Raw genomic sequence first — 57671 nt, 5'->3', positions numbered from 1 at the left:
CATTGCGGTGACAAAGATCGCCGCAGGCTTAGAGCCCGGTGCAGGCATTTTCGAATAGGGGCGCGTGCGGAAAGCTGACCAAAGACCAGAGGTGCACAGCTTGGCAATAACACCTTCGGCGCTGTCCGAGTTACCCGTCGCCGAGAAATCCAAACCCACATCGTTTGGGTCTGACACCTCGATCACGACGCTCTGCAAAACACGACGCGCGCCACGGTTGACCGCGACGACCTTCCCGGTCAGAGGCGCAACCATCATCGCTTCGGGCATGTCCTTGTGGCAGAACAGCGGCGTCCCCCGTTGTACCTCATCGCCTTCCTGAACCAGCATCCGTGGTTTCAGGCCAAGATAGTCACCACCCAGAACCCCAACGGTCGAAAATTCCGGACCGGGTTGAATTGTCTGCTCCGGGGCGCCCTGCACCGGCAATTCCAACCCCTTTTTCAGTTTGAAAGTTTGCATGTCGCTACGGTCTTCCAAGCCTTGTTGCTGCACCACTCCGTTTTGGCACTCACATAGTGGCACAAAACGCTGTGAACGTGGGAGCCTTGGAGCAAAAAAAAGCGCGCGGCGCTCAGTCCTGATCTATGGCTTCCTTTCGATCACGGACCCTTTACGCGCGGATGCTGACAAACGCAAACCCGTTACGGCTAAAATCGGCATCGGAATTTCACTTTCGGAAGAACAGCCTTATTTTAAGCCTTCTTAAATTGCGTATCGCGCCCGGAATGCTTCCGGTGTAAGCACCCAGAATGGAACACGCTGACACACTAGAGATTTTTTTGGTGGCCACGCCCGGCCTTGAAGCACCGCTTCGTGCCGAAGCGCAACAGAAGGGATTCGCCGATGTCACCGCCGTTCCTGGCGGGGTGATTTGCCGAGGGACATGGTCCGAGGTGTGGCGTGCGAACCTGTGTCTTCGTGGCGCAAACAAGGTTCTGGTCAGGTTGGGTAGCTTTCCTGCTGTGCATTTGGCCCAACTTGACAAACGGGCGCGTAAATTTCCCTGGTCTCAGTTTCTGCGCCCCGATGTTCCTGTCCGGGTTGAGGCAACCAGCCGCAAGTCCCGAATTTATCACGCCGGTGCCGCGCGCCAGAGGATCGAGCGTGCGATTACCGAAACTTTTGGCGTTCAGGTGTCACCTGAAGCCAGTTTGCGCATATTGTTGCGTATCGAAAAAGATATCTGCACGTTTTCTGTAGACACATCCGGAGACCCTCTGCACAAGCGCGGTCATAAACCTACGGTCGCAAAGGCACCAATGCGCGAGACAATGGCCTCTATGTTGCTGCGCGAATGTGGGTTCGACGGAACTGAGCCGGTACTTGACCCAATGTGCGGATCGGGAACCTTTGTGATCGAAGCGGCGGAAATTGCTTTGAACCTGAACCCGGGTCGATCGCGCTCATTCGCGTTCGAAAGTCTCAAGACTTTTGATCCCGCCATCTGGGCCGACATGCGGGCCCAACATGCGCCCTCAGAAGCAGATGTCATGTTTTTCGGCTCGGACCGAAACGCAGGAGCCGTCGACGCTTCGACTTCTAACGCCGAATGTGCAGGCGTCGCCAGTGTAACCAGATTTCAAACGAGATCTGTCAGCGACATCAAACCCCCGACGGACCAAGCTGGGCTCGTAATCATCAACCCCCCTTATGGTGCAAGGATTGGTGATGAAAAACGTCTGCGTTCCGTCTATGGGACGCTAGGCAAGGTCCTGACCTCAAAGTTCGTCGGCTGGAGAGTCGGATTGGTCACAAGTAATGCCTCGTTGGCGCGCTCGACTCGTCTACCCTTTTTACCTGCGGGACCGGTGGTGGATCACGGCGGCACCAAAATCCGGCTTTATCAAACAAAGCCCTTGGCCTGACATGGAGCAAACTACTGTGTTCAAGTCGTCCTCAGCCATTTCGGTGCGCGACGCACAAAATCCCCCTTGCGCATCCAAATCGCCGGGTATAGACCCCCCGCCACGGTCGGAGTGTAGCTCAGCCTGGTAGAGCACTGTCTTCGGGAGGCAGGGGTCGGAGGTTCGAATCCTCTCACTCCGACCAATAAAATCAATTGCCTGTATTGATTTAGCGCCTTCCCAAAGCATCGAGTTTTCCTAACATTTTTGGGAATCCCTATTCCCTCACCCGCTCATTTTGTCGGTAAGGTTTGCATCTAAAAAACTCTGCGGTCGGTTTGAATTGGTCGGAGGGTCTGTGCAGGCGGCGATTGCGGCCCGTTTTATTGGATCGTTTGACCTACAGCTCACTCAACCAGTTCGTAGTGCTTGATTAACCTGCTTTCGACCAACTCGGCTTCGGCTGGATCAATATGCGGAGAGCTATAGTCTTCGCCAACAAACTTCTTAAGCGAGGCCAAATCTTTCCAGACCATCACGAAACTGAGTTCTCTTGGGCTTTCGCTGTGCGGAGCACCCGGTAAAACCTGAACAATCCCTGCAGTTTCTTTCATCATTGGAATTGCGATTTTGTGGAAGAATTCCGTAAATTCGTCTTCCTTACCTTCTTTTATCTGGACTTGAAAAATGCGCATTATCATGCCGTTTCCTCCCTCAGAGAATTACTGGCCAGCATAAATGCGTCGGATAAAATAATACCATCAGAGCCTGTGAATGTCCTGACTGCGCGTATCCCTTTGTCACCCCATCGCTTCCAAGGATTATAGAGTGCCGAGTGTAGTCCGTGTTCCCTTGGCGCATTTCATCACCGTAACCCATTGTGATTGATAAAGATAATCCAATTCAAGACACGCCAGTGATCAACGTAAGGTTTGCCCTTGGACCTTGGCAAGAAAGGCTCAAGGCGCGACATCTGCTCGTCTCATAATCAAAAAAACATCAGGCATGTTCACCGCTCGTTTTGAACGCGATGAATCACTCAGCCAAACGGAATTCAATGGGTCCTGAGCCCAAGGCGTTCGTGGCCCAAATTATCTTCAGTAAAACCTTCGGGGCTGGCTTGGAAGAAGGTTCAGGCCAGCTTCAACAGCGGGGTCAAAGCATCCACTCAACGGGCAGCCACCTTACGACCGCCGTTAGGGCGCGTTGGAAGCCGCTGGTTTCCGGGTCCGCGGTGTAAACGGTGACCGTCCCGTCTTGTTCTTCTTGCAGCCAGACAATCTCATCGTCTTCATTCAACTCAACGCGATACGAAAAATCGGTGTTAGCCAATTTCTCGGCCAGTGATTCAGCGATCGCCGCGCTTTCGATCATGAGCCCCATTTCAGTGTTCAATCGCGCGGATCTGGGATCGAGGTTGTATGAACCAATAAAGACACGTTTGCCATCCGATCCAAATACCTTTGCATGTAATCCTGATGCCGACCCCGCCAGCATTTCTGGCAGGCTTCGTTCGCGATGTTCCTGCCGTAAAGCCCGAAGCTCCAAAAGTTCTACGCCGCTATTCAGCAAATCTTCCCTGTAGCGCATATAGGCCGCATGAACCGGCATAACGTCGGTCGCGTCCAATGAGTTGGTCAAGACACGGACTTTAACCCCAGACCTGGCTAGTCCTTCCAAAACTTCGGCACCGCGTTTGCCGGGAATGAAATATGCTGAAACAAGGTCCAGTGAGGTTTGAGAGTCGTTGGCGAATGCTATCAGTTGCTCGACGATCAGATTTTCACTGTCTGCTTGGCCCAACCCTTTGGCTGGGTCGTCCACGAAAAGGGTAACTTCGCTCCACTCGACCTTCAGATCACGCGCAGCTATCCGGTCCGCAAGTTCATTGTCTTGGATCGCTTTTTGATAGCCTGCACCAACAGCGGTTTTTCGTGCGGCATCCGCCTTGGATTGCAGGCTTTTTCCCGCGGTGGGCTCCAGAAACAAGGCCGCGTCATAGGATGATGAGCTGTTCCAATACGCGTCGAATGACTGCGACACCTCATCGACAATTGGGCCAATGGCGATCGTATCTACATCCAGATAGTGCGTGCCAGCCCCATAATCGAAATAGATGTCACCGATATTGCGGCCTCCGACTATCGTGGCGACCCCATCCACAGTCATTGATTTGTTATGCATCCGACGGTTCAAGCGACTGAAGTCGAATGCATAAGACAGAAGTTTGGGGTTTCTCAGCGTAAAGGGATTAAAAATGCGCACATGCGCGTTGGGCAGAGCATCCAGTTCAGCAAGCAAGCCATCCAACCCCGAGATGCCGTTATCATCGACCAGCAATCTGACCCGCACGCCACGCTCGGCTGCGGCCCTAAGCTCATCAAGAAGCATCAGACCAGTAACATCGTCCTGCCAAATGTAGTACTGAGCGTCGATAGAAGACGTCGCTTGCCTTGCGAATATAGCCCTGGCCGCAAAGGCGGCGCGTCCATTGCCCAAAGGCCGCACCCCGTCAAGGCCGGGGTTTCGTTCGATCGCTTGTTTAATAGTGGCGCCTAAAGGTCCGTCCCAGTCGGGATCTTGTTTGAGAGTTTGCTCAGAATAGTTTTTCTCAGGAAGTGGAAATGCCAGCTTTAGCCCGACCACGGCGATTGTGATCACCACCACTACAGTCAACAAAATCCTGATCAGCCGCATTCAGGGCTCCGTGTTCAGTACATCAGATAGGCCTTGTTCGTTAACATGATCTATCGACGGCTCATTTATCAAGAGGTTAGACTTGGGCGTCGCGCGATCGAACTCAGACTCCGTGCGACGAACCGGGTATCTGGGCAGTTAAATCGCGGGAATGGCTTTCCCTCAGCGCCAACTTCTAAATGTTGATATTATCCGTCAGTCGGCGCGTTCTCTCGGAAAAACTCCCAAGCGTCGACTTCTTCACCTGATGGAAGAATACAAATCCCGGTCTTTCCACCATTAGCACCATCGCGGATTTCATAGGTCCCGCCGCTTTCTTCACAGAACACAGCCGATGGGTTTGGGACTTTCACAAGGTCGTTGTTTGGCTTCATGCTGGCTTCCTTTACAATCGGGTATTTTTGGCCTTCGAAAACCGTTCCCCATATTCCGATCTTGGACAAGTCTGCAGTCTGGACCTCATACGGGTTTTGCTCAAGCACAACAAAATCTGCCTTCTTGCCTGCGCGGATCGAACCGATCTCGTCCTCCATTCGCATGAACCACGCGGCATCAATGGTGATTGCGCGCAGGGCCTGATCTATGTCCAGTCGTTCTGACCCGGCATTGTTATTGCCGTTGATCGACACGCGTTCCATCGCATTTTGTGCCAGCGTTAGCGGGCTGAGAGGTGCCATTGGGCTATCGGAATGTAACCCGATTACCAACCCCTCGTCCGCAGCACTACCCAAGGGAACCATAAAGCGCGCCACATCTGCCCCCAACCACACATCCGCGTACACGTCAGCAAGGATGTATTGGTAGTAAGGGTTGGCCGACACCACCATACCCAGCGCCTTCATCTGCCGCATCTGGTCCCGCGTGGCATAAGCAAAATGTTCAAGCGTCGTGCGGTGGTCAAAACGCGGTTTTTCCTCCTGCAGGTCGCGTACGATCTCGATCAGTAGGCTTGCGGACCCGTCGCCGTTGGTGTGGGCGTGCAACTGGAACCCTTCGTTCCAAAAGAACCGGGCCCATTCCAAAATATCCTCAGGCTCGTTCATCCACTGGCCTTGATGCCCGTCCTTGTAGCCTGGGAACCCGTATTGCGAGAGGCCGCTGTAGATCGCACCATCCATCATCAGCTTGAAGTGGTTGTCGAACTTGACCCTGTCGGTGTTTCCCTTCTCCCACTCGCGGATTTCGGCCAGAGCCTCTTGGGGCGATTTCCCACGCGCCGTGAAATCCGTGATGATCGGCGTCAGGACGACACGCACCGGGGCTCCGGTTTGCTCGGACACTTTGCGGATCAGATTTGTCTCGCCAACTGGATCACCGAACAAGCCGATGCCCATATCCATCACGCTTGTGACGCCAGCCTGATGGACGATCTCAAAAAAGGTCTCCATGCCTTGCGAGTAGCGGGATTCTTCCAGAATGAAGGGCATCTTCGGGAAAATTCCGACCAGCCCGTTCTCCCACCAGTGGCCGCGTTCCCAGTCGGACTCTTCGGGGAAGATCTGCGCATCTTCTTCCGTCAGCCCAAGCAACTCGATGGCCGCGTCGTTTAAGAAATGCTCATGGAACGAGCGATGCCACAAGATCACTGGGGTATCAGGAAAAAGTCCGGTCAGATCATCGCGATACAACTCGCCATGCCATAGCGGATGGTAGCCCCAAGTGATGAAGGGGATTTCAGTGTCCCCCGATGCCTCATATTCAGCCACCAGTTCCTTTAGGCGGTTCACATAGCCCTCGGGTGTGGTTTCGCCGGGGAACTCACCAGTTGGAAGGCTCCAGTTATCCGGAGCGATGTAGGGATATTGTGTCAAAATCGCAGGCAGCGACGGATGAACATGAGGGTCGACCAAGCCCGGCATAAGGATTTTGTCGGCGAAGGTGGTGTCGATAACCGCCCCAGCCTTTACATAGTCGACCAGCGTTTCCAACGTCCCGACCGAGACTATTCGACCATCCGATACGGCCACCGCCTTGGCCTCGGGCAGCGGTTTTTCCATGGTGATGATTTTGTCTGCGGTGAAGATGGTGGTGTCACTCTCCGCCGCGACCAGCGGTAACGACAGGCCAATTGCCGAAATTCCCGAGGCGAGTGCAATCTTGGTCAGGGTCTTGAACATCGTCGTCCCTCTTGTTCAGTAAAGTATATATTCAAATCTTTGAGGTGGATTTTGCCGCAACTACCTTAAGTTGCAAAATGAATTCTTAAGCGATCACAAGGACTGAGTCTTCAACATTGTTCCAGGGTTGCCAGAACATCAGGAGTATGGCGATATTTCCGCTGCTGTGATCTCGTAGCCAACTTTAGCCAGATGGGTCTCGGATTGGTTGGTTGAGAACACTCCGAGCGCCCAAACGGGTTCAAACAGCGTATCTGTTTCATAGGGCGTTTCGGGCGAAAGAAGAACCAATTGGTTTGGGGGCGGCGGTGGCACATGAATACATGCCCCGACATATGGCACAAGAAGAGCGGACAAAACTTTGTTTTCTTCAAATTTCAAAGGCACGAGATATCCGGGCAGGCGAACCCGCAGGCCGTTGTATTGAGTGGTCAGTTGCGCGCCCTTTTCGGCGTCAACGGGTTCTGACAATTCACCATGTTGAACAATGCCGCCATTTCGAAGGCGCTGAACGACCGTAGTCTCGGCCCCCGGTGCAAGATCTTTCCAGCCTAGTTGTGTGGGTTCAGCGTCCAGTGCAAGCACGCCAGCGGGGCTCAGCACGCTTCCGGCACTTAGGGCCGTGGCAATCAAAAAATCTCTTCGGGTTTGGGTCATGGTTTAATCTCATCCCCCTTTGCCACGATTTCAGATCAATGCTTTTCGTAAACCAAAAATGGCGTCTTCTCGGCGACCTGATCATAGAGCATTCGTCCCTTATAGTTGAACTCCTGCGTCATCCAGTATGTAGTCGTGATGCCGTTCTCGGCGGCTTTGCTGTGAACTGCGTCGATCAAAGCGCGACCGACGCCAGTCCCCCGTGTGTGCGGGTCGACAAAAAGATCCATCAGGTAGCAGGTATTTTCCACGCTCCACATGGAACGGTGGAACAAATAGTGGGCCAGGCCCACAGGCTTACCCTGGACCTGAGCCAACAAACCCTGAAACTCACCGGGGTTGCCCGACATCATCCGGGAAAATGAGGTGCGATAAATCTCGTCGCCCAGCGAAGTTTCATAAAATGCAAGGTACTGGCGCCAGAGTTGACACCAGACCTCGTAATCCGCCTCGGCGATGGGACGTATGGTCGTGGTTTCTTGCATGTGCTCATTCAGTTGAAAGCCGGAAGGCCCTTGAGTTTCTTGGGTGAGTGATCGTGGTAATGCGCCTTGTTGCGTGCATGGCGCAGCGCGGCTTCAAGTATTTGATCGTCGTTTTCCAGTTTGATACCTGCCCTGTCATCAGGGTCGCTGTCTACCGGTACCGGTTGTACCCGGCCTTGCAGGACCGTGCCCCAAACGCCAATCTCTTGCAGTTTCATGGGGTCGACTGTCAAAGGATTGTCTTCAAGGATCGTGAAATTCGCAAGTTTGCCGGTTTCGATCGAACCGATCTCATCTTCCAATCGCAATGAATATGCCGCCCCGATCGTTATACCTTTGAGCGCGTCTTCCGCGCTGATCTTCTGGTCCGGTCCCGGCACCCAGCCACTTGTTGCCACGCGGTTGACGGCGGCCCACATGAACTTGAGCGGTACGGCAGGTGCCATCGGCATATCAGAATGCAGTGAGATGGAAATACCTGCATTCACGGCATCGGCCAAAGGCACCATGCGTTCCGTCCGTTCGCGTCCGACGCCTTCGGCTGCATATTTGTCAGCCAAAGTCGGCGTATAAACTGCATTCGCACTCACAAGCGCCCCAAGATCCTTGATGCGGACGATCTGGTCCGGTTGGGCATACCCAAAATGCACCATCACTGTCCGATGGTCGTCGCGCGGGTTGCGCTGCATGGCGGCGTCCAACGTGTCGAGAACGATATCCAGACCCCCGTCGCCCAAGTTATGAATATGGATCTGATATCCGGCGTCCCAATACACATCGAACACGTCCTCGAAGAACTCGGGCGTCATGATCCACTGGCCTTTGTGACCATCCGTGTATCCGTCGCGCATGATCATCAACTGGCTATAAATGGCACCGTCCAGAAGTAGCTTGATCTGCTTGGGCAGGAATTGGGTTCTGCCCTCGCTCCAACTCAGCATAGCTTCGGTTTCGGCCAGCATACGTTCGGGGCCCTCGGACTCGAGGAACATCCCGCCCAGCGTGCGTCCGTCAGGAATAAAGTAGAAGTTGAACGGCGTGTCATCCGGCCCAAACGCTTTTGCCACTAAGGCTTGCGCGTTTTGATCTACGGGGCCTGCGGGCTCGGCCAGGGTCGTGATGCCGTTGCTGTGGTAATAATCCTGCGTGTATTCCAGTGCGTCCATTACCCGGTCGATTGATGCAAAAGCGGGCGCAAACTTCTCAAAGAAGACGTGTTCCCAGAAGGCGGCCTCCAGAAAATGTCCATTCTCAAGATCAGCCTGCGATATAGCCAGCTGACTTGGCCAGCTTTGAATATAGTCGTCGGTAATGTCCAACTGCTCGAGCGCCAGTGTGTTGAAGTACATCTCGTGGGTGGAGCGTTGCCAAACAGCAACCGGAACATCTGGCACCAGCTCGTCAAGGATCGCGCGGCTCATGTCGCCGTGCCAAGTCGAGTGATACCCCCAGACCATCATTGGGCGACCCAGACTGGTATCAAAGCTTTCGACTGCTTCGACCAGTCGGCTCCTGAATGCCTCCTGATCAATAGCAAGGGGTGCAAAACCGTTCGGGGTTTCCCAGTCTTCGATTGAGATAATGGCATCAGACATCATCACCAACGCCCCAAGCAGCGGGTGGAGATGTTGTTCGATAAAGCCCGGGACAATCACCTTGTCCTCGAATCCACGATCAATTGCATAGCTACCTTCGGGAAGGCGCTGCTCGATATCAGCCAAGGCCCCCACATCCACTATGCGGCCATCTTTGACAGCCACCGCTTCTGCCACGGGCGCGTCCGGGTTCATCGTGACGATCTCTTTCCCGACGTAAACGGTGGTTGCCGGGAATTCTGGAAATTGCTGGTACGCGTCTTGCAGCGCAGAGGATTGTGCAAGGGCGTCAATTGGTAGAAGGGTGAGTGACAGTACGGAAAACAGTTTTGAAAAATTCATGGCATTACCTCGATCAAGAGAAAACACTGGGTCGATCTTCCACCCGCGCGGTGATTCAATCAACTAAATTCTTCTTCGGTTTTCAGGACTTATTCGTCATCATGTGCCCTTGTAACCTCCTGAGTGGTCGACGCTGCGTCCGGCTGCCAAGGTATCGTTGTTTGCGATATGCACGATTAAGGTTAGGGCGGTTTCGCGAAAGGGTTAAGGATGATCAAACGCATTTGGCACGGTTACACGACGCACGAAAATGCTGATACTTATCAGGCCCTGCTGCACGACACGGTGTTTCCCGGCATCGAGGCCAAGAACATCCCGGGCTATCGCAAAATCGAGCTTTTGCACCGGGATCTTGGGCAAGAGGTCGAATTTATTACCATCATGACCTTCGACAGCCTGCAAAACGTCATTGATTTTCAGGGCGAGGATTATGAGCGTTGCTATGTTCCGGCTGAGGCGCAAAAGGTCCTCAGCCGCTGGGATTTGACCAGCGCGCATTATGAGGAAATTGAGCACCGTGGTTACTGAAACACGTTGGTCGCAAGATCTTGCCTAATTTTCATAGGTTTCGTTTTGAGACCCGTGTGGCTGAAGCTATTGTATGCCAAATACGCAATAGTTGGCATTTTCCAACACTCGCTCGAAGTCTTTGTATTTTAAGAAGGATGAGATATTTGCAATTCCTGAGATTTATTGGATTGGCATTAATTTCGGCATTCATTGGAACAGGCGCTGCGCAGGCGCAGTCAGAAGCTTAAGATCTGGCCAAGCAGTTGGCGAACCCTGTCGCGGCACTAATCAGTGTTCCGTTCCAACTGAATTATGATGAGAACATCGGGCCAGATGATGACGGGTCCCGCTGGACCCTGAATATTCAACCCGTCATTCCCTTTGATTTGACTGAAGGTTTGAATTTGATCTCTCGAACGATCTTGCCGGTTGTCTCCACCGATGGCATCCCAACTGGCGCAGGAAGCGAATTTGGATTGGGTGATACGGTCCAAAGTTTCTTTATTTCCCCAAAACGACCAACTGCTGGGGGATGGATATGGGGGGCTGGCCCGGTATTTTTGCTGCCAACATCCACGGATGACACATTGGGTCTTGGGGAATGGGGCGCAGGCCTAACGGCAGTAGCCCTTAAGCAACAGGGGCCATGGACATACGGAGGGTTGACCAACCACATCTGGGACATCAGCGGCGACACTGACGTCAACCAGACGTTCTTACAGCCCTTCCTGTCTTACACGACACCAAATGCATGGACATTCACGCTTAACAGCGAGTCCACCTATGACTGGGAAGCTGAGCAATGGTCGGTTCCGCTTAACGCGGTTGCAACGAAAGTAACCAAAGTTGGTGATCAACTCATAAGCGTCGGTGGCGGTGTTCGTTATTGGGCAGATAGCACGGATGCAGGGCCTGAAGGTTGGGGCGCACGTCTGATCCTGACCTTGCTGTTCCCGCGATAGTAGTCTGACACGGTCAGCCGAAAATATAACCGATACCTCGGACAGTACGAATAACCTCGGGTTTGGAGGGGTTCCTTTCAATCTTTCGGCGCAGGCGGGATATGCGCAGGTCGATTGAGCGGTCGAAAGGTTCCCAACCGCGGTCGTGAGCCCGCTCCAAAAGCTGGTCCCGGTTCAGAACACGGCCCCGGTTCTCGGCAAAAACCCGAAGCAAGTTGAATTCCATCGCAGTCACAGGAATTTCTTGCCCCTCGGTGTCGAAGAGACGCGCCGCGTCCAGATCCAGGCAGCAGCTTCCGAATGGCACTTTGGCCGCAAGACAGGATTGGTTGGCAGGAGGGGCCGGTTCGCCACCACGCCCTGCTGCGGGCCAGCGCCGAATGGCCGCTTTGATCCGCGCCTCCAACTCGCGCAAGTCAACGGGTTTACCAAGATAGTCATCCGCACCCATCTCAAGCCCAACGACCCGGTCGATGACGTCAGCCGCAGCGGTCAACATGATGACCGGAACTTCTGTTTCCTGCCGCAGTCGTTGCAATGCAGCCAAACCATTCTGGCCCGGCATGTTGATGTCCAAAACAATCAGATCCGGTGCAGTGCCGTCGCTGATACAGTCAAACAGCGCGTCTGCATTCTCGGCCTCACGGACGTCAAAGCCGCGTTCGGCTAGGTATTCCGCGACCATTTCCCGAAGATGCGGTTCGTCATCGCAGATGATGATGTTTCCATTACTCATGACCGGGGCCCGCCTGCCTCATGCGAACTGAAAATCTGGTCGACCAGTCTTAACAGGTCCTGAGGCGCAATTGGCTTTTCCATGTATCTGCAATTGTTGGATTTTAGAAACTCTATCGTCTTACGGCTCATTGCGTTACCTGTCACGAAACCAAAGCGGTTCAAGCACTCGGGCTTTTGCTGTGCAATCAACTTCAACAATTCCGTTCCATCCAGACCCGGCATTGTCATGTCGCTGAGTATGACATCGTATTCGTCCCGCTCCAGCAGGTTCAACGCGTCCCGGGAATCGTTGCAAGTTGTCACTTCGTATCCAGCGTCCTCGAGAATATCGGAAATCAACTCGGTTACATCTTGCTCGTCGTCGATGCTGAGCACCTTCAGCCTCGAGGTGTTCGAGGTTGGCGCTTCTTCCGCGTTCGGAGCGGCCTGATCAGGTGATGCTGGTTTCAGGCAAATGCGAAATTTTGCACCCTCACCCGGTGCTGTTTCAACGGTCAACCTGCCGCCATGACTGGTCACGATGCGATGGCAAAAGGCCAGTCCAACCCCCGTCCCTTCGCCCGCCACCTTGGTCGTGAAGAACGGCTCGAAAATCCGGGACTGGATGGCGGGGTCAATTCCATGTCCGTTGTCGTCGACTTCGATGAAAACATGACCGGACTTCGGTTCCGTTCCGCTGCGCAGTGTGACGCGGCCCTGTTCGCCCAAGCTCGCGACAGCATGTTCCGCGTTGACCACAAGATTGGTCAAAACCTGAACAATCTGATCGGGGTCTGCATCAACACATGGCGCATTTGGATCCAGCTCGACCCGCACATCTGCGCCCGAACTCTTCAACCCGTACCCCGAAATCTCGAGCGCAGCTTCGACAAGAGTTCCGACATCGCATTGCACAATTTCCATCGGACGTTGGCGGGCCATGGCCAAGAACGCCCGCACGATCCTTGTGCAGCGTTCAGCGGCTTGACCAATACGTTCCACCCGGCGCTTCAGAACAGGATCATCAACCTTGTCCTGCAACATCAGCGCATAGCCGACGACGATGGACAGAGGGTTGTTCAACTCGTGCGCCACACCCGCAAGCAACGATCCCAACGCTGACAATTTCTCGTTCTGATGGGCAATTTCGCGCTGCTTTTCCAGTTCGTCCTGCATCTGCAGGTAATCGGTCATGTCCCGCGTTGATGATACGATGACGTTCTCACCCTTGAAGTCGATCACCCGGGCCGATGTCAGCCCCTGCATGACGCTGCCATCCTGCTTAAAGAAGCGGACGGGGTAATTGTCCAACTGCCCTGTGGGTAACAGCGCATCCAGATAGGCCTGTCGATCCTCGGGGTTTAGAAAGAACCCAAGCGTGGTATCCAATTGACCAAATCGTTCCCGCGAGGCCGGAGGGCAATAGAGGATTCTGCCGTCATCCACACGCGAGACCAGAAAAGGCGTGGGCGAGGCATCAACAATCGTGCGCACCAGCAGGTCGGCTTCGCGCTGCGCCTGCTCGATCTGATCCCGTCCGCTCTGGTCCGAGAGGGTCAGCAACAATTCGCCCGCATCGCTTTTCCTTCCAGAGAAGGTGACTGGACGACCATCGCGCGTGTCCAGCCTGGTTTCTGCAGCCGTTTGCTCGCTCAACCGTATCAGGGCGTCCTTGCTGTCCGAATGGGGTGCAAAATGTCCCCTTGCCGCAACAGCACGCGCAAAATTCTCGAACCGAATGCCCGGTTGCGCGTCTCGCTCGGCAAGACCAACAAAACTCGAGAATGCGGGATTGCAGACGATCAGGCAGCCATCCCGATCCCACAGGCTGATGCCATCCCTCAACGGGTGAATTGCGCTGTGCAGCAAGTCGCGTGCGGTGTCCGTGTCAACCTGTCGCGCAGCGGCGTCTTCCCTACCTCCCAGCGGTGCAAGCACATACCCGCGGTTATTGCCGCACTCAAAGCTGGAAACGACCACCACTTGATTGCCTTGCAGTTCCATCGTGACGCTGGCGTTTCCACTAAGCAACAGGCTCGCGGCCGTTCTCGCAGAACAGACCGTTTCTTCGGCGGTCAACTTCAATGCGTTGGACAAAATCTCATCAAGAAAAGCGCGTTCTGACAAACCTTCAGGTGCAGGCAGCCTAGCCGGGATGACACCGTTCCATTCCACGCACAAACCAGCCCTGTCGAAACGGAAAAAACTGACGGTTGCTTCAGATTTTTGGGGCTGGGACTTGGCGGCGCGTGAATGCATCTGGTTTCTCTTCAAATAGTGAACTTTCTATGTGACCGCAGGACGTGTCTGTCTGACGTCACCACATAAATCCGTTTGTATCAATTGTATCTGCGCCAAATGCATGCTCTGGCGGACGCACACAAAAAAGGCCCCCTCGTTCAGAGGGGGCCGATCACTCGTTAAGATAAATCAGTTCAGTCGAAGTGTCTTGGGCTTGCTTCCGCCCGACTGGACCTTGAAGCCGCCAATACCCGGGCTTTTGCAATTCATCGAATATTTGGCACCGTTCGACTGGAACTTGGGCGAGACACCTTCGATTTTCACCCAACCGTTTTCCGGACCGTTGCCGTTGGGAATATCCCAAGTGTGCTGCACCACGGCGATCTTGTTGGCTGCTGTCTTGGCGGTAAAAACGTTGCTTTTCTTGCCAGTGTTATGCACGAACCGATACTTGATCTGTGCGTTGGCCGTATTGGTGGAAATAGCGGTCGTGGTCTTGATTTTGCAGGCCCCGTTGGGCGGCGCAATTTCAGTCAGTTTCATCGTAGCCTTCTTTACGGAAACCGGCTGGGTATAGCCTTTGACGCCACCCGCGGCCAAAGGCACGCGCGGCCCAGAGAATTTGCTGCATACGATCTTGACCGTCTTCGGTGCAGAATATTCCCAGATTTGGTTATTGGACCCGGCACCTGACGCTTCGACTGTGGTTTTCAGCGAAACCTTAAAGCTCACCTCGTGGTTTGAGCCAAAGATTTGCTTATCCGATTTACCCTGGTTGCGCAGGACAGTTGCTTTCATTTCGCACATGCTGACAGCCGCGGATTCGATCGTGCCGACGCTAAGGGCGAAAGGCCAGTTATAGTCGATGGATTTCGGACGATTGCCGACCGAATAAGAGACAGTCTTCTTGTAAAACGACGTGCCCTGAACCTTGGCCGCGATACCGAAACCATGGGTGATTTCAGGCTCCATGGTCCATTTTTTGATCCGCCCTGCGGTGCCGGTGTCATATTTGAGATTGGCACCTACTACGAATTTTCCGTTCAAATCCAACTTGGTATAATTCTGACCGTTGCTGAGAACTTTCAGCGAGGTCGGGTTTGTGTTGGTAACAGTCGCCACACCACTGTCGGCCGAGGCCACGTGCGGCAGGGCGGCAAAAATGCCAGAGATCAGAGCTACGGTTTTGATACTGGTTACGGTCTTCATAATCTTAATTCCTTCAGCTTTCTGTTTGCTTGTGACTGTCTGTCGTTTGGCACCCGAGAAAGGTTCAAATTTTTTTGAGGGCCTGTTCGAATTGCGCCTGCGGCGTGAGATTAAGGTTCGGACGTATCTGGCAGATGTCCGGCAGATGTTTGGAATGTATCGACTTTGTCAGAGCCTTGTGCGGTCAACACCCGCCGGATTGCACAAGGCCATAACCAAAACGCGTATCTCGGCCTGATGAACCAAGATCAACGGCTGTCTGGCGCAAGATGCGTCGCGCTTTGTCCAGAGACAGCCCGCCGCGGGATGCGTGTCGGGCCAGCAAAGCAGTCACAAGCGGAGCGGCGTAAGATGTCCCAGACCGATAACCGCCGCCTTTCGCTGTAATGACCCATAAGTCGACCCCCGGCGCGGAAAACTCGATATGAGGGCCCTTGTTTGCCTTGCCATAAATCCGGCGGGCCGCGTCCACTGCTGTCACGGCAATGGTATCGGGGGATGCCGCTGGCAAACGCGGCGCGTTGCTGCTGTCATTTCCGGCGGCTGCAACCACGACCATGCCACGCGCGCGGGCTCTGGCAAGCAATTCAGCAAACACCGCGTTAGGCGCGCCTGACATCGACATGTTGACCAACTGAACATTGCGTGCGCGTAGCCAGTCCAGACCCGTGGCAATATCTTCCAACCGTGCACCTTCACGGCCTTTGTCGCGACCAAACGCTTCGGCCGCAAAAATCTCTGAACCCGGTGCCAGGCCGACAATCCCGCCTGAGCCATTCCCGGCGATTAACCCAACGACTGCCGTAGCATGGTCGGTTCCCGTGGGCCTGAGCCCCGGCGACAGCACAGACTGACGCTGGATGCGCTCGCCGGCAAGCGCCGGGTGTCCCGCCTGAACAGGGCCGTCGATTACTCCGACCCGCACGGCGCGCCGAAGAGCGCAGGATTGCTCAGGAGGATCTCCTACCATCGCGGCAGCATAGAGACGCGGCGGGGCCGCGAACCCGTAAATATGATGGCGGTCAACGTCAGCATCTGGCGAAGGGATCGTCAAAGCAGCGCGCGCGTCTGCAAGTGTCAGCCCTTGGGGGAAAGCATAAAAGAGTATGACCCGGCCCATCTGGGGTAGATTTCGCCGGCGCAAAAGCTGCGCCCCGCGTTCTTGCAACACATCCCTTGCCGCTTGCTCTTGCCGGGCTGGGACCAGAACCGTGTATTCCGGTGACCCATCCGGCGCAGGCACCATGTCACGCGCTGCGCGTTCTGTATTGCGCTGGCGTTGCGCGCAAAGCGTGATGGGCCCAAGGTCTCGTCCGGTTGTTCCACGGATAGCCCAGACGAGGCGATAAGTTTCACCTGCCCGAAGCCCGCGCGACGGCACCGCGATCGTGACTTGGCTGGGTGACCAGCGCAGCACCTGCATCTTCAGGGTCTGGCCCCGGCTGGTCGCGAGAATGTCACTGGGTCTTGCACCAAAATCGCGGGCTTCAATTCGGATGGAATCTCTGGGCTTTACGCATCCCGTGGCAATGATCCGAAAGTCGTCGGCCTGCGCTGCAATCGGAAAAGCAAGCAATAGAAGGAGCATGAAAATACGCATGATCAATCCCCTCCCTCGACTTCGACGCTTTCCACAATCCCCGTTGCGGCGTTTAGACGTTCCAATGCACGGGCGGCGGCGTCTTCGTCTTTCGCGGCCAGCGAGTACAGACCCAAAGCCGATGGCCCGGACACGATGGTCAATTCCAGTTCCAGCAAAAGGGCGCGGATTTCTTGTTCGGTGGCTGTCGCGGCAAATACCACTGTTAGGGTTGGCCCAGCGTCCAGAGATTCAGGGCCACCATCGGCCAGCTCGACATCTGGTCCAGTGTTCAAATATGGCAACGTCACCTGAACGGCCAGCAAAGCCATTGCTGCAATGGCCGCGATTTTCCAAAGGCCGGGTTTTGTTGCTTTTGGCTGCGTCACGGTACGATTTGCATCTACATCCCGCATTAGCCTTGCCAACCCAAACTCACCCGGAGAGGTCCCGACTTCGGTCGCTTGCATTTGAATCCGCGCCGCTTTCAACGCAGCCAGTTCCGCCTGCAATTCGGGATTTGCGGCCACTGCGCGTTCAATTGCGCGGCGTTCATCACCTTCCAACGTATCATTTGCAAGAAACACCAGCAGGCTCTGGATTTCATCGTCATCCCTATTTGGACCGGTCATGTCGCTGCCTCCTTCATTCGACCTGACAGGCAGCGCAACAAAAGCTTCTTTGCGTGAAAAATTCGCGTCTTAATCGTGTTTTCAGGGGCGTCAACCACGCGCGAAATCTCGCCGTAACTCATGTCTTCGTAGAACGCGAGCTCAATGGCGCTGCGGTGATCGGCCTTAAGCCCCTCAAGACAGAACCGAAGATGTTCGGCCTCTTGCGCGGCGGCAAGGCAGGCCACGGCATCAGGCCCTTCATCGACCTGCTCGGGCAGGTCATCGCTGGGCGAGATACGTTTATGTTTTCTGAAGTGATCCATTGTCTTCCTGTAGGCAATTCCAAATACCCAGGTCTTGACAGCAGACCGACCCTCGAATTTACCGGCCGAGCGCCAGACTTCCATGAAGACCTCGTGAAGTATGTCGCCCGCTTCGAATGGATCGTTCATTTTTGAAGCAATAAATCTGTAAACCGGCTTTTCCAGCGCCCGGTACAACCCGGCCAAAGCGGTCTTATCCCCGCCCGCGACGGCCTGCAGCAAGGCGTTCAGTTGCGCGTTATTCATGGCTATTGCCTAAGCTGCAAAACAGGTTGCTGGCTTGGCGTAGTGTTCAGGCCACGTACCGAAGACACAGCCAACAGGTTCCCTGCAGAGTCAAACGCAGCAACTCGCCAGCGCAAAACCCTGACCTGACGCAAGCGATCGAGCGTGAAATCCTTCAACCGCGTTGACCGTTCACTGGTATCCAAAGCGGCGATCTGTTTTGGCGCAAGTCCGCCAGCACCCGAGTCCAGAAATTCCAGACGATAGAGGCTTGCGTTGGGAACCGGTTGCCAACTGAACACAGTCGCTGCACTAAGCCCCGCGCCCGGTTGGGGCGCCGAGAGATTTAGCATCGGCTTGGAGGCTGGATCCGGCGTTTGCGGCTCAATGGGCACGGCGGTGACCGTATAGCGCAGATCGGGAACGGATAGCGTAAAGCTGCCTCGCTGTCCGGGCGAGGGTACGAACCGCACCCTGTAGATTCCGGGCCGATCTACCGGCAGCGGCGGGCTCTCGAATGTGGCGCGCCGCGCGCCTGCCAGAACCTGACGAACTCTTCCGACGACACGGAAATCACCCGCGACGTCCGACGGACCGGCAACCTCCCACGCGCCGTCAAGGATGCCGCGTCCGTTCGTAGTCAACTCAAGCCGGGCCGCCAATTGCGTGCCGCTGGGAACCACACGGAAAAGACTGTCGTCGTCAAAGGCAAGATCAGCAAAACGCACGGCCAGTGGACCGCCACTGGTCGCTTGCATGCGCAAGGTTGCGGGCGCTGAGGTTCCGTTGAAATCCGTGAAGCTGCGGGTCAGAACGGCGTTGCCCGCCTGCGCAATCCGCGCCGCTGTTGTCCGGTCAACAACAAGCCGTTCGGACAGTGTTACAAAGATCAGACCACCGCCTGGATGCTGCACCGTTCGGCGTAGCGGGCCGCCAATAGTACCGCCGGTGCTGAGTTGCGCGCCGGGCGAAGTGACCGTAACGGCTCTTGCTGCTCGCGAGATTACCCCGACGCGCCAGTTCAAGGTTATTGCGGATTCACCCGACCCATTGACGCGTGCCGTCGGAGGATTGACGGAAACCGGCCCCGCTGCATGAGCCAAGCCGCACAAAAGGGACAGGACAAAGCTGAGTATGAGTGTTGGCAGAAATCGCATACTCCGCCTCCTACCTAAAGAAATTAGTTGTTGCGCGCAGGGTCAGGCCGACCAGCGTATCCTCGTCCCCGCCGCTTTCGCTGGCATAGGGCCCGTCGGCGCGGCTTGCGCTTAGAACCAGTTCGGCTGTGGGGTGGAACCGCCACGCCAGTTCGGTTGCATAATACTCTCCGTCCAGCGCAAAGGGTTCATCAGTGCGCGTTATGCCGGTATCCAGCCGAAAAATCAGATCATCCGGCCGCAGCGCATAACTGAAGCCCAAAGTGGCTTCGTACCGCTCCCAAGTGTCAAAATCGCCATCCACACGTGTGTAGCCCGCAGTGCCATTCACATTGGCTCGGTCGTTGACGCCATAGTCGAAAGCTGCATTCAAGCTGCGGCTGTCGGTGTCTATATCCAACACCCCCTGATCATCTTCACGGATGCGGACATAATCCAGTGACCAATTGCCGACATCCCCCAGCTTGTCGAATCCCACATACAAAGTTGTTGAGGTATAATCCTCGGGCGGGGGTGCCGCGTTGGGGGTCGTCAGCCGATCCTGTTCGAGGTAGCCACCCCCAAAACGCAGGGCTGTACCCTGCCAGAACCCCTCGCCCTGTAAGTCATAGCGGAGGTCGGTCAGGACCTGCGAAATCCGATCTTCGGGCCAGCCGGATGGCCCCCCGACATTGGTTTTCTGGGTATCGGCAAAGATATTGAGGGCGAACCGGTTGGCGCTGTAGTCCATCGTTAGTCGCCAGGTTTCGGCCCCGACTGCAACACCGGGATTGGCGAGCGAAAAGTAGTCCTGATCCACTTTTTCATAGCCCAGACCCACGGTTAAAGCCCGGTCACCCGCGTCCGTGTTCAAAACGTCGTAGCTTAAGTGGGACAGAACCGCGTTTGCGCTGGTTTCAGGCAATGGGCCGCCGTCATCTTCGTCCCAATCGGTCTGTGACCAAACTGACCCATAATACAATCGCCCGCCCAACAATGTCCCGTCCAGCGAAAGCGACGAGCCTTGACCGGAACCTGTCGCGCTGCCGCCATAGGGATCACCATCGCCGGTATAGGTTTGCACGGACACTCTGAAGTCCTGCGTGGCAAAAGGTTGGAACGCGAATCTTGCCCCCTGCATGCGGCTGTCTTCGTCCGCCAGCCCTGTGAAGTTGGCGGCCCCCAATGCGTCGGCACTTTGCGACGCGAAGGCCCCCAGTTCCACGCGCTGATCTAACAGGCCCATGTCGACCGATAGACCACGCCGGGATACATCACCTACCAGCGCGCGATCATAGTCCAGCATCTGATGGCCCAATCGCCCAGTTAAGTTTGTGGCACCCAGCGTGCGATTGAACTCGAACAGATACTCGGCAATATCTACCGGGTTTTCGGTGACCCGCTCGACGGGGCGCGTCGAGCCCAGATAACTGACTTGTCCGCGAAAACTACCTTCTTCATTTTCCACGCCAAATGAACCGCTGCTTGAGGCGTTTGCAGCTTCGTCGCTGTTGAGAGATTGGATGCTGGCCTCGTGACTGGCGTCAACGGAAACCGTCAACCGGCTGCGGGCCGTGGTCAGGAAGCTGTAACTGGCGATCGGCACAAAGCCGTCACCCTCAAGCAGATAGACGGTCACATCGTGGAACTCACCCGCCAAAGGGGTTACAATGTTCAGAACAAGCTGTCCATTCTCGACCGCCGCGACATCGGTCATGTCGATGCCGTCAACTTCGATTGCCACCTCTCCGGTCAGGCTGGAAATGTCGAGTGGCAGGTAAAGCGTTTGCCCGGTTTCCAGCGTCCCAAGATCTTCAATCAGATCCTGCGCGGCTGCGAGGGTGGTCGCCATGGCCAATCCACCGATGCACAAAAAACACCGGACTTTCTGTTTGAATTGCTGCCGCAAAACTGCGCCCTCGTCGTCTTGTCGCAGTGCAACGCCCTATGCGGCGAAACTGCCTAAAATATTGTTTTGCTAAGGATTAGGAGAGAGCAGTAACGAGACAAGCCACTGTAATGTCTCAATTGTTGCTGTTGTGTATCAGCTTGGGTCACGCGCTAAGCCACACAAGGCTTTGGTGCCCGCGCAACGTGTCTGACAGGATACAATTGATACACCCGCAGGGATATTCCGAAGGCTCTGCCCAAAGTAAAGTCTGCACGTACCCAGACTGCAAAAGGCATGGTGATGGCTGAATACGAGTTTGTTGAAAGCGCCCCGTTCGAAGCGGGGTTTGCAGAAGTGTATGAATGGCAGATTGCCCCCTTTTTGCGCGGCAAAGAGGAAGAGCGCCAAGCCGCGATCTCGCGCAGCATGGTCTGGGTAAAACTTATTGGCGCTGTCTCGGTCGTTCTGGCTGCTTTGGCATCGTATTACGTCCACCCGCTCCTTGGTATATTTCCACTGGGGTTTGGTGGCGGTGCAGCGTTGATTATCTATCTCGAACGCGGAAGCCGCATCAGCAAGGACGTTTCGGGTTTTGTGCGTCCTATCTTGTGCAAGTTTCTGGGTAACATGGACTTGCACGCACAAGTTCCCGCAGACTTTATGCCAGTAGGCCGTCTTGTTGCCCTGCAGATTTTACCCAAAGCCGAGCGCATACGCGAGGATACCGCCATCACCGGAACATGGCGGGATACAAACTACAAGCTGCTGAAGATGAGCTGCTCTGAAAGCTATCGCGATCACAATGACGACCGGAAATACAGAACCCTGTTCGCCGGAATCGTGCTTGAGATCGACTGCCCGGTCGACATGCCACGCACTGTGTTCGTCAAGGATTTTGGCGAGACCCTGAATAAGCTTTATTCCTGGGCGTCCCGTAATACCTTGCCAACCCATCGCTGGGATTTGGGTCTGGAAGATGCCGAACAGGTTTTTGAGGTCTACACTGACGACCCGGCCCAACTTGGTCAGTATCTTAAACCTCAATTCGCTTACACCTTGACGGACATTGCAGGACGGTTTCAGGGGGGGAAGGATTACTGCGCTGCGGCCTTTTCTGGCAGGCGGTTCTATCTGGCACTCAGCTTGCCGCATAGCTTTTTGGGGTTTGATGTCGCCGGCGCCCCCCTGAGCGAAGCTAATGACAGCATCCACCGCGCTTTACGCGATCTGATGACGCCAAGGCAGATCATTGACGCCCTGCACGCCTGAGGGGTGTGGCGTTGGCTTCGCCTGTGCTTTCAGGCAAACGCAATATCGACTGAGCCGAATGGACTGAAATCAGCATGGAATTTACTTCCCGGAGGGCATTTGGCCGGGCTCAACGCCCTGTCCGCATTGCGAAGCTCTGCGCCCACCCTGACCTATCACACTCGCCATCTCGCCTTGATAATCCAGCGTGTGATTTTCCAGTGACCGCACTAAAATAGGTGTGACCGCCCGCGGTCAAGGTCGCAAGCTTCAATTCAAAGCCTCCCAAACCTCGCTGATCACATCAGCAGCCATCAACACATCATTCCGCGTCGTATCGAATTGCCCCACCTGAAAGCGGATGATTTTGCGGCCGTCGAACATGCCCTGCGTCAGATAAATCCGACCATCGTCATTCACCGCATCCACCAGACGTTGTTGCATCACGTCGTCACCCGGGCAGCGGAACGAAAACAGGCTCAGGATGGGTCCCGTCGTGATCTCGAACCCGTCCATTGCACCGATTGTGTTGGCAAGCTCATTTGCCCAAACAACATGGTTGCGAATTCGCTCGCGCAGGCCATCCAAACCGTAAGAGCGCAGCAGGAACCAGATTTTCAACGCCCTGAACCTGCGGCCCAGCGGAATGGTCCATTCGGAATAGTTCGTGACCTCGGCCCCTGTGGTCTTCAGGTATTCAGGTTCGATTTTCAAAGTGTTGAGTTGCGGTGTTGCGTCCCTCAGAAACTGGATCGCGCAATCGAACTGGGCGCCAAGCCACTTATGTGGGTTAAAGACAACACTGTCATAGCGATCCGCTCCGGCCCACAACGCTTGACGGAACTCGGGGCAGATCATGGCGGACCCGGCCCAGGCAGCGTCAAGATGGGTGTATAGGTCATGCTTCTGCGCGATATCCGCAACGGCCATCAGATCATCGCAGGCCCCTACACCCGTACCCCCGGTGATCGCGATGATCCCGGCCGGAACGTGCCCGGCGACTAAGTCGCTTTGGATCGCCGCCTCAAGCGCGTTGGGATCAATCGCGTAAGTTGACCCCAGCGTCGGCAATTTGACCAGATTGTCTTGCCCGATCCCGGCAACCCAGCAAGCCCGGTCAATGGACGAATGCACCTGATCCGAGCAGTAAATCCGCAACGCGCCTTTAGTATTCAACCCTTCACGGTTGCCGGTAAACCCGGTGGCGCGCTCTCGCATGGTCAACACCGCCGACAAAGTGGCCGAAGACGCACTGTCCTGAATGACGCCTGTCATGCCAACAGGCAGTCCAAGCGCCTGGCGCAACCAATCGACCATCACGGTTTCCACCTCGGTCGCGGCGGGCGAGGTTTGCCACAACATGCATTGGGCTGCGATTGTGGTCACCAACATCTCGGCCAACATCGAGGGTGGCGCGGCGTTGGCTGGGAAATAGGCAAAGAAACGCGGGTGCTGCCAATGGGTCATTCCCGGCATGACGATCCGTTCAAAATCGGCTATGATGGTTTCCATCGCCTGCCCCGAGTCTGGCGGCGACGCGTCAATCTGGACGGCAATATCCCCCGGGTTTGTTTGCGCCCGGACTGGGCGATCCGACAGGGTTTGGTGATAATCGGCAGCCCATTTCGAAATGTGCTGCCCCCAATGCGAAAATTCATCCCAGTTCATCAATTCGCCCTTGTGTCGCCCGCTGATCAACTGGACATGACCTCTGCGGCAGTCGTTGTATTTGTAGCTGAAAGACTTCGGCCTAGACCTATAAGCCTATATTGGCCTGACCCGTTCCGGAACTGCCAAAATGGGGCGTTTAGATATCAATTGCGCCCTTGCAGCTGCCCAACCCACGGGCACCAACAAAAGCGCCGTATCGTTCATCGCGCATTCGCCGGCGCATTTCTTGGCTTAATCGGGAAGAACCCGAGACCGAGCCAGTGCACTTTCCGAAGCTGTTCTGGCACAGTTGCCACCTGGCCCAAATAAACAGCGCGTGCATTTGGTTGATTTCAAGCAGGTCAAAGTGGCTGTTTCTTATGCAAAGCAAGCAAACAGGTCCGTGTTCTGAAGGCGTTTAACACATCAGTGGTAGACCAGAGCACCTCCGCCTGCCTCTAATGTTCTAATAAACTGTCGGACCATTCAGGTGAAGGCAAGGGCAGGTGAAAGGCTGATTGGCAACCCTGTGTCATTCGACCAGCATGAGCAAAACAACGGTTTTGTTTAACGCATTGACTGACATCTGCTACTGATTGTTGCGTGAATTTTAGAATCAATGGAGAAGTTTACACCACTTCCTCCTCCATCGGTTAGCCCAGTTTCTGCGGGTTCTTGTGACTAGTGTGAAGGTAAATCAGTTTGAAACTCATAGTTCAAATTCCCTGCTACAACGAGGCAGAGACCCTGCCGGCGGTCCTTGCCGATATCCCAAAGGAAATTCCCGGCGTAGACAGCATTGAAGTTCAGGTTATCGACGACGGGTCCACCGACGGAACATCAGAGATTGCGCGCGAAAACGGGGCGACATATGTGCTGCGAAACCGCGGCAACAAGGGCCTTGCCCGAAGCTTTCAGGTTGGAATTGATCACGCGCTGCAGGCCGGGGCGGATATCATCGTCAACACCGACGGAGATAACCAGTATTCCGGTTTGTCCATTCCCGATCTCGTGGCGCCGATATTGCGCAAGGAAGCGGACATTGTTGTCGGCGATCGCAAACCCGGCGAGAACGCTGAATTTTCCACATTGAAGCGCCTGTTGCAGCGGTTCGGAACGTCGGTCGTGCGGCGGCTTGCCGGGATTGACGTCACTGACGCAGTATCTGGATTTCGCGCATACACCCGTGAAGCTGCCCTGACGATCAACGTCATGACCAAGTTCAGCTATACCACCGAAACCCTGATCCACGCAGGGCAGACAAACCTGAAAATAGCGTCCGTTCCCGTCAACGTGAATCCCGTCGAGCGCCCCTCGCGCTTGTTCACGTCGATGGGTGGATTTCTGCGAAAGCAGGCGACAACAATCCTTCGCAGCTATACGATGTATCGACCTCTCAGCGCCTTTTTGACAATCGGCCTGGTGATGTTGATCATCGGAACAATCCCGGTTCTGCGGTTTCTGTTCTACTATTTCGCCGGTGACGGAGAGGGCCGCGTACAGTCCTTGATCCTGGGCGGCGTTTTTATTCTGGCCGGCTATATCACCATGATCATCGCGCTTCTCAGCGACGCGATTGCAACAAACCGGCGCCTTACGGAACAAGTCCTGAGCCGAATGCGGGAACTGGAACTGCGTATCGACACAAATAATCGTGGGAATGGATCGACGTGACGGATATGGGCGCGGCAAACGCCCCGTTTGCCGGGGGCAAACGTATTCTATGGCTGATTTCAGTTTTGGGGTCCGTCTATTTCGGTTTTCTTGTGATTTCTTCGTGGACCTTGTTCGACCTCAAACCTTTTGGCTGGCAGATATATGACGCTTATTATGCTGCGATTTTGGATGGTCGGTTTGACCTGCCCGCCCGCGTGCTTCGCTACGAAGGTCACTATACCGCAGACGGAACGGGCTATCTCTATCATGGCGTTGCGCCGCTTCTGACACGCTTTGCCTTTGGCTGGGCTTGGCCGTTCGAGACCTTCCCCATGAACGGCTTTTCGATCTGGTTTTGGGCCGTGGTCGGAACGCTGGGCTGGCAGCATGTTCTTGTGACCTTGGCCCGGACAGCAGGAGTTTCTGCGGATCGCCGCGTTTTGGTGCTGGCGCTTTGTGCCGCCTTGTGGGTCGCCGGGCCAGGTCCCGCCCTGGTCATCAACCTTTCGTTTTATCACGAACCGATTGCAGTGGCGTTTGCGATGTCTGGGCTGTTTGCTGCCGTTTGGACACGCGCGGCGCGCGGCGTGACACCAATGTCAGTGGCAGTCGTTTTGCTTGCCGTTTGCGCGATGGTCGCCGTGCACGCGCGGCCAAATGTGGCAATCGGGCTTTATGCCGGTGTCGTTTTGGCAATTGGACACGGTTTGTGGCGCGACCGTTCAGCCTTTCTCATCCCCGCGATCATCGCCATGGGGATTTTGGCCGCAGGCGGGTTCGGATATCTCGGGCTAAATGCTTTGCGGTTTGGGGATGCGTTGATCACCCATGGCAGCTATGAAGGCTCGCGCGTTGTATATGGCAACGTCTTTTGGGGAATAGAAACCAAGGACTCGATCCGCGCGGCAGCCTTCGAAGAGCATGGTCGTCTGAACCCATTACGCGTTGTTCCCAATGCAGCGTTTTACTTGTTCGACGTCCCTTCAGCATCTTTCCTGACCGGCCTGTCCGACTCGATTCTCGGTCTTTACCGGGCGGTAACGGAGCCGATTCTAGGCCATATCAGAGTTGGCGGCCCAAGAACCGGATTGGTTATGCTATGGCCGCTTTGGTGCCTTCTGGCGCTGTTCGGTATTCGCGCGGCTTGGCGCGACACACAAATGGCAGGGCTTGTGGTTGCGGTTGCGCTGTCGGCTATTGTGACATTGGCCTACGGCACGATCACCTTCCGATACCGCTTGGATCTTTGGCCAGTTATCGCAACACTGGCGCTGATGGGTGCTGTTTTCTGTATGCGACGCGAACCGGGCATAGCTGCAAAAGCCTGGATCGTTGGATTAGGTACGACGGCTTTTATTGTCGGAACTGCAACAACGACAGCGTCGGTGTATAAATATGCTTCTCCGCTCAGGGAAAGGCCGGGAGAATACTTTGAAAAGTGGTCCGAAGACGCCTGCCTGAAGCGCGCGGCCCAGATTGGTCTTACCGTCGAACAAGGTACGAAAACCTGCAGGTCGCATTCTTCGCTTGAGGACGCCGTATGACAAACGATCCACGCGCCACCCTTTCGAGGGCAGCAAAATCCGGCTACGTCGCAACGATGCGAGGCATCGCTTGGGGCCTGAACAAAACAAGCGTCACAGACTGGCTCTCGCGCCGGCATCATCGCGGCAGGGGGTATCATTGGGCGTCAAGCCTTATGGCAATCCATGACATAGATGGGCTGATCGCCCTGGACGTTCCCTGGTGGACCTATGATGCGATTGAAGTCGTCGACGCGTTCCTAAAAACAAGACCTGCCCGTGTATTTGAATACGGCGCGGGGGCCAGCACGATCTGGGCGGCGCGACGCTCGGCTTCTGTAACGAGCGTTGAGCATGATGCGGATTGGTACGCACGCGTTTTGGAACGGGTCCAGGGTCAGACCAATATCTGCCCGGTCGACCTGCGTTTAGCACCTCCTTCGAACGCAAAAGACGCCGCACTTTCGGACCCTATCTACCTGTCTCAGAAACAAGACATGCGCGGCCTGAACTTTACATCCTATGCATCGGAAATTGACAAGGCGAATGGCTCATACGACTTGATAATTATCGACGGTCGCGCACGCCAAGCTTGCTTGCGCCACGCTGCAAACCGGCTGTCACCGGGTGGAATGATTGTCTTCGACAACTCAAAGCGTGCCCGATATCGCGAGGCTATCAGTCAGTCCGGGCTTTCCGTCAATCGCTACCCCGGGCTTACCCCGTCGCTGCCCTATTCAGACGAGACGTCAATATTGACGGCTCATACCTGAGCCTGCCGATGGAAGAGAACACGCCCTTGCGCGCAGGCTTATGGTTCAGGCGCGGAATTCGTGTGGCTGGGGTCGTGTTGCTTGTCTTGTCACTGGGTTATATCGCGCTCGAAGTTCAGCGCAATTGGACAGAGGTTTCGCATTGGCGCCCAAGTTCAACGGAACTTGTCCAACTATTCGGCCTGACGCTTGTCTACATTTTGACGCTGTCCCTGCCTGCCGAAACCTGGCACCAACTGGTTGGCGTCTACGGCGCGGAACCCCGGCGGCGAACGTGGCGCTCTTTCGGGTTGGCGCAGATTGCACGCTATTTGCCGGGTAATGTGGCCCATCTGATCGGGCGCGCTATGGTCCTGCGCGACGGCCCGTTAAGCGCGAAACAATTGGGGCTGGCGACGCTGTTAGAATTAATTGCGATGCCAGCAGGCGCTGTTTTGGCACTTTTGATTGCTGCACTCGTCACTCCGGGGGTCGATCAAATCGCGCAAACAATTGGCTGGTCGGAAGACACAGTGCGGATTCTCACACTCATTTCTGCTCCCTTGTTGATCGCAGGTTTGTTCATCACCTCGCGAATAGCGGGGAATAGCAAGGAACTGACCCGTACTTTTTGCATTGTGGTGCCGATTTGCGCGCTGTTCATGCTGGGGCTCGGCGCAATTTTTGGAGCAATCGTCTGGGTAGTGGGTCAGGGCCCATTCCTTGTCGCAACTGTCGCGGGCATCTGTGCATGGCTGGTTGGGTACGTAACACCCGGTGCACCTGCTGGTTTAGGCCCGCGCGAGGCAGTACTGCTACTGTTTCTTTCGAATGTAATGCCCGCAAGCGGGCTGATCGTAGCTGTCGCCGTTTTCCGGCTTGTCACAGTCTCTGGCGATTTGGTCTGCTTTGCGATGTGTGCAGCCGTTCTGCGCAACGGCGCGCCAGCATAAGCCCCGCTGCCAAGTCTTACGTCGTTGCTCATCCTCTGAAATCCAACGCGCAGACCCTCTTTTTGTAGTTGAAATGCGATTTGGTTGAAAAATTGCTGCAATTTGAGACAATAAGCGGAATACTGGCATTAGGGAATCGTCTCTAGCCAGGTCAACCAGTATGGATCGAGTGACCAGCCGACGTGGGTTTCTGAGTGCCAAAATTCTCAGGGAGGACGGAAACATCGTCCGACCTCCGGGTGCTTGTGTGAGCGGTTTCGCCGATGCCTGCACAAAATGCGCAGAATGCGTGTCAGCCTGCCCGGAAGACCTGATTTCAATGGAACCCGGCGGCTACCCTGTTTTCAAACCAAACGATAACCCCTGCACGTTCTGTGGTGAGTGCACGCGCGCCTGCCCGACCGATGCTTTGGATATCGAACGCTTGGCCGACTGGCCCTGGCGGGCTGCGGTGCAGGCTTCAAGCTGCCTGTCCATGAACGGTGTAAGCTGTCGTATCTGTCAAGACAATTGCGACCAGAATGCGCTTCGGTTCAAACTACAGACAGGCGGGCGTGCCGAACCCGCGCTGGATTCCGATGCCTGCAACGGATGCGGGTCCTGCGTGGCGCTGTGCCCTGTCGATGCGATTATGCTGGAACGGCGCACCCAAGTTCAGATGGAGCCGATTCAATGAATATTTGTGGCTGCCTTACCCATGTTTCCCCGGCTCAGGCCGACGCTGCGGCGCTGGTGATGAATGAGATACCGGGCGTTGAAGTACATGCGCAAACAGCCGAAGGCCGGTTCGTCGTTGTTGTCGAAGACACGCCCGCGCGCCTAGCATCCGAGATCATCATGGACCTGCATCAGATCCCGGGGGTGCTCTCGGTCACTCTTACCTATCATCATTTTGAGGATATTGCGGACAACGTTTCGCGTCCTGATGCCCCAAGCCAAACCACCAGTCGGAGGCCATAGCTATGACTACATCAGAATCTCGCCGAACATTCCTTAAGGCATCTGCTGCCGCTGCAACAGCTTCTGCCGCTGGTATTCCCCTGGCCGGAGGTCAGGCCAATGCGCAGATTGGCATTCCAGACATAAGCTGGGACAAAGCGCCCTGCCGGTTTTGCGGGACCGGATGCACCGTCCTTGTTGGCACCAAGAATGGCCGTGTTGTCGCCACGCAGGGTGATCCGAAAGCCGAGGTGAACCGCGGCCTCAACTGCGTCAAAGGCTATTTCCTGTCCAAGATCATGTACGGCGAAGATCGCCTGACCCAGCCGATGCTGCGTATGAGAGATGGTAAATACGCCAAGGATGGAGAATTCGAACTGATCTCATGGGACGACGCTTTCGACATCATGGCCGAAAAGTGGAAAGAGACCCTAAAGAACAAAGGCCCCGAGGGCGTTGGAATGTTCGGCTCGGGTCAATGGACTGTATGGGAAGGGTATGCCGCATCCAAACTGATGAAGGCGGGGTTCCGGTCAAATAACATTGATCCCAACGCGCGACATTGCATGGCGTCGGCTGTTGTTGGGTTCATGAGAACCTTCGGAATTGACGAACCGATGGGCTGTTACGATGACCTGGAGGCTGCGGACACCTTCGTTCTTTGGGGATCGAACATGGCCGAGATGCACCCGATCCTATGGTCGCGTCTGACCGACACACGCCTGACAAAAGAAGGCTGCGAGGTTCACGTACTTTCCACGTTCGAACACCGCTCCTTCGAACTGGCCGACAACGGGATGGTTTTCAATCCGCAGACGGATCTGGCCATCCTCAACTATATCGCCAACCACATCATCCAAACGGGCGCGGTAAATGAAGAATTCCTGTCCAAGCATGTCAATATCACCAAAACTGACACTGATATCGGTTTCGGCCTGAGGGACGACAATCCACTGCAAGAGGCGGCGGCCAATCCGAACTCTGGCAAGCTGACCGAGATCAGTTTTGACGAATACGCAGAGTCGGTGAAACCCTACACCCTAGAATACACGGCCGAGCTGTCTGGTGTTCCGGCCGAGAAACTTGAACACCTCGCGCAGCAGTATGCCGACCCAAACCGCAAGGTCATGAGCCTGTGGACGATGGGCTTCAACCAGCATACGCGGGGCTCATGGGTGAACTCGCTGATGTATAACGTTCACCTGCTGACCGGAAAGATTTCCGAGCCCGGAAACTCGCCATTCTCACTGACAGGTCAGCCGTCCGCCTGCGGTACCGCGCGTGAGGTGGGAACTTTTGCGCATAGATTGCCAGCCGACTATGTGGTCACCAACCCAGAACACCGCGCGAAGGCCGAAAAAATCTGGAAAGTGCCCGCGGGCACAATTCCTGAAAAGGTCGGCTTCCACGCTGTTCAGCAAAACCGGATGCTGAACGATGGAGTGTTGAACGCCTATTGGGTCCAGTGCACGAATAACATGCAGGCGGCCCCGAACATGAACCAAGAGGGTTGGCCGGGTTACCGTAATCCCGACAACTTTATCACTGTGTCCGATCCCTACCCGACCGTAACGGCGATGTCTGCCGACCTGATCTTGCCGACGGCCATGTGGGTTGAAAAGGAAGGCTGCTATGGCAATGCCGAGCGCCGCACTCAGATGTGGCGGCAACAGGTTCACGCACCCGGCGACGCTAAGTCGGACCTCTGGCAGCTTATGGAGTTTTCCAAGCGGTTCACCGTCGAAGAAGCATGGGGAGAGGACTTTGTCGCCACGGCACCCGAAATGGCCGGGAAAACCCTGTACGAGGTTCTCTACAATAACGGCAATGTCGACAAGTTTCCGCTTAGTGAAATTCAGCCAGGGCACCCAAATGACGATGCAAACCATTTTGGGTTCTATGTTCAGAAGGGCCTATTTGAGGAATACGCCGAGTTTGGGCGTGGACACGGCCACGACTTGGCACCCTTTGAACGCTATCACGAAGAGCGCGGCTTGCGCTGGCCGGTCGTGGACGGAAAAGAAACTCTGTGGCGGTATCGCGAAGGCAGCGACCCCTATGTCGAGGCCGGATCCGAAGTTCAGTTCTACGGGTTCCCCGACAAGAAGGCCAAGATCATCTTCGCACCCTATGAGGCACCTCCGGAAATGCCGGATGAGGAATACGATCTGTGGTTCTGTACGGGTCGTGTCCTTGAACACTGGCATTCGGGCTCCATGACACGCCGTGTTCCTGAGTTGCACCGGTCCTTCCCTCTGGCCGTGATCTACATGCACCCCGAAGACGCCGCAGCCCGCGATTTGCGACATGGGCAGGAAATCAAAGTTTCCACGCGGCGCGGTGAAGTCACAAGTCGCGTATCCACCAAGGGGCGAAACAAGGTTCCCAAGGGGCTGATCTTCATGCCTTGGTTCGATGAAGGCCAGTTGACGAACAAGCTGACGCTTGACGCGACCTGCCCACTGTCCAAGCAGACAGATTTCAAAAAATGCGCCTGCAAAGTCGAGCGTGCCTGAAGCAGCGATGACCGCCCCAAGGCGGTCATCCAGCCAATAAAGAAGGAACATGCAAGATGAACAAGATAGTCGCCACCGCAGCAGCCCTTCTCATCGCGCTTGGCAGTATTGCGATTGCGCAAGAACTTCGTGACCTGCGCGGAACCCCGCCAGATGCGCCCAGCGTTGTGAACATGAGCCTTCAATGGGAAGGCCGAGAGGGCCGAATGGTCCGAAACTACCGCCAGCAACCGCCGTTGATTCCGCATTCCATCACGCAGTACCAGATTGATCTGCGAACCAATCAGTGCCTATCCTGCCACGACTGGACAAAGGCCGGTGAGCGGAATGCGCCGACGCTTTCGATGACGCACTACCTGGATCGCGACGGGACCGAGTTGGATCACATCGCCGGAACCCGGTATTTCTGCAACCAGTGTCACGTCCCGCAAGCGGATACGGAACCTCTGGTTACCAACCTCTTTCAACCGTCGTCCACCGACTGATCCAAAGCTGATCTGAAAGGAGCACCGAGATGGCAGACTCCCCTGAAAAACGCGGTTGGATAGGCCGAGTATGGAACGCAATCTGGACACCGGCAGTTGCCTTCAGTTCTGGTTTTTTGCTGCTGGCAGGCTTTCTTGCTGGAATCCTGTTTTGGGGCGGATTCCACTGGACCTTGGAACTGACCAACACCGAGGAATTCTGCACCTCGTGCCATTCGATGGAAACCAATTTGGGCGAGTATCGGGAAACGATACATTACAACAACCACTCTGGTGTCCGCGCAATTTGCTCGGACTGCCACGTCCCTCATGAATGGAACCACAAGATCAAAGCTAAGATCATGGCCGTCAAAGACGTGTATCACGAGATGGTCGGCACCATCAGCACAACCGAAAAATACGAGGAACACCGCCTGAGTATGGCATCGGCTGTCTGGAAAAAGATGAAGGCCTCGGACAGTCGCGAATGCCGCAATTGTCACAACTTCGATTATATGGACTTTACGATTCAGGAAGCACGCGCAGCGTCTGAACATCAGCGCGCGATCGACAACAACATGACCTGTATAGACTGTCATCAGGGCATCGCCCATAACCTTCCACCCGGATACCTTGAACGATACCAAGAAGTTACAGAGACACTTGCCGGCACACCACAGAATTCCGTTCAGGGTCAACTGGCTGACAGTAGCGCTGAAATCCGGTCGTACCTGACCACGCAGGCCGAGTGAGAGGGGACAAGACATGCTTGAATTACTTGGAACCATCGGAGCCAACATTATCGGCCTGCCCGGAATCCTTGGCCTTGCTTTGGGGATGATGACCCGAAATCTGATGCTTGGCGCTGCGATGGGTGGGATTGTCGGCGTGATCGAGACATTGATTTTCGCACACTGGTCCTTTGCCAATGTAGAAATGACCGAACTGGTCATCGCTGTGATCATTGGGATATGCGCAGGCATGCTGGGAACTGCTATTCGCATCAAGGGCGCAACAGTTTGACCCAGCCGAAACCTGCCCGACGGGTTCTGAGACAGGTATTTCAAAAGATGTGCCTAATTTAAGTTCAGCGATGCGGGCCTGCGACCAGTTAAATTGCGGGGTTTGCACCGCTTTGGAGATTGCAGTTCCCGATGTTACAGTCTCGACTCAGACGAATTGTTCAAAACCATTTTTCAGACAGATTCAGGGAGACCCGCGATGAAGGGTGACAAGAAAGTAATAGAATACCTTAACAAGGCTTTGCGGCACGAGTTGACAGCAGTCAGCCAATACTGGTTGCACTACCGATTGCAGGACGACTGGGGTCTTGGCAGCATGGCCAAGAAAAGCCGCGAAGAGTCGATCGAGGAAATGGAACATGCCGACAAACTCATCGAGCGGATCATTTTCCTTGAGGGGCATCCAAATCTTCAAAAACTCGACCCGTTGCGGATCGGTGAAAATCCGCGGGAAACACTGGAATGCGATCTAGCCGCCGAAAGAAGCGCACGCGCCCTTTACAAGGAGGCCCGAGATGTCTGCAAGGATGCGGGCGATTACGTCTCGATGAACCTGTTTGAAAACCTGATGTCGGACGAAGAAGGACATATCGACTTTCTCGAAACCCAACTGGAATTGTATGACCGTGTTGGGCCTGAATTGTTCGCTCAACTCAACGCAACCAAAATGGAAGACGCGGAGTAAGCGCATTAGCGTACCATCTGTTACGCGGTTTCAATTTTGCGTAGTTCGTACGTCCTGCCGGATGAGCCCCCTGCCCGGGTGGTTTCGACCGGTGAACTGTAAGGTGAAGTTTCACAAGCTAAGGGATATTGCCGAAAATAGCGAACTATTGAAAAATCAGTCTCAGTTTTAGACAGAATCACATTGGGTTATTTTGGTATGATGGGTCTTGCAAGATTGGGTTGGCAATACGCCTTTGCAGGATGGTCGGAGTTTCACAATGGCCGCCGAGCAAGGTTTTTCTTTCCCCTAACCCTGCTGAAACATGAAAAGAACCTAGGGATAAATTTCGCAGGCGATGCCACATCGGATGACAACGCGAAATTTGACCTGCCTTTCCAGATGGCTCTGATCTGATGCAGGACCGTACTCAAGTATCGGCTTTTGACGTTGCACCTTTCAGCATTGCCGTAGGCTTGATCAGCCTGTTGATCGTCTTCGGCATCTCTTGGACGACCGGGTCAGACTTTGGCTACCTGACCCGCGATCCTGCGCAACAATTCAAAGCCCCGTCTTATGCAGGGTTTCTTTCGAATATGGGCGTTCTGTTCTGGATGGCCAGCGCGACCGTAACTGCGTTTGGCTTTGCCCTATTAAGTGGCTCGCCACATACAATGGCGTCACGAAGATTTCTGTTGGCCCTGACATTTCTTTCGACCGCGTTCTGCCTCGATGACTTTTTCTTGCTGCACGAGCGGCTCCCCATTGGTGAAAAGTTTTTCTTTGGAGGGTACGCTTTGTTCCTGGCGGGCACTGTCGTTCTTTACCGCCGTCATCTGGGACGGCTGGCCAGTATTCACCTTGTTATCGCGGGTTTGTTCTTTATGACCTCGATCGGAATAGATTTCTTTCAGAAGTCAATTCAGGTCTACCTCGGCCAGTATCGCATCCTATTTGAAGATGGCGCCAAATTCCTCGGAGCGGTGTTTTGGCTGAACTTCTCTTGGGCGGTAACCACTCAACAAATACTAAGCCTGTGGCCTAACATTTCCGAGCTGCCCGAAGGCCGCCCGAACTCTGACGGCGTAACAGCAGGCGAATAGAACCGCTGCTCACCATACATCGCTAAGGGACCAAGACCCGGCTTTGTACGGGCCAACGCGCCCCTTAACTTTGTTCGCTCAGGCGCGCAGGCGGGCTCGGGAGCTGATGATAGACTTCCAAATATTCGCCACTGCAATCAGTTAGGGCGGCAGGTCAGTGCGTGTGGACTCCGCCACCCTTGGCCAACAGGAACAAGCAAACCTAAGACCCGTGTGAATCAGGAAAGACAGGTTTGCGTTTTTCCTCGAACGCGCGAATACCTTCCTGCGCTTCGTCGCTGCCAACGGCAATTGACATAAGGCGTCGCTCGCGCAGCAGATGTGCGTTGAATGCTTCCCGTTCGGGCGCCGCAATTAGCGATTTGATAGAAGCCTGCGCCTGACGTGGGCCGCGCGACAACGCTTCGGTCAGGTCCAACGCATCGCTCAGGGCATCGCCGGGCGCAACAACCCGGTTTACAACTCCCATGGCGTACAGCCGTTCGGTCAAGACCGGCTGGCCCGTCAAACACATTTCGGACGCCAACTGGCGTGGCAGGTTCATCGACAGGAAACCCGACCCCCCTCCATCCGGGACCAGCCCCGCGTTGACATAGGCCAGGGTGAATTTAGCTCCTTCTGAGGCCACTATCATGTCACAGGCAAAAGCAAGGGATGCCCCCGCCCCCGCAGCTCCGCCTTCTACCGCCGCGATCACCGGCAGCGGACAGGCACGGACGGTTCGGATCATGCTGTGCAGAAACTCAATCTGCTCTTCTCGGTCCGGCAGAGGCATTTCGCGTCGCTGCTTGAGCATACGCAAATCGCCGCCAGCCGAGAAAAACTGCCCGGCACCGGTGATCACCACGGCCCGAACCGAGGAGTCAGGTGCAACCGCATCGCTCAGGGCCTTTTCTACAGGCTCATAGACCGCGCGCGACAGCACATTGCGGCGCTCGGGCTCATTGATGGTGATGATCAGTGTTGACCCTTGGGTCTCGAACAAGACAGCTTCGCTCATGGGTCAGGCCGCCATCACTCGGTGCAACTGAGCATAGCGGTCGCCCAGTTGGTGGTCGATCATCGACAGCCGCTTGGCATAATGCGAGCCGGGATATTCCCAGGTCATGCCGATGCCGCCGTGCAACTGAATGCTTTCTTCCGAAATCAGCAGTCCGGTGCGGCCGATCAGGTTCTTGGCCATCGCGACATATTTACCCGCCTCATCCGTTGCCAGCTTGCTTGCCGCCAGAATGGTGATCGCCCGACATTGTTCGATCTCGATTGCCATATCCACCGCGCGATGTTGCAGCGCCTGAAAGCTTGCGATTGGGCGACCGAACTGTTTGCGCTGTTTGAGGTAGTCGACCGTCATGCCGACCAGAACCTCCATGACACCCACAGCCTCGGCGCACAGCGCCAGACGGCCAGCGTCAAGTGCAGCTTCGATGATATTCCCGGTATCTTCGCTGATGCAGGTGGCCGCCGCGCTGTCGAGGATCAACTCCCCCGCGCCACCGCCGTCGATCATGGCATAGTCGATGGTTTCGGGGCTATCGACCAGAAACAGCCCAACCCCGGCTTCGGTTCGCGCCGCGACCAGAGCGCCATCGGCCCCCGGCAGGCCATAGACCACAGATTTCCGGCCATTCAGCACCCAACCATCGCCGGACTTGTCTGCGCTGGTTCGGATCAGCGGCAAGCTGTCCGCGTCCGGCTCAAACACCGCAAAGGTCAAACGTTTTGTGCCTGCGATCATGTCCTCGACCAGTTGCTCGGCACCGCAATCAGCCGCGGCACGCACGCTCATGAGCGTGGCAAGAATAGGTTCAGGACAGAGGCCGCGGCCAAGTTCCTCGAACACGGTTGTGATGTCGAAACCAGCGCCGCCGAAACCGCCCTGATCCTCGGGAACGAAGGCGCCGATCAGGCCAAGCTCTGACAACTCTGCCCATTTCGCTGGGGAATGATACGGCGCGGTTTCGATCAAGCCGTTGCGCGTTTCAAAGTTGTACTGGTCCGCAAGGTAGCGGCGCAACGTGTCCGACAGCATCTGCCGGTCTTCGGTCAGTTTGAAATCCATGGCTCAGCTCCGGAACATGTCTTTGGCGATGATGTTGCGCTGAATCTCGTTCGATCCGCCAAAGATCGAGAGTTTGCGATTATTAAAGTACGTGGCCGCCGATGCGGTGGCTTCTTCGGGCACTGTGCGGGCGTTGTCCGACAGCTCGGTGGCCGGGAATGGCGCAGCGGCGGCCCCCAACGCGGATTTGGTCAGGCCGTGGATGCGCTGACGGATGACCGTTCCCTTAATCTTAAGCATCGAGCTTTGCATCCCCGGCGCAGCGCCTTCCTTGGCCGCGGACAACATCGCAAGGTTCATCACCCGCATGGCTTCCAGATCAATCTCCACCTCGGCGATCTCAGCCGCGAAAACCGGGTCTTCAGCCAAGGGTTTGCCCATCCGGTGCAACTGCTTCGACAGCCGCTTCAGCCGGTCCAAGTCACGAAGTGAAAAACCCACTCCGGCGATATTGGTCCGCTCATGGGTCAGCAGATACTTGGCGATCGTCCAACCTTTGTTTTCCTCGCCCACCAGATTGGCCACCGGCACACGGACATCGGTGAAGAACACTTCGTTCACCTCGTGCCCGCCTTCCAACAGTTTGATCGGGCGAACCTCGATACCGGGCGTGTTCATATCCACCAACACAAAACTGATCCCTTCCTGCGGCTTGCCCTCGGAAGAGGTGCGCACAAGGCAAAAGATCTTATCGGCGTGCTGACCCAGCGTGGTCCAGGTTTTTTGACCGTTGATCACATAGTGATCCCCATCACGGTCCGCGCGTGTTTTCAAGCTGGCCAAATCGGACCCGGCACCCGGTTCGGAATATCCCTGACACCACCAATGGGTCCCGTCCAGAATGCGCGGCAGAAATTCGGCCTTTTGCGCGTCCGAGCCGAATTTCAACAGAACCGGCCCCAGCATGCTTACGCCAAAAGCCACGATACGCGGGGCAAATGCCATTGCGCATTCTTCTTCGAAGATATGGCGCTCGACCGCGCTCCAGCCGGGGCCGCCGTATTCCACTGGCCAGGTAGCGGCCAGCCAATTGCGTGTTTGCAACGTGGCGTGCCAACCTTCCATATCCGCCTTGGTCAGTTCTTCACCATTGCGACCCTTGGCAGCCAGTGCCTCGGACAGGTTTTCGGCCAGAAACGCTTTGACTTCGGCGCGAAACGCCTCTTCTTCTGGGGTAAAGCTCAGGTCCATCCTCAGCCCTCCTTGTTGAGATCGTTAAAGGATTTGCCAGCCTCGGCCAGCTCACGCAGCAGGGCTGGAACCTGCCAGTAATACGGGTCTTCTTTCGCGTATTCCTCGATGCGCTGAACCAGAACATCCAGCCCTGTGATGTCTGCATATTGCAATGGTCCGCCCCAGTGGCGCGGAAAGCCGTAACCGAACAGGAAAACCGCATCCACGTCGATGGGGCGCAGGGCGATCTTTTCTTCGACCACTCGCGCGGCCTCGGACACCATCGCGGCCATATAGCAATCCACGATCTCGGCATCGGTAAATTTGCGGGGCGAGATACCTTTGGCCTCGCGCTCGACCTGCGCATACTCGGCCACGGCAGGGTTCACGCTGCGGGTCTTGCCGTCATAAATATAGAAACCCTTAGCGCTCTTGCGTCCAAACCAGCCCTGCTCGCAGACCCGGTCGGCGATCTCGACATAGCGCTCCTCGGCCGGGCGGAACTCTGCCTGCCGCTTGCGCGTGGCCCAGCCGATATCCTGCCCTGCCAAGTCCGATACAGCAAAGGGACCCATCGCAAAGCCAAAACCCTCAAGCGCGGCGTCGATCTGTTCAAACGGCGCACCGTCCAGTTGCATATAGGCGGAAGACTTGCGGTAATGTGCCAGAATACGGTTGCCGATAAAGCCGTCGCAAACCTCTGACCGCACGGCGATTTTGCGCAGTTTCTTGGCCAGCCTAAAGCTGGTGGCGACGATTTCGGGCGCGGTCTCTTTACCTACCACAACTTCCAGCAAACGCATCACATGGGCGGGCGAGAAAAAGTGCAACCCGATCACGTCCTGAGGCCGGCTGGTTGTCGCCGCGATTTTATCGACGTCCAGATACGAAGTATTCGTCGCCAGAACAGCCCCCGGTTTACAGATCTGGTCCAGCTTCCCGAAAACCTCGCGTTTTACGTCCATGGATTCGAATACCGCTTCGATCACCACATCTGCGTCCGCCAGAGCGGCCATATCGGTGGTGCAGGTCAGCATGCCTAAAACGGCGTCCCGCTGCCCCTCGGTCAGTTTTCCGCGTTTGACTGCACCGTCGAGGTTCTTGGTGATGGTCTCACGGGCAAAAGCAACGCGGTCCTCTTCCATTTCAATCAGCGTAACAGGCATCCCGGCCAGCAACATCGCCGTTGCAATGCCCGACCCCATGGTACCGCCACCAATCACACCACCAGACTTCAGGTCACGTGCGTCCGCCTTGGCTTCGGGGATATGCGCCACGGCGCGTTCCGCAAAGAACGCATGTTTCAGGCCCTTATGAGCATTGCTGCCCAATGCTTCGACAAAAAGGTCACGCTCTACCTGCAACCCTTCGGACAGCGGAAGGCTGCTTGCCTCTGCCGCTTTCAATGCGCGGGTTACCAATTCGCCCTTTGCCTTGGCGCGGAACGTGTTCAACTCATCTGCGGTGATGCGGTTGTCTTGTTCAGCCGTAACGCGGGTTTTGAGTGTGCCGTCCAGAACCTGCTGACCAGCAGCCAGGGCAACCGCCTCGGGGTCACCATCCTGCAAATCATCCAGTAGCCCAGCTTCCAGTGCCGCTTCGGCCGAGATCGGCTTGCCCGAGGTGATCATGGTCAAAGCCGTCTTACCATCCACAAGCCGGGGCAAACGCTGAGTCCCACCTGCGCCGGGCAGCAAACCCAGATTAACCTCGGGCAGGCCCAGTTTCAGGCCCTTGATGCCGACCCGCGCCTGACAACTCAGAGCGATCTCAAGACCGCCGCCCAGTGTCGTCCCGTGCAAAACGCAGACTATCGGCTTGGCACTTGCCTCCAGCAGGTCGCAAACCTCGGGCAGGCCGGGCAGTTTCGGCGGCTGGCCAAACTCACGGATGTCTGCACCGGCCACAAAGGTTCGACCCGCAGCAAAAAGAGCGATGACCTTGATTGCGTCGTCCGATGCCGCGTCCTGAATTGCATTCACCAGCCCGACGCGTACATCATATCCGGCGGCATTGACCGGAGGGCTGTCGATCTTGACAAGGGCGACCTCACCCTCTTTGCGAATTTCGACCGCAGTCATAAAAATCTCCTGCTTTCTATCACATGTACCCAAGGCTATGCCTGAGTGTTTGCACCGTGTCGCGCAGCCGTGGCGCCACAACCCGTTCCAGTTTTTCGGTATTCAGATCAGAGGCATTGGCACCGCACAGAAAGGCAAATGGCTGCGTGCCCAGGGCGGTTTGGAACGGGACAGCGCAAGCATTGACGCCGCTGTTCCAGCCTCCGTAGGAAATTACATAACCTCTGCTTTCAAGATGTTCGCGGTCGGCCCGTGCCTGTTCAGTTTCGGCAACCAGCGTTGAGTCAGCGGCAAGAATGGCGCGACCGGGGGCGCTTTGCTCCATCGGAAGCCGGTGCCCCTCGCTCAGCCACAGCGACGATGCGTTGCGCGGCCTCCAACAGCGGGTCAACATGGCCGCATCGCCGTGACGCATGGACAGCGCAACCAACACACCGGTGTCGTCAGCCAGTTGCTGCATCACGATTTCGGCCATTGGCAGAAAGGACAGCCCGGCGTGTGCTGTGTATCCAAGCGCCATGGCCGAAGGCCCAAGCCGGTAGGCCTCGGACGGGTGCAACTGCTCCAAAAACCCCATCGAGGCAAGGGTGAAGGTCATCCGCGCCACGGTGGATGGGGGCATTCCTGTGCGCCTTGCCAACTCGCGGTTGCCCAGCGAGACATCACCGGGCTTGAACGCCTGCATCACCTGCAACCCTTTGGCGAGGGTCGAAGCAAACCGGCGATCTCTTTCCGCGTCCGACATGTGGGCTTACACGCGCTCCAGGATCAGGGCGATCCCCTGCCCCACGCCGATGCACATGGACAGACAGGCGTAACGCCCGTCCGTTTCCTCAAGATGCCGCATCGCGGTCAGCACGATCCGCGCACCCGACGCACCCAGAGGGTGACCAACCGCAATCGCACCACCGTTGGGGTTCAGGCGGCTGTCAGCGGGATCAATCTCTAAGTGTTTGCAGCAGGCCAGAACCTGTGCCGCGAAGGCTTCGTTAATCTCGATAAGGTCCATGTCATCCAAAGTCAGACCGGCGCGCTCCAGAGCCTTGGGGACTGCGAACGCCGGGCCGATTCCCATGATCCGGGGCGGTACGCCTGCGATGGCTCCGGCCACAATCCGCGCGCGCGGCGCGGCACGGTCGGTTCTGGCGCCGATCATCAGCATCGCCGCACCATCATTAACGCCCGAGGCATTGGCGGCAGTCGTCACCCCCTCGGGGAAGATCGTCCGCAAAGCCGACATCTTCTCAAGTTGTGTATCCGGGCGGGGATGTTCGTCCTGCCCAACGTCATGGGTCGCCCCTTTGCGCCCCTTGATGGTGATCGGGGTGATCTCGGCATCAAAGAAGCCACGCGCTCGGGCCGCCTCGTACCGGGCCTGAGAGTTGTATCCGAATTGATCCGACGCCTCACGTGTGATCTGATAGTCCTGGGCCAGATTATCAGCGGTTTCTGGCATCGGGTATTCCCCATGCATCTCAGCGATGCGCGGATTTGGAAAGCGCACACCGATGGCACTGTCAAAGATCTGTGTTTGCCTTGCATAGGCGGTTTCGGACTTGGCAATGGTAAAGGGGGCGCGGGTCATGCTTTCGACACCGCCTGCGACGTACAAAGGAGCCTCGCCAATTGTAACTGAACGCGCGGCGTCCAAAGCGGCTGACATGCCCGAACCACACAGGCGGTTTACGGTCTGACCGCCAACCTCAACCGGCAGACCGGCCAGTAATGCGGTGTAGCGGGCCACGTTGCGGCTGTCTTCGCCCGACTGGCAGACATTGCCAAGAATGACGTCTTCGATCTCGGACGCGTCGAATGCGCTGCGTTTAACCAGCGCGTCCAAAACCTGTGATGCCAGATCATCGGGCCGGACCGATGCCAGCGCACCGCCGTGCCGACCAAACGGGCTGCGCAGCCCATCGTAAATATATGCGTCAAGCATTCTCAACCTCTTTGATCAATTGTGCCGGTGTGTCCGCGAAAGCCCCAACTTTCTTGTGGGATAATTCGCTCGCTGCCTGTTCTTCGATCAGCTGGTGGGTTTGGCGCAATACACTCTCCTCAGATGCAGCGCCGTTGTTCTAGCTCCAAGATCTGAGTTAGTCAATATGCGGTTTAGCGTTCCGCATAGCGGAATTATAAGATCGACAGTCTCACCCAAAACCCCCATTCAAATGGGTCGGATTGGCATTTCCAGAACAGCCTAACGCGTTGTTTTGACGACCGGCAGATCAGACTGGAAAAGCAATTCCAATTCATGGGAGGATTACATCAAAGAAAAGTGAGCGATTCAATTTGGTGCAATATCCGTTGCTTGCACAGAAAATTACTATTGGAGACGACGATGAGTGGCGGTGAAAACAAATTTGTCCCAGAACACGTAGAGCTGGATCCCAACCACGAGGACGCTATCGTTCGATGGTGCAACCGCATGATCCGCCACGGCGTTCGAGCGTTATCTGTCCTCATGCTCGGCATTATTTTGTTGGCAATTATTGATGCCGGTTTCACAACCTATCAGAAATTTATGGAACCACCTTTGTACATTCTGGAGGTTAGCGATCTTCTGGCGGTATTCAGTGCTGTTCTGGTCGTATTGATCGCGATCGAAATCTATACAAATATCACGCTCTACCTGACCGCCGACGTCATCCATATCAAGCTTGTAGTCGCGACAGCCTTGATGGCGGTCGCTCGAAAGATCATCACGCTGGACGACAAGAGCTTGGACCCTCACTACTTTCTTGGATATGCAGCGATCGGTCTGGCGTTGGGCGTAACGTACTGGCTCATAGCAAGAAAACCATGAGCGGAACCGCCCACCCCCTACAAGCATTCTGCACAAACTGATTGCCGCCCGGATTTGTTCGGATCAGTCCAACAATCTGGGCGCTGCGTCGTTTAGGTCAGGTAGTACTCGTCGATCTTAAAGAATTGCGGCCATGTGTTGAGTGGACGGCAGGTTACAGTCGCCCGCCATTTGCAAACGCATGCGTCAAAATATACATACAAAAAGTGACATTTTGCTACAATGTTTGGCTTTTGTATGCCAGACACCCCGAGAATTTATCTTTGATGGCTGGATTCGGAAATGGAAGAAAGAGACACACGATCAGCCCTGCGCAGGGGCTTTGCTCTCAAATGCCCGAACTGTGGCAAAGGGCACGTGCTTCACAAGTACCTAAAGGTGAATGATACGTGCACTGTGTGCGGCCTTGATCTGACACACGCGCGCGCCGATGATGGCCCTGCGTATTTTACGATTTTGATCGTTGGTCACTTAGCAGGCTTTGCGCTGCATATTATCTGGTCTGTCTGGGAACCTACGCCGTTGGTTATGGCGACGGTGACATCCGCCGGTGCAGTTGCGTTATCCCTGTTCTTGCTGCCACGGTTCAAGGGCGCGCTAATTGGGCTTCAGTGGGCAAAACACATGCACGGGTTCTAAGGCAGGCTTGCCAAGCAAGCCTAGGCTTTTCGGACAGATCAAGGCCCTAGTCGGTTGCGCAACTCCCTTCCGGAAAGCCCGGCTACGCAACATGATCTCCCTCAACCTTCAGTCACGCGACGCTCGCAAGGGCTATTTCAGCAAAAAAGATGAGCCGTCGCAGTAAGTTCTGCGATGGTTTTTCCTGTCGCCTCAAGCGAAACAGAACCCACGTCCATCTTTTCTTAATCTGGCTGAATCTACCGTGAGCGTTTGGACTTTCAGACAACCATCCAATCGTGCTGATCCGCGTTTTCCAACGCATCGACCAGTTTGCGCAATGCTGTCCCCAAATTCGCCGCGGTATCAGGAGACCCAAGCGCAACCCGGACCGCATTTGGCGCCTTGCCAAGCGCAAAAGCTGCACCGGGCACAAGCCCCAGCCCCGAGCCGCGCAGCTTCAGAACAAACTCTGTGGCGGAACACCCGCCCGGCAGCGGAAGCCAGACATGAAATGCGTCCTTTGGAACACGAATATCCGGCAGAGATTGATGCAGTACGCCCTGCCGCCGTTCAGTCTCAAACCGGATCGCGGACAAAATTTTGTCGGCCAGGCCAGAGGTGATCCAATTCGTTGCCAACCTTGCAGAAATCGGTGACACGACGCTGCCATTTGCGCGCATCGCCCGCCTGACGCTGTCATTCGACGTGCCGGATGGCGGCACCATAAAGCAAACGCGAAGCGACGGTGCCAGACACTTTGAAAGGGATGATACGTACCACGTCCGCTCTGGCGCAATGGCACAAAGCGGATCCGGCGCCGTGCTTGCAAGCACCCCATAGGCATCGTCTTCAATGATGTGAAGATCGTGCTTGCGGGCAACCTCGGCAATACGCGCGCGCCGTGCGACGGGCATTGTGATCGTCGTCGGGTTGTGCAAGGTCGGCGTGGCGTAAATGGCACGGGGCTTCGCGGTCTGGCAAACCTCATCCAGCGCGTCGGGGTCCAGACCGTCCGCATCCATTGGGATCGGCACAACGTTCAGCTTCAGGTGCTGCGCAAGCGCCAGAAGGCCGGGATAAGTCAATTCTTCGCAGCATATCGTATCGCCCGGCTCGAGTATGAGCGACAAAATAGTCCAGGTTGCGCCCTGCACACCATTGCAAATGATGATGTCATCATGCGGCTGAAGCCCCAGATGGCGCTGAAGCCAGAACTGCGCGGCCTGTTGGTCTTCATGACTGCCACCGGGCATCTGGTAGCGCATCAGAAACTCAACCCCATGTTCGGATCGAAGCGCATCAAAGCCCTGCCACATACTGCGCACCAGCCCAGCATCCTCTAACCGGGGAGGCACGTTCATGCTCATATCGGCAGTCTGGTTTTTTGCGCTGTCCGAAGCCACCGGATTGGCAGGCCTGGACTCTTTGACGTAGGTGCCCTGCCCCACGCGCCCCTCGACCAAACCGTCTTTTCCTGCAGCCGAATACGCCCGGCTGACGGTCGTGAAATCAATGCCGAGAACACTGGCCAGCGCGCGCTGTGGCGGAAGCCGCTGACCGGGGCGCAGGACGCCCGCACGAATATCGCGCGCAATGGCTTCAGCAATCGCAAGGTACATAGGGCCGTTGCCTTCTTCGACGGCTGGAACCCATGCGACATTTGGCGTGCTGTCATTCATTGCTTCACTCCTTGTCTGCATTTATATGCCCTTTGTATGCATATTGAAATGCATCAATCACGCTTGTGCCGCCCTTATGGCCGCCGGGCAGAAAGAAGCGCAAGTAAACGAAAAACGGAAAGACTTTCGACGTTTCATTCCAACCTTTCAAGGCAATAGCACAGTGTTTCGCACCCGATTGCAGCACAGCGGTATGCAAAAAACGACAGAACCTAACTTGGGTACAATCCAAGCAAGATCAAGAAGTAACGGATGTCGTCTCCCTCACTATGTGCTCCGCGCGAACCCATATCTCCCCGTCAGGTGTCAGGCTATTATCGCCGCCTCAAATGGGTGATCCTGATCGTTACGCTGGGCATATATTACGTCACCCCATGGCTCAGGTGGGATTGGGGTCCAAACCTGTCTGATCAGGCGGTACTGGTCGATATTGCCAGCCGTTGGCTTTACTTTTTCTGGATCGAGATCTGGCCGCACGAATTCTATTTCGTCGCGAGCCTGTTCATTATGGCGGGTCTGGGACTGTTCCTGTTCACATCGGCGCTGGGTCGCGTTTGGTGCGGCTACGCTTGCCCGCAGACTGTCTGGGCCGACCTGTTCATTCTGGTCGAGCGATGGATTGAAGGGGACCGCAATGCGCGGCTCAGGCTGCATCGCAGCACGTGGACCCTGCAGAAGTGGCGGTTGAGCTTGACCAAACGGACCATCTGGCAGCTAATCAGTGTCGGGCCTGGCGGAGCTTGGGTTATCTATTTCGCCAACGCGCCAACGTTTCTGGCTGATCTGGTCGCATTTTTTGCCCACCCGGCCGCCTACGGCACCATCGGTTTCGTGACGCTTTCAACGTTCATCTTTGTCGACTTCATGCGTGAGCACATTTGCATTTATGCCTGCCCGGGGCCGCGCATTCAGGCTGCCATGATCGATGAACACACTCTGGTTGTAGGCTATCGTGACTGGCGGGGAGAGCCGCGAGGCAAAGCCAACACATTGGATGCCGGCAATTGCATTGACTGCAAGGGTTGAGTGAATGTCTGCCCGAAAGGAATCGACATCAGGAACGGATCACAGATGGAATGCATCACCTGCGCTTTGTACATCGACGCCTGCAACGACGTGATGACGCGGATCATGACCGGATATTGGGCAAGTTCAAAGAACGCTATCAGGAAGCCGTTCATTTGACGCTAATATATCCGGGCGTCAAACAGGCGCTGGATGCGCTGGTTCAGGGAGGTCACAACCTGGGAACTTGCAAATACAAGCCAACGGTCCCCTGCATGGACGTCGTTAAGCATCTTGATCTTGAAGAATATTTTTAGGTCGTGTGCGCCGGGGACAGACCGTCTGTACATAACCCCGACCCGGCTCCCCTGTATTCGGCCTATGCAGACCTGCCACCGGGGCCTGAGATTTTTGTCGGCGACAGCGGGGTTGATGCCGAGGCCGAAATGCGTGCGTAGGTTCCGTTTTTGCTGTTCACCGAAGGATATCGCAAGAAACCGGTCGGGTTGATTCCGCATACCCAATCCTTTTCCCACCACGACGGCATGCCGGGTTTTGTGGACGCACTATTAGCCGACTCCGAAAACGCCCGGTCGCCCTGATACACCCAGAGTCGATTCACCCCTTGAACCGCCAAAGTCAATTATTGGCGGTCCAAGGGGTGTGTTTTCTCGTCAATATTATTTCAGAATTATTTCAGACTTTTTGGCACATGTTTCAAATTTTAACCGATTCCTGCCGAAATTCCTTTTGTGATGCAATAATCTGCGCTCGCTGACCCAATCTGAACACGAAACTAACACTCCCCTTCACAAATCAGCGAAGCTCATACTCGGTCAGGTACCGCCTGTGGCATAAACGAGGACAAGGCCAGCCCGAAATGGTGCAGACAACGCTTGCCCAATAAGCGCGAGCGGTTCGAATAAGAGATATGTTTATTGACAGCGGCTAAGGACGACAAAATGGCTCTCGATCAAATGCAAGGCACTCCGCGGTCCTCAAAGGATATTCGCGGGGTACCGGTTTCTTATGGCGACGCATCGGCCATCGAGGGGTTGGAACGGGCGATTGAACAATCCTTGTCCTTCCGCGGAGACGCAATTGCCGGCATTGAAGCGATTTTGGCCGAGCATCCCCGCTTTGTCATGGGGTGGCTGTTCAAGGCTGGATGGCTGACACAGTTCATGGAAACGCGCGTGTACCCGCAGTTCATCGAAGCGATCACGCGCGCGGAACAACTGTCAGACCAGGCCAACACACGCGAGCAGGGTCACCTGGCGGCTGTCAAGGCCTGGGCGGCTGGTGATTTTTTTGGGGCCTTACAGAAGTGGGAGGCCGTTCTGACGCAATACCCTAAGGATCTGTTTGCGCTTGGTCTGATCCACTACACCATGGTTTTGCTTGGCGATGTCCCGGGGCAGCGCGACGTGGCCGCCCGTGTCTTCAACCTGTGGGATCCCGATATTCCGGGCTATGAGTTTGTTCTGGGCTTCTACGCTTTTGGGTTGGAAGAAAACCGCGACTTTACCCATGCCGAAGATCTGGCACGACAGGCATTGGATATCCGGCCTGACAACCCCTATGCGATTCACGCAGTAAGCCATGTGATGGAGATGCGCGGACAGCAATCCTGCGGCATCAAGTTCATGAAAGATCGCGCTGACGTCTGGGGCACGTCTAATTTCGCAAACCACCTATGGTGGCACACCTCGCTATATCACCTCGATCTGGAGCAATATGATCAGGTCTACGATATCTTTGATCACCACCTGGATTCCCGCCAGAAGGATGGCAACAAATACGAAGAGCTGGATGCGGCGGCCCTGCTGTGGCGTATGAATCTGGCCGGTCAGGATTCGGGCGACCGCTGGGTGCATCTGGCCAACAAATGGGAACCGGCGGCCCAGGACACGCTTTATGCATTCAATGATGTGCACGCGATGATGACATTTGCGTCTGACGACCGGTTAGAGGCACAAGACCTGTTGATCCACGCCAACAAACGCTATCTCGAAAGCGCCTCGGACGCGAACGCTGCAATGAGCCGCGAAATAGGAATGCCTTTTTGCATGGCAATTCAGGACTTTAAGCGCGAAGATTATTCCGCTTGCGTCGAACGCTTGTTGCCGGTCCGTTATATGACCCACCGCTTGGGCGGCAGCTTTGCCCAGCGGGACATCATCGGCTGGACCTTGCTGGAGGCCGCCTTGCGCGACAAACGCTATGATCTGGCGCTGGGGTTGGCCAATGAGCGCGCCGGATTAAAGCCAACGTCTGTTCAAAACTGGCGAGCCGTCGCGCGCGCGTTGAAAGGATTAGGCGATAACAGCGGCGCAGCTCGGGCCACGTCGAAGGCCGACGTGCTTGCCTCGGCCTGACAAGCCGGCAGACCCCTGCCCCTGATCTGTCGGGGCAGGAAACTACCTTCCATTTCACAAATCTCGCCCCAGATTGTTTTTGCTGCGGGCGCGCCCGGTATATTGAGTGGCTGAATAAGATGCCAATGCCGCTGCAGCGGCAGAACGTTCAGGTTCAGGCTGACCAGACGCCCGGTTTTCAGCTCTTCCATAACCGTATGTTTGAACAGCATAGCAATACCCAGCCCTGCATTCACGGCCTGTTTGATGGTTTCGTTACCCCATAACCGAAACCCGATGGCTTTGCCCTGCTCCCATGTCGTCCAGATAGCGCGCCATCAGCATCCGGGTGCCCAATCCCTCTTCTCGGGCGATGAACGTTCCCTGCAAAATCGCTTAGGACGACACTGCGCTTAACCCCGCCAAAGAATGTTCGGAGTTCGCGATCAGGATATAGGGATGCGACCCAATCATGGCCGACACAAGTTTGGGCGATTTCGGTGGGCGGCCCCGTTGCTTCGCGGAATACCAGCCATCAGCGAGACGTCCGCAGGCGCGGTCTTGGCGCGGGTGACGTTCTTGATCTGCACCAGCCAAGTTTCGCCCGTGGGAACGGCGGCCGAGTTCACCTCGATCTCTGTGGCCTTGGTGAACTCAGAAAAGATGAACTGCTTGAAGCTGTCCTTGAAGAACCCGCCATAGGTTCCGACCTTCAGCGGTTGTGCGGCGCTGACGATCGTAGGCACGGAAAGGGCGGCGGCAGTACCCAGAAAGCGGCGGCGCGGAAAGGTGATTGTGGCATTGCGGTCTCCTATTAGTGCCGTTAATTGGCCTGGTTTCCGGGCAAAACACATAGCATTTCATAGGCCAGGTTGGCCCCGATCAGCGCGGTGCAGCCGCTGACATCGTATTGCGGCGAGACCTCGACCAAATCGGTTCCGACAAGGTTGAGCCCGGCACAACCACGCACGATCTCAAGCGCTTGGATATTGGTCAGCCCGCCCATTTCAACCGTGCCAGTGCCGGGGGCATAGGCCGGATCCAGACTGTCGATATCAAAGGTCAGATAAGTGGGCGTATCTCCGATATTTGAACGGATATCTTGCATCAAGGGGATTAGAGACTTGTGCCAGCATTCTTCGGCCTGAATGACGATAAAACCCTGTTTGCGGCCCCAGTCAAAATCATCGGGCGCGTAACCCGTGCCGCGCAACCCGATCTGAAAAACTTTTTCATTTTGCAGCAACCCATCTTCGACCGCGCGCCGGAAGGGGGTGCCATGGGCGATCTTTTCGCCGAACATCTCGTCATTCGTGTCTGAATGCGCATCGACATGGATCAAGGCCACCGGGCCGTGCTTGCGGGCAATCGCGCGTAGCACAGGATAGGTCAGCGTGTGATCACCGCCCAGCGTGATCGGCACGGTGTTGTGGCTGAGGATCTGATCATAGGCGTCGGTGATGATGTCCACGGATTTTTTCAGATCGAAGGTGTTGATCGCTACGTCCCCGATATCCGCCACCTGCATATTGGCAAAAGGTGCCGCGCCGGTGGCCATATTAAAGGGCCGCAACATGCAGCTTTCAGCGCGAATTGCCCGTGGGCCGTAACGTGTACCGGTTCTGTTCGACGTACCGATATCCATTGGAATCCCAACGAAACAAGCATCCAGCCCCTGCGCTGTATCCTGAGCCGGAAGCCGCATCATCGTGGTTCCACCCCCGAAACGCGGCATCTCATTTCCGCCCAAAGGTTGATTGAAATGCGGCCTTGCGGTGTCTGGCATTGTGGTTCCCGTCGCGCTGTTTTTTCGACTATCGCCAGACCTTAACCAGAGGCGGGCGCTCGAAAAATACCGTTGCGCAAACTCTTACATTTTCATTTCCCAATGTAATTTGGCCTATAAACCCCTTCGAGAATTGAAATGAACAGCTCATTGACGTTAGGCAGGCTCCCGGAGCGGGTGACAATCTGCATGGTGCAGGTAACGTCGCCGTGGCTATTGGGCAGACGCCGTACACGGCCCTCGCGCTCCAGTGGGGTTGCCAGATGCAGGGGCAACAGACCGACATAGGCTCCGCTCAGAACCAAGATGAGCTGAGCTTCGATTTTCTGCACAAACAGGTCCCTTTCGGACGGTTTCAGGGTCTTCCGCCTTTGCTGATTCCAGTATCCGCGATGCACCCAGGCCTGACGTGCGATCACATCCTCGGTGATCTCTTCTGCGAGGGCGCCAAAAAGAGGATGTGTACCCGCACAATAGAGCGCGTGGTTTTCATCGTATAAATCGGTCAGACTTAACCCGTTACCAACATTATCAAAACTCCCAATCCCAATGTGGTAACTACCGTCCAGAATACCTTGTAGAATCTCCTGCGGCTCGGAAATCGAAAGATCAATCCGAACTGCGGGCGCGGCTTCGGTGAACCGTTTTATAGCTTGCGGCAGCTTGAAATTTTTGTCGCTTGTGGTGGCGTCAACCACCGCCAGCTTCAGACGGCCCACCATATTGCCTTTCAACTCGGCCAGATGGGTCGAGTGTTCGTCCAAAGACCCAAGCAGAGCCATGCCTATCTCATGCACCATCTGACCCTTTTCGGTCAGCAGGAACCCGCGGCGCCCGCGTTGACACAGGCGCACGCCCAAACGCTCCTCTAACGCAGTAATATGGTTTGAGATCGTCGGCTGGCTGATGCCAAGCTCAACCTGCGCAGCCGAAAAACCCCGATTGCGCACCACACTGTTAAATACGGTCAAAAGATGGATGTCTGAGCCAGTTATTTTCATCTTTTCATTGAGCCTGAGAAATGTATCCGTTTGCAACGCACTATTTGTTGAATCCGGCATTCTGAATACGGTCGCGAAAGGAAACGCTGAATTTTTGATCCAACTGCACCACGACAAGGGGTCGAACATGAAAATCACCGCATTTCAGATGCAGGCGGGCGGCACCCCCCAAGACCGTTAGACCCGGTTGGAACAGGCCATGCGCGATGCCAAGGCAGAGGGCTCCGATCTGCTCGTCGCGCCCGAGTTGGCCATTTCCGGATATGGCGCGGGGCAGAACTGGGGACATTGGCGCAGCCAAAGGACGAGCCCTGGGTACAAAAACTGCAGCAATTGGTGCGCTGATCTCGGCGCAGATAGATCCGGCCAGATATGAAGAGTCCCGTTCAGACAATCCTTATTCGTCGGACACGCTAACGCTTGACCTTACGCGCCCGTGACACGGACTCTTGCAACCCAATTGATCATACACTTCTAGTGTTTCGAATATTGAATTTCGGGTCGCACCAGCATTTGGAAAGATTCTGTTGGTGAGAAGTTCGTAAGGAAACTCGGGCCACGTCTTTCGCATTTCAGTAACAAGTTGTCGCGCAGACTCTGAGTTTCCTAATTTGTTTTGCGCAACAGCTTGAAACAGCAATGAAGGGGCGCTGACAGGGGCGCCGGCGGCTGGAGCGCCTTGAAAGGCTTCGACAACACTTTCGTAATTCCCGAGCATAAGCTGCGAGACCCCCCAGATGTTTCTTGCGCCAAATCGGCCAGATCCCGTTCGGGGTCTCTCGGGGTTGCTGACTTGGGCTGCAAGCTCGGGTGCATTGGCAACAATGGCCGTTATTCCAACAAGATCCAAAACATGGCCGTCCGATGGGGTCAGTTCGATCGAAATCTTCGCAAATTTCAAAGCGTCGTTTGACTGACCGCTTACAGCCAATACCCATCCATTTGCAGCATTCGCCCACGCATCAGTTGGGGATAATTCAAGCGCCTTCCCTGACATTTTCGAAGCTTGGCCAATAAGCTCTTCTCTCTGCGCTTCATCCGGTGACAACAATGCCAGAGTCGCCAAAACCTGCGCCGATCCGGCGTAGCCGTCGGACAGCGCAGGGTCGAGTTCGGTCGCGTGCTGGAACATTCCTAGTGCGATCCGCTGACGTTCAGCGTCAAAGACGGGGAAAAACATGCCGCGCGCCTGATCCGCAAGGTTAGACGCCTGCAATCGCGTCAAAGACTGCTCGCCAAGTGCGGCTCGTTCCGCTTGCTCTCTGAAATTGGATGTTGGCATAGACTCGTTGCGTTCCCAGCCGAGCCAAATCCCAAGGCCAGCGACAGAAGCGAGAGCCCCAAATCCGAAAAGCAATGCGCGCCAGGAACGCCGCGCAGCACCTTTGTGCGTTCTAACATTTTCGGTGCGATCTTCAGGCGGGGCCTCGTACGAAAATCGAGGTTTGTAGCCGCCAGGATCGACAAATATCTGAACGCCGGTACCATCCCAGTGATCGTCATAGTACTCACGCAGTAATCGACGCAGCCGTCTGGCTTCGACACGAACAAGGTTTTGACCGCCAGAACCGTCAATGCGGCGCCCATAGACCTCGACAGCGATTGCTTTACCCCGAATCTGGGGGCCGCGACCCGCGATAGTTTCCTCGACAACGTAGGTAAGAAATTGCTGGAGGCGGGGCGAAGCCTGAAACTCTTCGCTTGATACAACACGCGCGAGTGCTTCGCGGACAAGATCCGGCGACGGCTGCCCAACATCTTGATCTATCTGCAAATCATTGACTGTGTTCAAGGCAAACTCACCCCCAACTCACGGTGACTCACTTGGCCGATGCGGTCAACCACACTCATCTGGATGTGAGAATAGATAGTGGGAACCGGGATTTATCCAGTGGCGGTGGATCTGATTGAAGAGATACCAGAACTTTCCGAAGTGCTTTCAGGGCGTATCAAAGCGGATGCGTTGCTGAAAGAAGTCATCGAAGACCTACGGAAGGTTTCGACGCAATTGGATGACGTATCCATCACAGCCTCAGAGCGCGCCGAATGGGCCCACATCAAATCTGAACTCGTGAACGAGCTTCGCCGGATGGTGAAGCGCGATCCTCGTAGCATTTCCAATTGAGGGCATGGCCATGACAAAAGAAGACAACAGCAAAGATATTAAGAACAATCCGAACCAGCAATCTGACGAAATCGAAAACCCTTCACGGCGGCACGTTATTCAGGGGTTGGCCGCAGGTGCAGTCGCAACCGGAGCGGTCAGTTACGGTACAGGCGAAGCGCAAGCGCACCAAGGCAATGGACCACTGGGTGAAACCCTTAAGAACCCTTACGGCGGCAGGCCTGCCGGGGGCATCACTTTGCCAGAGTATTTTCGCCCCACGAAATACATGACAGGCTCGAACGCGAACTATTTCCCGCTGTCCGAGGAACTCGGGCCTGACGAGATGCGGATTTCATTCTGTGGTTCAACTCCATTTCCACCCCGTGAAGATCAGGCCGGGACATGTATCATGGTGGAATTGGGCAATGGAAAACGGTTCTTCTTCGATTTCGGATCGGGCTGCGTTCGCAATATCATCGGGATGCAGGTTCCGGGTCAGTTGATCAATGACATCTTCATCACACACCTGCATGTCGATCACTACGCCGATATTCCTTACATCTACCCATTCCGGGCGTGGTCAGGTGGATACACACCGCTGCGCATTCACGGCCCCTCTGGTCGGACGCCCGAACTTGGTACTGCCGGAATGGTAAAAGGCATGCAACAGATGCTCAAATGGCATCTGGAGGCATTTGACGTTTTCCCAATCGGGGACGGGTACGAGATCGACGTAAATGAATTCGATTTCCGTCAAGAAGGCGGCATTGTCTATGACGAAGACGGCGTCACGGTTCGGTCCTGGCCGCGCAGTCATGCCAAGGACGGCGCTGTTGGCTATCGTTTGGATTGGAACGGCCTGAGCTTTGTTTGGACCGGCGATGGCCGTCCCGATGAACTGAGCCTTGAGTACGGCAAAGGCGTCGACGTGTTTGTCACCGAAATGTCCGGTCAGGATATCGGTCAGTTGATGACCTACAAATACGGCCTGCCGCAAGAACTGTTCAACTACACAATCGATACCCACCACACCTCGCACTATGCGGTCGGTAAGATGATGGCTGAGGCGCGCCCACGGCTTGCAATGGTAACGCACTATACGCAGGACGAGGACATTGATGCCGAGATGCTGGCGGGAATCCGAGCCCACTATGACGGGCTATTCGCTTGGGGGTTGGATGTCGCCGTCGTAAACGTCACAAAGGATGCAATCTGGTATCGGAAGGCAACGCTTCCGGGGAAATCCGGCTCGGTCGCGCCATTCCGCGAATTGGGCAAAATGGAAGCCGAAGGCAGGATCACCTTGCCGGACGAAATCAAGCCACCGGCGCCCCGGTCATCACGGGCGGAACAGCAGGACCAGAAATACCGCGATATGGAGATTGATCCCAAGGAGTACTATCCAGCCGACGTGTTCCGGGCCCCCAATCCAGAATGGCCCAGCGATTTCGTCATCAAGGTCGATGACGTCATCCCGAACCGCAAGAAAAAGGCGGAGTGACTACATGATCGAATTCGGCTCGGCATCCGCAATCCCTGTTACAATCCTTACCGGCTTTCTTGGGGCCGGTAAGACAACACTTTTGAACCGTATCCTGACAGGCAATCACGGGCTGCGGGTCGCGGTTCTGGTGAATGACTTTGGATCCATCAACGTCGATGCTGATCTCGTTGTTGGCCTTGAAGATGATGTGATGAGTCTGGCGAATGGCTGCGTTTGCTGCTCGATCCGGGATGATCTGATTGAGACTGTGGAATCCGTTCTCGCCCGGCCTGAGAAACCGGAATACATCGTTCTTGAAGCAAGTGGCGTATCGGACCCGTCGTCAATCGCAATGACGTTTACGGATCAGCGGTTCCAGGACATGATCCGCCTGGACAGCCTCATGTGTCTTGTTGATGCGGAACAATTATTTGCCGCGCCGGAACAGATGGAACTCAAGCTTCGTCAGATCGCATTTTCCGACATGGTTATTTTGAACAAGGTCGATCTTGTCGACAGGGCCACAGTTCAGAAGGTGCATGATTGGCTTGGCTCTCGTTTCAGGCGATATCGTCTTGTCGAAGCCGTCAATGCGAACGTCCCACTGGACATACTTCTTTCCGTTGGCCGCTTTGCGGCAGAACAACTTGAAGCAGAGATACCTGATCATCATGAACATGGCCCCGACTGCGACTGTCGTCACGCTGATCATTCAGACAGCTTTTCGACGATCATGATGAAAGTTGAAAACCCGATAAGCCTGTCATCTCTTCGAAGTGCTATTCGAAAGCTTCCCGGCAACGTCTATCGCCTGAAGGGTTTTGTCTTCAGCCAAGAGGATCCGGATCATCGCATCCTTGTACAAGTCGTCGGAAAGCGTATGGACATCGCACGGGATGGGGCGTGGGGCAGCCGAAAACCCGAGACAAGGCTCGTCGCAATTGGCGCACCGGGCGCCCTTTCGGAACACGCGCTTTCCGATGCGTTGTTGGAAACCGCATAGCGGCACGTGAAGGCACCTTCCGATTCGCGCATCTGTCGCAGTTCATGTCCCTGCAGTCGGGGGATGTCATCTCAACCGGAACACCGCCGGGTGTTGGCATGGGTCAAGACCCTGCGACTTATCTGAAACCCGGTGACAAGATGGAACTAGGGATCGAAGGGCTGGGCATTCAACGGCAGAACGTTGCAGCCGGATAAACCGGCTTTCGAACCCGGAAAACACCTTTGCATCCGAGCCGCAAACCATGTGTTCGGGGCAATCCTTCCAGCAAGTGTTCCCACAGATTAAATCAAAATAGTAAATTCAAGCAAGACGGCGCATCCGACTAAATGTGGTCAGTGGCAGGCCGCTTGACCTGCATACATCCCCAGACCCGCGCCGGCTGCGGTAGACAGAGCCTTGCCTGTTCCACCACCGAACCGGTTCCCAACCACTCCACCAAGTGCGGCACCGCCCAGAACACCCGCAGCGCAGCGCGCGTCATGCTGTAGTTGGGCCTGAGTTGGCGTTGTTGGGGCCCCACATGCCGCCAAGAACAACGATCCGCCAACAATGCTGGTCAACACCACCTTTTTCATCCTGATCGCCTCTGATTTTGTCCAATGGGATACCCGATTAGGTGGTCCGTGAGCGGTTTCCCTGCAAGGCTCCAACCGCAATATTAAGCAACCGTAATCTTATCTTAATGTACTCACTTGGCGCTGAGCTTCTCACTCAATGCGCGCAAGGGTGAGGATTCAGGGTATTCGTCATTTTCGTCCTGCGTGTGCGACCCCTCTCACAGAGTTTGGATCAAGGTCGCACCCCGACTGGATTTCACCGCTTCAGGATCGAAGCCCCAGCGTATTCGGCGACCTCGCCCAGCGATTC

Annotated in this window: 53 protein-coding genes, 1 tRNA gene and 3 pseudogenes (1 of these 57 running past the window's edge); 26 read left to right on the top strand and 31 right to left on the bottom strand. The window is 55.6% G+C overall.

The genetic code is table 11. The annotated features are described in order from the left end of the window. Nucleotides 1–462: the beginning of a Na(+)-translocating NADH-quinone reductase subunit A gene (locus tag GOV88_RS18230; protein WP_171241312.1), read on the bottom strand. Its footprint begins 882 nt before the window's first position; 462 of the gene's 1344 nt are visible here — the first part of the coding sequence; the start codon lies at nt 460–462; the stop codon falls past the left edge of the window. 290 nt (nt 463–752) lie between these two features. Here GOV88_RS18230 and GOV88_RS18225 point away from each other — a divergent pair, with 290 nt between their 5' ends. Together GOV88_RS18225 and GOV88_RS18220 are read left to right on the top strand one after the other, a co-directional pair. Further along, nucleotides 753–1868 (top strand): class I SAM-dependent RNA methyltransferase, encoded by a 1116-nt coding sequence (locus GOV88_RS18225; protein ID WP_171241311.1) that lies wholly within the window; start codon nt 753–755, stop codon nt 1866–1868. A gap of 107 nt (nt 1869–1975) precedes the next feature. Further along, nucleotides 1976–2052 (top strand) — tRNA-Pro (locus GOV88_RS18220). Nucleotides 2053–2254: 202 nt separating this feature from the next. Here GOV88_RS18220 and GOV88_RS18215 read toward each other — a convergent pair. The 7 genes and pseudogenes from GOV88_RS18215 to GOV88_RS18185 form a co-directional block, all read right to left on the bottom strand. Continuing rightward, nucleotides 2255–2548 (bottom strand): antibiotic biosynthesis monooxygenase, encoded by a 294-nt coding sequence (locus tag GOV88_RS18215; protein WP_171241310.1) that lies wholly within the window; start codon nt 2546–2548, stop codon nt 2255–2257. Nucleotides 2549–2631: 83 nt separating this feature from the next. Beyond that, nucleotides 2632–2820, bottom strand: a pseudogene (locus GOV88_RS20540) (transposase); the annotation flags it as partial. Between the two features lie 182 nt (nt 2821–3002). After that, a complete protein-coding gene (locus GOV88_RS18210; RefSeq protein WP_171125632.1) occupies nt 3003–4544 on the bottom strand; it encodes a phospholipase D family protein in 1542 nt (513 codons plus the stop codon). A 188-nt stretch (nt 4545–4732) separates the two neighbouring features. Beyond that, nucleotides 4733–6661 (bottom strand): amidohydrolase family protein, encoded by a 1929-nt coding sequence (locus GOV88_RS18200; RefSeq protein WP_217358936.1) that lies wholly within the window; start codon nt 6659–6661, stop codon nt 4733–4735. 138 nt (nt 6662–6799) lie between these two features. Continuing rightward, nucleotides 6800–7318 (bottom strand): DUF3299 domain-containing protein, encoded by a 519-nt coding sequence (locus tag GOV88_RS18195; RefSeq protein WP_171126756.1) that lies wholly within the window; start codon nt 7316–7318, stop codon nt 6800–6802. Between the two features lie 35 nt (nt 7319–7353). Beyond that, nucleotides 7354–7803, bottom strand: coding sequence for a GNAT family N-acetyltransferase (locus GOV88_RS18190; protein WP_171125629.1), 450 nt, complete (start codon nt 7801–7803; stop codon nt 7354–7356). An 8-nt stretch (nt 7804–7811) separates the two neighbouring features. After that, nucleotides 7812–9740 carry an amidohydrolase gene (locus tag GOV88_RS18185; RefSeq protein ID WP_171241309.1) on the bottom strand — a complete coding sequence of 643 codons (1929 nt, stop codon included), beginning with the start codon at nt 9738–9740 and terminating at the stop codon, nt 7812–7814. Nucleotides 9741–9950: 210 nt separating this feature from the next. Between GOV88_RS18185 and GOV88_RS18180 the strand changes: the two genes are divergently transcribed. Together GOV88_RS18180 and GOV88_RS20535 are read left to right on the top strand one after the other, a co-directional pair. Beyond that, nucleotides 9951–10268 carry an antibiotic biosynthesis monooxygenase gene (locus GOV88_RS18180; protein WP_171241308.1) on the top strand — a complete coding sequence of 106 codons (318 nt, stop codon included), beginning with the start codon at nt 9951–9953 and terminating at the stop codon, nt 10266–10268. Between the two features lie 245 nt (nt 10269–10513). Further along, nucleotides 10514–11212: a transporter gene (locus tag GOV88_RS20535; protein ID WP_254449271.1), complete on the top strand. Its 699-nt coding sequence runs from the start codon at nt 10514–10516 to the stop codon at nt 11210–11212. Nucleotides 11213–11225: 13 nt separating this feature from the next. On the opposite strand, the gene GOV88_RS18170 is transcribed toward GOV88_RS20535, so the two are convergent. From GOV88_RS18170 to GOV88_RS18135, 8 genes are all read right to left on the bottom strand, one after another. Continuing rightward, complete coding sequence (locus GOV88_RS18170) at nt 11226–11948, bottom strand: response regulator (RefSeq protein ID WP_171125623.1); 723 nt, start codon at nt 11946–11948, stop codon at nt 11226–11228. Next, the gene (locus tag GOV88_RS18165) at nt 11945–14188 is read right to left on the bottom strand and encodes an ATP-binding protein (RefSeq protein WP_171241307.1); all 2244 of its coding nucleotides are present in this window, start codon (nt 14186–14188) and stop codon (nt 11945–11947) included. The genes GOV88_RS18170 and GOV88_RS18165 overlap by 4 nt, the downstream gene beginning before the upstream one ends. Before the next feature lie 171 nt (nt 14189–14359). Continuing rightward, complete coding sequence (locus GOV88_RS18160) at nt 14360–15379, bottom strand: hypothetical protein (RefSeq protein WP_171241306.1); 1020 nt, start codon at nt 15377–15379, stop codon at nt 14360–14362. Nucleotides 15380–15563: 184 nt separating this feature from the next. Continuing rightward, nucleotides 15564–16979, bottom strand: a complete 1416-nt coding sequence (locus GOV88_RS18155; RefSeq protein ID WP_171241305.1) for a S8 family serine peptidase — start codon at nt 16977–16979, stop codon at nt 15564–15566. 2 nt (nt 16980–16981) lie between these two features. Continuing rightward, on the bottom strand, nt 16982–17590 hold the full coding sequence (locus tag GOV88_RS18150) for a hypothetical protein (RefSeq protein ID WP_171241304.1): 609 nt from the start codon (nt 17588–17590) through the stop codon (nt 16982–16984). Further along, complete coding sequence (locus tag GOV88_RS18145; RefSeq protein WP_171212538.1) at nt 17587–18141, bottom strand: RNA polymerase sigma factor; 555 nt, start codon at nt 18139–18141, stop codon at nt 17587–17589. Before GOV88_RS18145 ends, GOV88_RS18150 begins: the two co-directional genes overlap by 4 nt. Before the next feature lie 2 nt (nt 18142–18143). Then, nucleotides 18144–19277 carry a hypothetical protein gene (locus GOV88_RS18140; RefSeq protein WP_171125611.1) on the bottom strand — a complete coding sequence of 378 codons (1134 nt, stop codon included), beginning with the start codon at nt 19275–19277 and terminating at the stop codon, nt 18144–18146. A 10-nt stretch (nt 19278–19287) separates the two neighbouring features. Further along, on the bottom strand, nt 19288–21108 hold the full coding sequence (locus tag GOV88_RS18135) for a hypothetical protein (RefSeq protein WP_171241303.1): 1821 nt from the start codon (nt 21106–21108) through the stop codon (nt 19288–19290). A 339-nt stretch (nt 21109–21447) separates the two neighbouring features. Here GOV88_RS18135 and GOV88_RS18130 point away from each other — a divergent pair, with 339 nt between their 5' ends. Beyond that, nucleotides 21448–22416 carry a DUF3137 domain-containing protein gene (locus tag GOV88_RS18130; RefSeq protein ID WP_171126745.1) on the top strand — a complete coding sequence of 323 codons (969 nt, stop codon included), beginning with the start codon at nt 21448–21450 and terminating at the stop codon, nt 22414–22416. A gap of 249 nt (nt 22417–22665) precedes the next feature. Here GOV88_RS18130 and GOV88_RS18125 read toward each other — a convergent pair whose 3' ends face one another. Then, nucleotides 22666–24063, bottom strand: coding sequence for a pyridoxal-dependent decarboxylase (locus GOV88_RS18125; protein ID WP_171241302.1), 1398 nt, complete (start codon nt 24061–24063; stop codon nt 22666–22668). Between the two features lie 684 nt (nt 24064–24747). Between GOV88_RS18125 and GOV88_RS18120 the strand changes: the two genes are divergently transcribed. From GOV88_RS18120 to GOV88_RS18065, 12 genes are all read left to right on the top strand, one after another. Beyond that, on the top strand, nt 24748–25719 hold the full coding sequence (locus GOV88_RS18120) for a glycosyltransferase family 2 protein (RefSeq protein ID WP_171125604.1): 972 nt from the start codon (nt 24748–24750) through the stop codon (nt 25717–25719). Further along, nucleotides 25716–27245 carry a hypothetical protein gene (locus GOV88_RS18115; RefSeq protein ID WP_171241301.1) on the top strand — a complete coding sequence of 510 codons (1530 nt, stop codon included), beginning with the start codon at nt 25716–25718 and terminating at the stop codon, nt 27243–27245. The genes GOV88_RS18120 and GOV88_RS18115 overlap by 4 nt, the downstream gene beginning before the upstream one ends. Continuing rightward, on the top strand, nt 27242–27997 hold the full coding sequence (locus GOV88_RS18110) for a class I SAM-dependent methyltransferase (RefSeq protein WP_171241300.1): 756 nt from the start codon (nt 27242–27244) through the stop codon (nt 27995–27997). The genes GOV88_RS18115 and GOV88_RS18110 overlap by 4 nt, the downstream gene beginning before the upstream one ends. An 8-nt stretch (nt 27998–28005) precedes the next feature. After that, entirely contained in the window at nt 28006–28929 is a 924-nt protein-coding gene (locus tag GOV88_RS18105) for a hypothetical protein (RefSeq protein WP_171241299.1), read from the top strand. A 247-nt stretch (nt 28930–29176) separates the two neighbouring features. Next, complete coding sequence (locus GOV88_RS18100) at nt 29177–29605, top strand: ferredoxin-type protein NapF (RefSeq protein WP_371808267.1); 429 nt, start codon at nt 29177–29179, stop codon at nt 29603–29605. Then, complete coding sequence (locus GOV88_RS18095) at nt 29602–29889, top strand: chaperone NapD (RefSeq protein WP_171125594.1); 288 nt, start codon at nt 29602–29604, stop codon at nt 29887–29889. Before GOV88_RS18100 ends, GOV88_RS18095 begins: the two co-directional genes overlap by 4 nt. A 2-nt stretch (nt 29890–29891) precedes the next feature. Continuing rightward, nucleotides 29892–32384 carry a nitrate reductase catalytic subunit NapA gene (napA, locus tag GOV88_RS18090; RefSeq protein ID WP_171125592.1) on the top strand — a complete coding sequence of 831 codons (2493 nt, stop codon included), beginning with the start codon at nt 29892–29894 and terminating at the stop codon, nt 32382–32384. Between the two features lie 56 nt (nt 32385–32440). Beyond that, complete coding sequence (locus GOV88_RS18085) at nt 32441–32869, top strand: nitrate reductase cytochrome c-type subunit (RefSeq protein ID WP_171126737.1); 429 nt, start codon at nt 32441–32443, stop codon at nt 32867–32869. 29 nt (nt 32870–32898) lie between these two features. After that, complete coding sequence (locus tag GOV88_RS18080; protein WP_171125588.1) at nt 32899–33600, top strand: NapC/NirT family cytochrome c; 702 nt, start codon at nt 32899–32901, stop codon at nt 33598–33600. Between the two features lie 13 nt (nt 33601–33613). Continuing rightward, nucleotides 33614–33871: a hypothetical protein gene (locus GOV88_RS18075; RefSeq protein WP_171125586.1), complete on the top strand. Its 258-nt coding sequence runs from the start codon at nt 33614–33616 to the stop codon at nt 33869–33871. 198 nt (nt 33872–34069) lie between these two features. Next, the gene (gene bfr / locus GOV88_RS18070) at nt 34070–34555 is read left to right on the top strand and encodes a bacterioferritin (protein ID WP_171125584.1); all 486 of its coding nucleotides are present in this window, start codon (nt 34070–34072) and stop codon (nt 34553–34555) included. 395 nt (nt 34556–34950) lie between these two features. Further along, nucleotides 34951–35637, top strand: a complete 687-nt coding sequence (locus tag GOV88_RS18065; protein WP_171125582.1) for a hypothetical protein — start codon at nt 34951–34953, stop codon at nt 35635–35637. 202 nt (nt 35638–35839) lie between these two features. Here GOV88_RS18065 and GOV88_RS18060 read toward each other — a convergent pair whose 3' ends face one another. From GOV88_RS18060 to GOV88_RS18035, 6 genes are read right to left on the bottom strand one after another with little or no spacing between them, the layout of a single operon-like run. After that, entirely contained in the window at nt 35840–36637 is a 798-nt protein-coding gene (locus tag GOV88_RS18060) for an oxepin-CoA hydrolase, alternative type (RefSeq protein ID WP_171241297.1), read from the bottom strand. A 3-nt stretch (nt 36638–36640) separates the two neighbouring features. After that, a complete protein-coding gene (locus GOV88_RS18055; protein WP_171241296.1) occupies nt 36641–37699 on the bottom strand; it encodes an acyl-CoA dehydrogenase family protein in 1059 nt (352 codons plus the stop codon). A 3-nt stretch (nt 37700–37702) separates the two neighbouring features. Then, nucleotides 37703–38890 carry an acyl-CoA dehydrogenase family protein gene (locus tag GOV88_RS18050; protein ID WP_171125576.1) on the bottom strand — a complete coding sequence of 396 codons (1188 nt, stop codon included), beginning with the start codon at nt 38888–38890 and terminating at the stop codon, nt 37703–37705. A gap of 2 nt (nt 38891–38892) precedes the next feature. Next, nucleotides 38893–40953: a 3-hydroxyacyl-CoA dehydrogenase NAD-binding domain-containing protein gene (locus tag GOV88_RS18045; RefSeq protein ID WP_171125574.1), complete on the bottom strand. Its 2061-nt coding sequence runs from the start codon at nt 40951–40953 to the stop codon at nt 38893–38895. A gap of 19 nt (nt 40954–40972) precedes the next feature. After that, the gene (locus GOV88_RS18040) at nt 40973–41698 is read right to left on the bottom strand and encodes an IclR family transcriptional regulator (RefSeq protein WP_171241295.1); all 726 of its coding nucleotides are present in this window, start codon (nt 41696–41698) and stop codon (nt 40973–40975) included. 6 nt (nt 41699–41704) lie between these two features. Then, nucleotides 41705–42892, bottom strand: a complete 1188-nt coding sequence (locus GOV88_RS18035; RefSeq protein WP_171126733.1) for an acetyl-CoA C-acyltransferase — start codon at nt 42890–42892, stop codon at nt 41705–41707. Nucleotides 42893–43294: 402 nt separating this feature from the next. Between GOV88_RS18035 and GOV88_RS18030 the strand changes: the two genes are divergently transcribed. Together GOV88_RS18030 and GOV88_RS18025 are read left to right on the top strand one after the other, a co-directional pair. Further along, nucleotides 43295–43759, top strand: a complete 465-nt coding sequence (locus GOV88_RS18030; protein WP_217354453.1) for a phosphate-starvation-inducible PsiE family protein — start codon at nt 43295–43297, stop codon at nt 43757–43759. Nucleotides 43760–44041: 282 nt separating this feature from the next. After that, nucleotides 44042–44398, top strand: coding sequence for a DUF983 domain-containing protein (locus tag GOV88_RS18025; RefSeq protein WP_171125568.1), 357 nt, complete (start codon nt 44042–44044; stop codon nt 44396–44398). Between the two features lie 260 nt (nt 44399–44658). Here GOV88_RS18025 and GOV88_RS18020 read toward each other — a convergent pair whose 3' ends face one another. Then, nucleotides 44659–46059: a PLP-dependent aminotransferase family protein gene (locus tag GOV88_RS18020; protein ID WP_171241294.1), complete on the bottom strand. Its 1401-nt coding sequence runs from the start codon at nt 46057–46059 to the stop codon at nt 44659–44661. Between the two features lie 252 nt (nt 46060–46311). On the opposite strand from GOV88_RS18020, the pseudogene ccoG reads away from it, so the two are divergent. From ccoG to GOV88_RS18005, 3 genes and pseudogenes are all read left to right on the top strand, one after another. Further along, a pseudogene (gene ccoG, locus GOV88_RS18015) lies at nt 46312–47190 on the top strand (cytochrome c oxidase accessory protein CcoG); the annotation flags it as partial. Further along, nucleotides 47136–47381 (top strand): hypothetical protein, encoded by a 246-nt coding sequence (locus tag GOV88_RS18010; RefSeq protein WP_171241288.1) that lies wholly within the window; start codon nt 47136–47138, stop codon nt 47379–47381. The pseudogene ccoG and the gene GOV88_RS18010, both read left to right, overlap by 55 nt. A gap of 645 nt (nt 47382–48026) precedes the next feature. Further along, complete coding sequence (locus tag GOV88_RS18005; protein ID WP_217351017.1) at nt 48027–49442, top strand: tetratricopeptide repeat protein; 1416 nt, start codon at nt 48027–48029, stop codon at nt 49440–49442. Here the strand turns inward: GOV88_RS18005 and GOV88_RS20795 are convergent. From GOV88_RS20795 to GOV88_RS17975, 6 genes are all read right to left on the bottom strand, one after another. Continuing rightward, nucleotides 49343–49654 (bottom strand): hypothetical protein, encoded by a 312-nt coding sequence (locus GOV88_RS20795; RefSeq protein ID WP_371808193.1) that lies wholly within the window; start codon nt 49652–49654, stop codon nt 49343–49345. The genes GOV88_RS18005 and GOV88_RS20795 overlap by 100 nt on opposite strands. Before the next feature lie 237 nt (nt 49655–49891). After that, nucleotides 49892–50275, bottom strand: coding sequence for a hypothetical protein (locus tag GOV88_RS17995; protein WP_171241293.1), 384 nt, complete (start codon nt 50273–50275; stop codon nt 49892–49894). After that, nucleotides 50245–51207: an agmatinase gene (gene speB / locus GOV88_RS17990; RefSeq protein ID WP_171241292.1), complete on the bottom strand. Its 963-nt coding sequence runs from the start codon at nt 51205–51207 to the stop codon at nt 50245–50247. The genes GOV88_RS17995 and speB overlap by 31 nt, the downstream gene beginning before the upstream one ends. A gap of 92 nt (nt 51208–51299) precedes the next feature. Continuing rightward, nucleotides 51300–52178, bottom strand: coding sequence for a LysR family transcriptional regulator (locus tag GOV88_RS17985; RefSeq protein ID WP_171241291.1), 879 nt, complete (start codon nt 52176–52178; stop codon nt 51300–51302). 70 nt (nt 52179–52248) lie between these two features. Continuing rightward, complete coding sequence (locus tag GOV88_RS17980; RefSeq protein WP_171126729.1) at nt 52249–52497, bottom strand: hypothetical protein; 249 nt, start codon at nt 52495–52497, stop codon at nt 52249–52251. Between the two features lie 108 nt (nt 52498–52605). Continuing rightward, nucleotides 52606–54000 (bottom strand): hypothetical protein, encoded by a 1395-nt coding sequence (locus tag GOV88_RS17975; RefSeq protein ID WP_171241290.1) that lies wholly within the window; start codon nt 53998–54000, stop codon nt 52606–52608. A gap of 99 nt (nt 54001–54099) precedes the next feature. On the opposite strand from GOV88_RS17975, the gene GOV88_RS17970 reads away from it, so the two are divergent. The 4 genes and pseudogenes from GOV88_RS17970 to GOV88_RS17955 all read left to right on the top strand — a co-directional run. Beyond that, on the top strand, nt 54100–54333 hold the full coding sequence (locus GOV88_RS17970) for a hypothetical protein (protein ID WP_171125552.1): 234 nt from the start codon (nt 54100–54102) through the stop codon (nt 54331–54333). A gap of 10 nt (nt 54334–54343) precedes the next feature. Beyond that, entirely contained in the window at nt 54344–55816 is a 1473-nt protein-coding gene (gene gntH, locus GOV88_RS17965; protein WP_171125551.1) for a guanitoxin biosynthesis MBL fold metallo-hydrolase GntH, read from the top strand. Between the two features lie 4 nt (nt 55817–55820). Further along, complete coding sequence (locus GOV88_RS17960; RefSeq protein ID WP_171241289.1) at nt 55821–56801, top strand: GTP-binding protein; 981 nt, start codon at nt 55821–55823, stop codon at nt 56799–56801. A gap of 26 nt (nt 56802–56827) precedes the next feature. Next, a pseudogene (locus tag GOV88_RS17955) lies at nt 56828–56998 on the top strand (fumarylacetoacetate hydrolase family protein); the annotation flags it as partial. Between the two features lie 138 nt (nt 56999–57136). On the opposite strand, the gene GOV88_RS17950 reads toward GOV88_RS17955, so the two are convergent. Next, nucleotides 57137–57379, bottom strand: coding sequence for a glycine zipper 2TM domain-containing protein (locus tag GOV88_RS17950; RefSeq protein ID WP_171125516.1), 243 nt, complete (start codon nt 57377–57379; stop codon nt 57137–57139). Between the last annotated feature and the right edge of the window lie 292 nt (nt 57380–57671).

This window comes from Ruegeria sp. HKCCA5491, from assembly GCF_013034565.1.
In the GTDB taxonomy this organism is placed as follows: Bacteria; Pseudomonadota; Alphaproteobacteria; order Rhodobacterales; family Rhodobacteraceae; genus Ruegeria.
This window is presented reverse-complemented; position numbering and strand designations above follow the sequence as displayed.

What these genes read in the sequence shown, in the direction of transcription:
- GOV88_RS18225 (WP_171241311.1), top strand. Translation starts at nt 753, where the DNA reads ATGGAACACGCTGACACACTAGAGATTTTTTTGGTGGCCACGCCCGGC.
- GOV88_RS18215 (WP_171241310.1), bottom strand. Translation starts at nt 2,548, where the DNA reads ATGATAATGCGCATTTTTCAAGTCCAGATAAAAGAAGGTAAGGAAGAC.
- GOV88_RS18210 (WP_171125632.1), bottom strand. Translation starts at nt 4,544, where the DNA reads ATGCGGCTGATCAGGATTTTGTTGACTGTAGTGGTGGTGATCACAATC.
- GOV88_RS18200 (WP_217358936.1), bottom strand. Translation starts at nt 6,661, where the DNA reads ATGTTCAAGACCCTGACCAAGATTGCACTCGCCTCGGGAATTTCGGCA.
- GOV88_RS18195 (WP_171126756.1), bottom strand. Translation starts at nt 7,318, where the DNA reads ATGACCCAAACCCGAAGAGATTTTTTGATTGCCACGGCCCTAAGTGCC.
- GOV88_RS18190 (WP_171125629.1), bottom strand. Translation starts at nt 7,803, where the DNA reads ATGCAAGAAACCACGACCATACGTCCCATCGCCGAGGCGGATTACGAG.
- GOV88_RS18185 (WP_171241309.1), bottom strand. Translation starts at nt 9,740, where the DNA reads ATGAATTTTTCAAAACTGTTTTCCGTACTGTCACTCACCCTTCTACCA.
- GOV88_RS18180 (WP_171241308.1), top strand. Translation starts at nt 9,951, where the DNA reads ATGATCAAACGCATTTGGCACGGTTACACGACGCACGAAAATGCTGAT.
- GOV88_RS18170 (WP_171125623.1), bottom strand. Translation starts at nt 11,948, where the DNA reads ATGAGTAATGGAAACATCATCATCTGCGATGACGAACCGCATCTTCGG.
- GOV88_RS18165 (WP_171241307.1), bottom strand. Translation starts at nt 14,188, where the DNA reads ATGCATTCACGCGCCGCCAAGTCCCAGCCCCAAAAATCTGAAGCAACC.
- GOV88_RS18160 (WP_171241306.1), bottom strand. Translation starts at nt 15,379, where the DNA reads ATGAAGACCGTAACCAGTATCAAAACCGTAGCTCTGATCTCTGGCATT.
- GOV88_RS18155 (WP_171241305.1), bottom strand. Translation starts at nt 16,979, where the DNA reads ATGCGTATTTTCATGCTCCTTCTATTGCTTGCTTTTCCGATTGCAGCG.
- GOV88_RS18150 (WP_171241304.1), bottom strand. Translation starts at nt 17,590, where the DNA reads ATGACCGGTCCAAATAGGGATGACGATGAAATCCAGAGCCTGCTGGTG.
- GOV88_RS18145 (WP_171212538.1), bottom strand. Translation starts at nt 18,141, where the DNA reads ATGAATAACGCGCAACTGAACGCCTTGCTGCAGGCCGTCGCGGGCGGG.
- GOV88_RS18140 (WP_171125611.1), bottom strand. Translation starts at nt 19,277, where the DNA reads ATGCGATTTCTGCCAACACTCATACTCAGCTTTGTCCTGTCCCTTTTG.
- GOV88_RS18135 (WP_171241303.1), bottom strand. Translation starts at nt 21,108, where the DNA reads ATGGCGACCACCCTCGCAGCCGCGCAGGATCTGATTGAAGATCTTGGG.
- GOV88_RS18130 (WP_171126745.1), top strand. Translation starts at nt 21,448, where the DNA reads ATGGCTGAATACGAGTTTGTTGAAAGCGCCCCGTTCGAAGCGGGGTTT.
- GOV88_RS18125 (WP_171241302.1), bottom strand. Translation starts at nt 24,063, where the DNA reads ATGAACTGGGATGAATTTTCGCATTGGGGGCAGCACATTTCGAAATGG.
- GOV88_RS18110 (WP_171241300.1), top strand. Translation starts at nt 27,242, where the DNA reads ATGACAAACGATCCACGCGCCACCCTTTCGAGGGCAGCAAAATCCGGC.
- GOV88_RS18105 (WP_171241299.1), top strand. Translation starts at nt 28,006, where the DNA reads ATGGAAGAGAACACGCCCTTGCGCGCAGGCTTATGGTTCAGGCGCGGA.
- GOV88_RS18095 (WP_171125594.1), top strand. Translation starts at nt 29,602, where the DNA reads ATGAATATTTGTGGCTGCCTTACCCATGTTTCCCCGGCTCAGGCCGAC.
- napA (WP_171125592.1), top strand. Translation starts at nt 29,892, where the DNA reads ATGACTACATCAGAATCTCGCCGAACATTCCTTAAGGCATCTGCTGCC.
- GOV88_RS18085 (WP_171126737.1), top strand. Translation starts at nt 32,441, where the DNA reads ATGAACAAGATAGTCGCCACCGCAGCAGCCCTTCTCATCGCGCTTGGC.
- GOV88_RS18080 (WP_171125588.1), top strand. Translation starts at nt 32,899, where the DNA reads ATGGCAGACTCCCCTGAAAAACGCGGTTGGATAGGCCGAGTATGGAAC.
- GOV88_RS18075 (WP_171125586.1), top strand. Translation starts at nt 33,614, where the DNA reads ATGCTTGAATTACTTGGAACCATCGGAGCCAACATTATCGGCCTGCCC.
- bfr (WP_171125584.1), top strand. Translation starts at nt 34,070, where the DNA reads ATGAAGGGTGACAAGAAAGTAATAGAATACCTTAACAAGGCTTTGCGG.
- GOV88_RS18065 (WP_171125582.1), top strand. Translation starts at nt 34,951, where the DNA reads ATGCAGGACCGTACTCAAGTATCGGCTTTTGACGTTGCACCTTTCAGC.
- GOV88_RS18060 (WP_171241297.1), bottom strand. Translation starts at nt 36,637, where the DNA reads ATGAGCGAAGCTGTCTTGTTCGAGACCCAAGGGTCAACACTGATCATC.
- GOV88_RS18055 (WP_171241296.1), bottom strand. Translation starts at nt 37,699, where the DNA reads ATGGATTTCAAACTGACCGAAGACCGGCAGATGCTGTCGGACACGTTG.
- GOV88_RS18050 (WP_171125576.1), bottom strand. Translation starts at nt 38,890, where the DNA reads ATGGACCTGAGCTTTACCCCAGAAGAAGAGGCGTTTCGCGCCGAAGTC.
- GOV88_RS18045 (WP_171125574.1), bottom strand. Translation starts at nt 40,953, where the DNA reads ATGACTGCGGTCGAAATTCGCAAAGAGGGTGAGGTCGCCCTTGTCAAG.
- GOV88_RS18040 (WP_171241295.1), bottom strand. Translation starts at nt 41,698, where the DNA reads ATGTCGGACGCGGAAAGAGATCGCCGGTTTGCTTCGACCCTCGCCAAA.
- GOV88_RS18035 (WP_171126733.1), bottom strand. Translation starts at nt 42,892, where the DNA reads ATGCTTGACGCATATATTTACGATGGGCTGCGCAGCCCGTTTGGTCGG.
- GOV88_RS18030 (WP_217354453.1), top strand. Translation starts at nt 43,295, where the DNA reads ATGAGTGGCGGTGAAAACAAATTTGTCCCAGAACACGTAGAGCTGGAT.
- GOV88_RS18025 (WP_171125568.1), top strand. Translation starts at nt 44,042, where the DNA reads ATGGAAGAAAGAGACACACGATCAGCCCTGCGCAGGGGCTTTGCTCTC.
- GOV88_RS18020 (WP_171241294.1), bottom strand. Translation starts at nt 46,059, where the DNA reads ATGAATGACAGCACGCCAAATGTCGCATGGGTTCCAGCCGTCGAAGAA.
- GOV88_RS18010 (WP_171241288.1), top strand. Translation starts at nt 47,136, where the DNA reads ATGCATCACCTGCGCTTTGTACATCGACGCCTGCAACGACGTGATGAC.
- GOV88_RS18005 (WP_217351017.1), top strand. Translation starts at nt 48,027, where the DNA reads ATGGCTCTCGATCAAATGCAAGGCACTCCGCGGTCCTCAAAGGATATT.
- GOV88_RS20795 (WP_371808193.1), bottom strand. Translation starts at nt 49,654, where the DNA reads ATGCTGTTCAAACATACGGTTATGGAAGAGCTGAAAACCGGGCGTCTG.
- GOV88_RS17995 (WP_171241293.1), bottom strand. Translation starts at nt 50,275, where the DNA reads ATGTGTTTTGCCCGGAAACCAGGCCAATTAACGGCACTAATAGGAGAC.
- speB (WP_171241292.1), bottom strand. Translation starts at nt 51,207, where the DNA reads ATGCCAGACACCGCAAGGCCGCATTTCAATCAACCTTTGGGCGGAAAT.
- GOV88_RS17980 (WP_171126729.1), bottom strand. Translation starts at nt 52,497, where the DNA reads ATGTCCCCAGTTCTGCCCCGCGCCATATCCGGAAATGGCCAACTCGGG.
- gntH (WP_171125551.1), top strand. Translation starts at nt 54,344, where the DNA reads ATGACAAAAGAAGACAACAGCAAAGATATTAAGAACAATCCGAACCAG.
- GOV88_RS17960 (WP_171241289.1), top strand. Translation starts at nt 55,821, where the DNA reads ATGATCGAATTCGGCTCGGCATCCGCAATCCCTGTTACAATCCTTACC.
- GOV88_RS17950 (WP_171125516.1), bottom strand. Translation starts at nt 57,379, where the DNA reads ATGAAAAAGGTGGTGTTGACCAGCATTGTTGGCGGATCGTTGTTCTTG.